The sequence below is a fragment of the Gemmatimonas sp. genome, from assembly GCF_031426495.1.
Taxonomy (GTDB): Bacteria; Gemmatimonadota; Gemmatimonadetes; order Gemmatimonadales; family Gemmatimonadaceae; genus Gemmatimonas.
On the sequence record NZ_JANPLK010000068.1, the window covers coordinates 1 to 57,671 of the forward strand.

General features: G+C 65.3%; 48 protein-coding genes and 1 tRNA gene (1 of these 49 running past the window's edge). 29 read left to right on the top strand and 20 right to left on the bottom strand.

All coding sequences use genetic code 11. From position 1 onward, the window contains the following. Both pckA and RMP10_RS16855 read right to left on the bottom strand, forming a co-directional pair. Positions 1–1,382 (bottom strand): phosphoenolpyruvate carboxykinase (ATP) (gene pckA / locus RMP10_RS16850; protein ID WP_310571335.1); only part of this gene is annotated, 1,382 nt, incomplete at its 3' end. A gap of 244 nt (positions 1,383–1,626) precedes the next feature. After that, positions 1,627–2,328, bottom strand: coding sequence for a hypothetical protein (locus RMP10_RS16855; RefSeq protein ID WP_310571336.1), 702 nt, complete (start codon positions 2,326–2,328; stop codon positions 1,627–1,629). Positions 2,329–2,405: 77 nt separating this feature from the next. Between RMP10_RS16855 and RMP10_RS16860 the strand changes: the two genes are divergently transcribed. After that, positions 2,406–2,753 (top strand): hypothetical protein, encoded by a 348-nt coding sequence (locus RMP10_RS16860; RefSeq protein ID WP_310571337.1) that lies wholly within the window; start codon positions 2,406–2,408, stop codon positions 2,751–2,753. 86 nt (positions 2,754–2,839) lie between these two features. Next, positions 2,840–5,194: a TonB-dependent receptor gene (locus RMP10_RS16865; RefSeq protein WP_310571338.1), complete on the top strand. Its 2,355-nt coding sequence runs from the start codon at positions 2,840–2,842 to the stop codon at positions 5,192–5,194. Positions 5,195–5,326: 132 nt separating this feature from the next. Here RMP10_RS16865 and RMP10_RS16870 read toward each other — a convergent pair whose 3' ends face one another. After that, positions 5,327–6,298 (bottom strand): deoxyribonuclease IV, encoded by a 972-nt coding sequence (locus tag RMP10_RS16870; protein ID WP_310571339.1) that lies wholly within the window; start codon positions 6,296–6,298, stop codon positions 5,327–5,329. A gap of 201 nt (positions 6,299–6,499) precedes the next feature. On the opposite strand from RMP10_RS16870, the gene RMP10_RS16875 reads away from it, so the two are divergent. Beyond that, on the top strand, positions 6,500–7,072 hold the full coding sequence (locus RMP10_RS16875; protein ID WP_310571340.1) for a PEP-CTERM sorting domain-containing protein: 573 nt from the start codon (positions 6,500–6,502) through the stop codon (positions 7,070–7,072). 47 nt (positions 7,073–7,119) lie between these two features. On the opposite strand, the gene RMP10_RS16880 is transcribed toward RMP10_RS16875, so the two are convergent. The 9 genes from RMP10_RS16880 to RMP10_RS16920 are packed head-to-tail and all read right to left on the bottom strand — an operon-like array spanning position 7,120 to position 14,839. Next, positions 7,120–8,322 (bottom strand): peptidoglycan DD-metalloendopeptidase family protein, encoded by a 1,203-nt coding sequence (locus tag RMP10_RS16880; protein WP_310571341.1) that lies wholly within the window; start codon positions 8,320–8,322, stop codon positions 7,120–7,122. Positions 8,323–8,330: 8 nt separating this feature from the next. Then, positions 8,331–9,191, bottom strand: coding sequence for a permease-like cell division protein FtsX (locus tag RMP10_RS16885; protein WP_310571342.1), 861 nt, complete (start codon positions 9,189–9,191; stop codon positions 8,331–8,333). Beyond that, the gene (gene ftsE / locus RMP10_RS16890) at positions 9,188–9,889 is read right to left on the bottom strand and encodes a cell division ATP-binding protein FtsE (RefSeq protein WP_345785816.1); all 702 of its coding nucleotides are present in this window, start codon (positions 9,887–9,889) and stop codon (positions 9,188–9,190) included. Before ftsE ends, RMP10_RS16885 begins: the two co-directional genes overlap by 4 nt. A gap of 12 nt (positions 9,890–9,901) precedes the next feature. Beyond that, entirely contained in the window at positions 9,902–10,894 is a 993-nt protein-coding gene (locus RMP10_RS16895; protein ID WP_310571344.1) for a PLP-dependent transferase, read from the bottom strand. 59 nt (positions 10,895–10,953) lie between these two features. After that, complete coding sequence (locus RMP10_RS16900; protein ID WP_310571345.1) at positions 10,954–11,286, bottom strand: hypothetical protein; 333 nt, start codon at positions 11,284–11,286, stop codon at positions 10,954–10,956. Further along, the gene (locus RMP10_RS16905) at positions 11,283–11,840 is read right to left on the bottom strand and encodes a hypothetical protein (RefSeq protein WP_310571346.1); all 558 of its coding nucleotides are present in this window, start codon (positions 11,838–11,840) and stop codon (positions 11,283–11,285) included. The genes RMP10_RS16900 and RMP10_RS16905 overlap by 4 nt, the downstream gene beginning before the upstream one ends. A gap of 7 nt (positions 11,841–11,847) precedes the next feature. Then, positions 11,848–12,795 carry an ATP-binding protein gene (locus RMP10_RS16910; protein WP_309668969.1) on the bottom strand — a complete coding sequence of 316 codons (948 nt, stop codon included), beginning with the start codon at positions 12,793–12,795 and terminating at the stop codon, positions 11,848–11,850. Next, complete coding sequence (locus RMP10_RS16915) at positions 12,792–13,835, bottom strand: carbohydrate kinase family protein (protein ID WP_310571347.1); 1,044 nt, start codon at positions 13,833–13,835, stop codon at positions 12,792–12,794. Before RMP10_RS16915 ends, RMP10_RS16910 begins: the two co-directional genes overlap by 4 nt. Then, positions 13,832–14,839 carry an ROK family protein gene (locus RMP10_RS16920; protein WP_310571348.1) on the bottom strand — a complete coding sequence of 336 codons (1,008 nt, stop codon included), beginning with the start codon at positions 14,837–14,839 and terminating at the stop codon, positions 13,832–13,834. The genes RMP10_RS16915 and RMP10_RS16920 overlap by 4 nt, the downstream gene beginning before the upstream one ends. 106 nt (positions 14,840–14,945) lie before the next feature. Between RMP10_RS16920 and RMP10_RS16925 the strand changes: the two genes are divergently transcribed. Beyond that, positions 14,946–16,091 carry a serine hydrolase domain-containing protein gene (locus RMP10_RS16925; protein WP_310571349.1) on the top strand — a complete coding sequence of 382 codons (1,146 nt, stop codon included), beginning with the start codon at positions 14,946–14,948 and terminating at the stop codon, positions 16,089–16,091. On the opposite strand, the gene RMP10_RS16930 is transcribed toward RMP10_RS16925, so the two are convergent. The 3 genes from RMP10_RS16930 to RMP10_RS16940 form a co-directional block, all read right to left on the bottom strand. Beyond that, a complete protein-coding gene (locus tag RMP10_RS16930; RefSeq protein ID WP_310571350.1) occupies positions 16,085–17,110 on the bottom strand; it encodes a glycosyltransferase family 9 protein in 1,026 nt (341 codons plus the stop codon). The genes RMP10_RS16925 and RMP10_RS16930 overlap by 7 nt on opposite strands. A gap of 97 nt (positions 17,111–17,207) precedes the next feature. After that, the gene (lepA, locus tag RMP10_RS16935) at positions 17,208–19,004 is read right to left on the bottom strand and encodes a translation elongation factor 4 (protein WP_310571351.1); all 1,797 of its coding nucleotides are present in this window, start codon (positions 19,002–19,004) and stop codon (positions 17,208–17,210) included. A gap of 139 nt (positions 19,005–19,143) precedes the next feature. Then, positions 19,144–20,016 carry a hypothetical protein gene (locus RMP10_RS16940; protein ID WP_310571352.1) on the bottom strand — a complete coding sequence of 291 codons (873 nt, stop codon included), beginning with the start codon at positions 20,014–20,016 and terminating at the stop codon, positions 19,144–19,146. Between the two features lie 139 nt (positions 20,017–20,155). On the opposite strand from RMP10_RS16940, the gene RMP10_RS16945 reads away from it, so the two are divergent. The 7 genes from RMP10_RS16945 to typA all read left to right on the top strand — a co-directional run bounded on the left by RMP10_RS16945 (position 20,156) and on the right by typA (position 32,166). After that, positions 20,156–21,064: a DUF58 domain-containing protein gene (locus tag RMP10_RS16945; RefSeq protein ID WP_309668976.1), complete on the top strand. Its 909-nt coding sequence runs from the start codon at positions 20,156–20,158 to the stop codon at positions 21,062–21,064. Between the two features lie 54 nt (positions 21,065–21,118). Continuing rightward, positions 21,119–23,053: a BatA domain-containing protein gene (locus tag RMP10_RS16950; RefSeq protein ID WP_310571353.1), complete on the top strand. Its 1,935-nt coding sequence runs from the start codon at positions 21,119–21,121 to the stop codon at positions 23,051–23,053. After that, positions 23,053–26,364 carry a transcription-repair coupling factor gene (gene mfd, locus RMP10_RS16955; protein ID WP_309668978.1) on the top strand — a complete coding sequence of 1,104 codons (3,312 nt, stop codon included), beginning with the start codon at positions 23,053–23,055 and terminating at the stop codon, positions 26,362–26,364. The genes RMP10_RS16950 and mfd overlap by 1 nt, the downstream gene beginning before the upstream one ends. A gap of 70 nt (positions 26,365–26,434) precedes the next feature. Then, the gene (locus RMP10_RS16960; RefSeq protein WP_309668979.1) at positions 26,435–27,874 is read left to right on the top strand and encodes a peptidylprolyl isomerase; all 1,440 of its coding nucleotides are present in this window, start codon (positions 26,435–26,437) and stop codon (positions 27,872–27,874) included. A gap of 48 nt (positions 27,875–27,922) precedes the next feature. Next, entirely contained in the window at positions 27,923–29,317 is a 1,395-nt protein-coding gene (locus RMP10_RS16965) for a peptidylprolyl isomerase (protein ID WP_310571354.1), read from the top strand. Positions 29,318–29,330: 13 nt separating this feature from the next. Beyond that, on the top strand, positions 29,331–30,227 hold the full coding sequence (gene pdxA / locus RMP10_RS16970) for a 4-hydroxythreonine-4-phosphate dehydrogenase PdxA (protein WP_310571355.1): 897 nt from the start codon (positions 29,331–29,333) through the stop codon (positions 30,225–30,227). Positions 30,228–30,333: 106 nt separating this feature from the next. Further along, complete coding sequence (gene typA / locus RMP10_RS16975) at positions 30,334–32,166, top strand: translational GTPase TypA (protein ID WP_310571356.1); 1,833 nt, start codon at positions 30,334–30,336, stop codon at positions 32,164–32,166. On the opposite strand, the gene RMP10_RS16980 is transcribed toward typA, so the two are convergent. Next, the gene (locus RMP10_RS16980; RefSeq protein ID WP_310571357.1) at positions 32,163–32,744 is read right to left on the bottom strand and encodes a hypothetical protein; all 582 of its coding nucleotides are present in this window, start codon (positions 32,742–32,744) and stop codon (positions 32,163–32,165) included. The genes typA and RMP10_RS16980 overlap by 4 nt on opposite strands. Positions 32,745–32,807: 63 nt before the next feature. On the opposite strand from RMP10_RS16980, the gene RMP10_RS16985 reads away from it, so the two are divergent. Beyond that, a tRNA-Ile gene (locus tag RMP10_RS16985) sits at positions 32,808–32,881 on the top strand. A 69-nt stretch (positions 32,882–32,950) separates the two neighbouring features. Here the strand turns inward: RMP10_RS16985 and RMP10_RS16990 are convergent. Continuing rightward, a complete protein-coding gene (locus tag RMP10_RS16990) occupies positions 32,951–33,874 on the bottom strand; it encodes a DUF1259 domain-containing protein (RefSeq protein WP_310571358.1) in 924 nt (307 codons plus the stop codon). 193 nt (positions 33,875–34,067) lie between these two features. Here RMP10_RS16990 and RMP10_RS16995 point away from each other — a divergent pair, with 193 nt between their 5' ends. From RMP10_RS16995 to RMP10_RS17045, 11 genes are all read left to right on the top strand, one after another. After that, positions 34,068–36,383 (top strand): DUF5916 domain-containing protein, encoded by a 2,316-nt coding sequence (locus tag RMP10_RS16995; RefSeq protein ID WP_310571359.1) that lies wholly within the window; start codon positions 34,068–34,070, stop codon positions 36,381–36,383. Positions 36,384–36,432: 49 nt separating this feature from the next. Next, entirely contained in the window at positions 36,433–36,867 is a 435-nt protein-coding gene (locus RMP10_RS17000; RefSeq protein ID WP_310571360.1) for a hypothetical protein, read from the top strand. A 135-nt stretch (positions 36,868–37,002) separates the two neighbouring features. Continuing rightward, entirely contained in the window at positions 37,003–38,349 is a 1,347-nt protein-coding gene (locus RMP10_RS17005) for a TolC family protein (protein WP_310571361.1), read from the top strand. Between the two features lie 12 nt (positions 38,350–38,361). Continuing rightward, positions 38,362–39,882 (top strand): efflux RND transporter periplasmic adaptor subunit, encoded by a 1,521-nt coding sequence (locus RMP10_RS17010; protein WP_310571362.1) that lies wholly within the window; start codon positions 38,362–38,364, stop codon positions 39,880–39,882. Between the two features lie 9 nt (positions 39,883–39,891). Next, positions 39,892–43,029 (top strand): efflux RND transporter permease subunit, encoded by a 3,138-nt coding sequence (locus RMP10_RS17015; RefSeq protein ID WP_310571363.1) that lies wholly within the window; start codon positions 39,892–39,894, stop codon positions 43,027–43,029. A gap of 96 nt (positions 43,030–43,125) precedes the next feature. Continuing rightward, on the top strand, positions 43,126–43,782 hold the full coding sequence (locus RMP10_RS17020) for a HupE/UreJ family protein (protein ID WP_345785817.1): 657 nt from the start codon (positions 43,126–43,128) through the stop codon (positions 43,780–43,782). A 7-nt stretch (positions 43,783–43,789) separates the two neighbouring features. Further along, positions 43,790–44,236 carry a hypothetical protein gene (locus RMP10_RS17025; protein ID WP_310571365.1) on the top strand — a complete coding sequence of 149 codons (447 nt, stop codon included), beginning with the start codon at positions 43,790–43,792 and terminating at the stop codon, positions 44,234–44,236. Then, positions 44,233–44,475 (top strand): hypothetical protein, encoded by a 243-nt coding sequence (locus RMP10_RS17030; RefSeq protein WP_310571366.1) that lies wholly within the window; start codon positions 44,233–44,235, stop codon positions 44,473–44,475. Before RMP10_RS17025 ends, RMP10_RS17030 begins: the two co-directional genes overlap by 4 nt. A gap of 2 nt (positions 44,476–44,477) precedes the next feature. Next, positions 44,478–45,824 carry a hemolysin family protein gene (locus tag RMP10_RS17035; protein ID WP_310571367.1) on the top strand — a complete coding sequence of 449 codons (1,347 nt, stop codon included), beginning with the start codon at positions 44,478–44,480 and terminating at the stop codon, positions 45,822–45,824. Positions 45,825–45,837: 13 nt separating this feature from the next. Next, positions 45,838–46,278 (top strand): hypothetical protein, encoded by a 441-nt coding sequence (locus RMP10_RS17040; RefSeq protein WP_310571368.1) that lies wholly within the window; start codon positions 45,838–45,840, stop codon positions 46,276–46,278. Positions 46,279–46,310: 32 nt separating this feature from the next. Further along, complete coding sequence (locus tag RMP10_RS17045) at positions 46,311–47,513, top strand: methyltransferase (RefSeq protein WP_310571369.1); 1,203 nt, start codon at positions 46,311–46,313, stop codon at positions 47,511–47,513. Positions 47,514–47,573: 60 nt separating this feature from the next. Here RMP10_RS17045 and RMP10_RS17050 read toward each other — a convergent pair whose 3' ends face one another. Continuing rightward, positions 47,574–48,329 carry a pseudouridine synthase gene (locus RMP10_RS17050; RefSeq protein ID WP_310571370.1) on the bottom strand — a complete coding sequence of 252 codons (756 nt, stop codon included), beginning with the start codon at positions 48,327–48,329 and terminating at the stop codon, positions 47,574–47,576. Positions 48,330–48,448: 119 nt separating this feature from the next. On the opposite strand from RMP10_RS17050, the gene RMP10_RS17055 reads away from it, so the two are divergent. Both RMP10_RS17055 and RMP10_RS17060 read left to right on the top strand, forming a co-directional pair. Further along, positions 48,449–49,645 (top strand): acyl-CoA dehydrogenase family protein, encoded by a 1,197-nt coding sequence (locus RMP10_RS17055; protein WP_310571371.1) that lies wholly within the window; start codon positions 48,449–48,451, stop codon positions 49,643–49,645. Between the two features lie 121 nt (positions 49,646–49,766). Then, positions 49,767–51,476 carry an ATP-binding protein gene (locus tag RMP10_RS17060; protein ID WP_310571372.1) on the top strand — a complete coding sequence of 570 codons (1,710 nt, stop codon included), beginning with the start codon at positions 49,767–49,769 and terminating at the stop codon, positions 51,474–51,476. Here RMP10_RS17060 and RMP10_RS17065 read toward each other — a convergent pair. Together RMP10_RS17065 and RMP10_RS17070 are read right to left on the bottom strand one after the other, a co-directional pair. Further along, complete coding sequence (locus RMP10_RS17065; RefSeq protein WP_309671456.1) at positions 51,473–52,219, bottom strand: SIMPL domain-containing protein; 747 nt, start codon at positions 52,217–52,219, stop codon at positions 51,473–51,475. The two genes, RMP10_RS17060 and RMP10_RS17065, sit on opposite strands and share 4 nt — an antisense overlap. Before the next feature lie 26 nt (positions 52,220–52,245). Beyond that, positions 52,246–53,694 carry a histidine kinase gene (locus tag RMP10_RS17070; protein WP_310571373.1) on the bottom strand — a complete coding sequence of 483 codons (1,449 nt, stop codon included), beginning with the start codon at positions 53,692–53,694 and terminating at the stop codon, positions 52,246–52,248. Between the two features lie 69 nt (positions 53,695–53,763). Here RMP10_RS17070 and RMP10_RS17075 point away from each other — a divergent pair, with 69 nt between their 5' ends. From RMP10_RS17075 to RMP10_RS17090, 4 genes are all read left to right on the top strand, one after another. Next, positions 53,764–54,624, top strand: a complete 861-nt coding sequence (locus tag RMP10_RS17075; protein WP_310571374.1) for a LytTR family DNA-binding domain-containing protein — start codon at positions 53,764–53,766, stop codon at positions 54,622–54,624. Between the two features lie 161 nt (positions 54,625–54,785). Then, positions 54,786–55,727 carry an alpha/beta hydrolase gene (locus RMP10_RS17080; RefSeq protein ID WP_310571375.1) on the top strand — a complete coding sequence of 314 codons (942 nt, stop codon included), beginning with the start codon at positions 54,786–54,788 and terminating at the stop codon, positions 55,725–55,727. A gap of 140 nt (positions 55,728–55,867) precedes the next feature. Then, positions 55,868–56,158, top strand: coding sequence for a hypothetical protein (locus RMP10_RS17085; RefSeq protein ID WP_309671452.1), 291 nt, complete (start codon positions 55,868–55,870; stop codon positions 56,156–56,158). Positions 56,159–56,213: 55 nt separating this feature from the next. Continuing rightward, positions 56,214–57,671: the 5' portion of a hypothetical protein gene (locus RMP10_RS17090; RefSeq protein WP_310571376.1), read on the top strand. 468 nt of this gene lie beyond the right edge of the window; only the first 1,458 of its 1,926 coding nucleotides appear in the window; the start codon lies at positions 56,214–56,216; its stop codon lies beyond the right edge, outside the window.

The following is a 57,671-nucleotide window of genomic DNA, read 5'->3' on the forward strand; positions in this document are numbered from 1 at the left end:
CGCACCATCGTGCGTGTGTAGCCGAGCTTCATGCGCGAGCCCACGCCGTACGCGCCGCCGCTCCAGCCGGTGTTCACCAGCCACACCTGCGAGCCATGTGTGCGCAGCAGTTCGCCCAGCATCTCGGCGTACTTCGTGGGATGCCACACCAGGAACACGGCGCCAAAGCAGGCCGAGAAGGTCGCTTGCGGCTCGGTGACACCACGCTCGGTGCCGGCCACCTTGGCCGTGTAGCCCGACAGGAAGTAATACATCGCCTGTTCCGGCGTGAGCTTGGCGATCGGCGGCAACACACCGAACGCGTCGGCGGTGAGGAACACCACGTTCTTGGGGTGTCCACCGCGGCCGCTGGGCACGTGGTTTTTGATGTAGTGCAGCGGATACGACGCACGCGTGTTCTCGGTGATCGACTGGTTGGCGAAGTCCACCGATCGCGACGGCTCGTTGAGCACCACGTTCTCGAGCACCGTGCCGAACATCTGCGTGGTCTGATAAATGTCCGGCTCGTTCTCAGGCGAGAGGTTGATCACTTTCGCGTAGCAGCCACCCTCGAAGTTGAACGTGCCTTCCGGCGACCAGCCATGCTCGTCGTCGCCAATCAGTCCGCGCGTGGGGTCGGCCGAAAGCGTCGTCTTGCCGGTGCCCGACAGACCGAAGAACAACGCCGTGTCGCCCGCGGGGCCGATGTTGGCGGAGCAGTGCATGGAGAGTACGCCCTGCTTCGGTAGCAGATAGTTCATCACGGTGAACATCGACTTCTTGAGCTCACCGGCGTAGCGCGTGCCACCAATCAGAATGGTGCGCTCGGCGATGTTGAGCACGATGAACGTGGTCGTGCGCGTGCCGTGCTTTGCCGGGTCGGCCTGGAATTCCGGTGCGTGATACACCGTGAAATTCGGCGCAAACGTGGCCAGCTCCTCGACCGCCGGGCGAATGAACATGTTGCGCACGAACGACGCATGCCACGCATTGGGCAACACGTAGCGCACACTCAAGCGCGTGGATGGATCGGCGCCGCAATACAGGTCTTGCACGAACAGCTCGGGCAACGTGTTCAGATACTGCTTCACGTCGGCTTTGAGTGCTTCGTAATGCGCCTGCGCCATGGGCTGGTTGACCTTGCCCCAGTCGACATCGGCTTCACTCGACGACTCCTTCACCACGAACTTGTCGTTCGGCGAGCGGCCCGTGTGCGGTGACGTGACCGCGACGAACGGCCCCATCTCGGCCAGCCGACCTTCGCCACGACGGATCGCCGCCTCGACGAGTTCGGGAGCGACGAAGTTCCAGTGAACCTCACCGCTTGGTTTCAAGCCCTGGGGAGCGAGGCCTTCAAGGCTTTCGCGGCGAACGGTAGCGGACGGAGTGACCTGTGTCGCCATGGGTGCGACCCTCACGGAAAACGGACGGCGGGACAGGCGCAGTCGAGCGCGCACGGTGCAGCGCTTAACCTGTCCTGCAGGAGGTGTGCTTCAGTGATGTGAAACTCTAACCAGCGGGTTCGGCTTTCATTCGGCCAAGCAGCGAACCGAGACTGAAACATGACGGACGAGGCGCCGTGGCTCAAGCGGAGTGCCCCCATTTCCTGCATCAATTCTCAGTCCGCGTGCATGACGCATGCCCGTGTCAGAGGGTAATATCGGCCGCCCGACCCAGAAGATTTCTCAGCGTATTGCGATCCCGATCGGTTGGCGTGCGCACCGTGGGCCGGGTATACATCACGTCGGTGGTTTGCGGGCTGTGCCCCCCGATGCCGACGGCGTGACCCATTTCATGCGCCACGAGTGCATCGAGGGCGGCCTGCGTCACCGTCGTCGTCATGTCCACGCGGATCACGATCGCGGTGGTGAGGAGCGTCGAGCCGATCGGCCGCAGTCGTTCAGCCCGACTGCCGAGCGGACAGAAATAGGTGTATCCCGCCGCTCCCGAGGGATTGAATGGACAGGAGCCCGTGACGACCGGCTGGGGAGTACTGCGATCGTAGACGATCACGTCGGCCAGATCGCGGTTCGTCACGACGTCGAGGGTGAACTCGCGCTCCTGCGGCACGGCGTTCCACGAGGCCACCGCCCGCTGCACGGCGCCCGCGAGATCCACGCTGCCGGCGATCATCGGCTCGACGAACACGCGCACTCGCGCGCCCGTACTCCAGCGGTACAGCAGGCCACCGGTGAGCTCCGTGGGATCATACGCGAAATCCGGTCGAACCACCGTAGGACTGTCGCACGCTGCGGCGAGAAGTGTGATGGCGATCGCCAGCCGATTGGCGAGTCGTCGAGCGCGACGTGCGGGCAATCGGACCTGTGATCGAGCGCGTGAGCGGAACATGTGTGAAAGCTGTCTGCCTGATACCGGATCTTCCAGAGCCGGTTGCGTCGTTTTCCTGGAACCGACAGCTTACGCGTATGGCACGCATGCGCTCTCCATTGCTTACGCGCTTTCTGTTCCTGTTGGCCTGGTTCCAGGTCATGGGGCCGGCGGTGTCGTCGATCGCCGATGCATGGCGCCTCGACAAGCGTGAAGCGTACGTGCACATGGAGTCGGAGACCGGTCCCGGCTGCGTGCTGGTGCATGGGCACGACTGCCTGCTGTGCAGTGTCGCGACGGGCCCGAACGGCACGTCGCCGAACGCGCCGCGCACCCCCATCGTCGCCGAGCGCGCGATCGCGCCCGCAAGTGCCGAGGCTCCGCGCCGCGAGAGCGTCTGTCGCGGGAGTGCCTCGCAACGTGCCCCTCCAGTGATGTCGGTCTGAGTTGTCGGCCATGCCATGGGCATGGCCCCCGGACCACGTGATCGCGTCATGTCGACGCGTCGCGCACATCATACTCTGGAGTTGTCATGCTGCCGAATTTTCCGCGCTATGCGATCGCGTCTGCGATCGCGACTGCGATCGCCGCGCGTCCGGCCGCAGGCCGTCATAACCGCCTGCGTGCCGCCCTTTCGTTGTTCACCCCCCTGCTTGTCGCCGTGCTCGCGCTCGCGAGTGTTCCGGCGCGCGGTGCAGCGGCCACGCTGGCGCCGATCGCCGCACGTGACGCCGTGGTGAGTGGCACGGTGAAGGACACGGCCGGTGCGCCGTTGTCGAATGTGCAGGTGGTGGTGAGTGGCGCCAACCGGAGCGCGCTCACCGACGACCGCGGCCGTTTCACCATCGAGGGACTGCCACCGGGTGTGTACCATCTCGACTTCATTCGTATTGGCTACTCGGCTGCGCACGAAGTCGTGACCGTGAGCGGGGCACCCGTGCAAGTCACGGTCACCATGCGCGTGTCTACCGTGCGCCTGTCGAGCGTGAACGTCACCGCGACGCCCACTGGCACTGATCCGCTCAACGTCACACAGGCCACCGTTCAGCTGTCGGGCAAGGAACTGCAGCGCGCCCTGAGCACGTCGCTTGGCCAGACGCTCTCCAAGGAGCCCGGCATGTCGACGCGCTTCAACGGGCCGATGGCCTCCACGCCCGTCATTCGCGGTCTCACTGGTGAACGCGTGCTGGTGCTGCAGGACGGCGAGCGCGCGGGTGACCTGTCGGCCGGCGCGGCCGACCACATGAACGCGGTCGATCCGAGCACGGCCGAACGCATTGAGGTGATTCGCGGTCCGGCCTCGCTGCTGTACGGCAACAACGCGATCGGCGGCGTCGTGAACGTGATCTCGTCGGACATCCCGACCAGCATTCCCGGCCGTGCCACCGGCTACGTGCTGGGGCAGGGCGAGAGCGTCACGCCGGGCGGCGTGGGCAGCGTCGGCATGACGGTGCCCGTGGGCAAGCGGCTCGCGTTGACGGCGCGTGGTGGCTTCCGCCAGTTCGAAAACATGCGTGTAGGCGGCGGCGCTGCGCAGTCGAATACCAACGGCGCCACCAATCAGTTTGCGCTGGGCGCCGGTACCGTCGGCGGTCGCGGGTCGGTAGGAGTGGTGTATCGCCAGATGGGCTTTGAGTACGGGCTGCCGCATCCGGATGGAGATGAAGGCATTCGCATCGACGGCGTACGCCGTATGGCAGCGCTCCAGTCCACCATCAGCACCGGTTACGCCCCGATCGCCACGCTCCGCGTCGATGGCACGTCGCAGTCGTACTCGCACAGCGAGATCGAGCCGGATGGCGCGGTCGGCACGCAGTTCAAGCTCAACACGCAAACGGTCAACGTGACGGGACGTACGAAGGTCGGTCGGATGTCCGGCGCCGTGGGCGTGCAGGGGCTCTTCCGCGAGTACCGCCCCGTCGGTGAAGAAGCGTTCGTGCCGGGTTCCACCAACAACAACGTAGCCGCGTTCCTTTTTCAGGAGCTGCCGCTCGGCACGGGCGCATCGGAAGATCACACGCCGCGCCTGCAGATCGGAGCGCGCTACGATCGCTTCTCGATCGCGACTGACCCCCGTGAGGAAGCGGCCCGCTTCGGCGACGCGCAGTCCCGCACCTTCGAGAATGTGGCGGCGTCGCTGGGATTGAGCGTGCCGGTGACTACAGATATGTCGCTTACCGCGAACGTGTCGCGCGGCTTCCGCGCCCCCGCCGTGGAAGAACTGTTCGCGAACGGCTATCACGCCGCCGTGGGCACCTTCGACGTTGGCAATGCTGCCCTGAAGCCTGAGCAGAGCACCGGTTTCGAAGCGGGACTGCGTGCGCAGACCCCGCGCACCTTTGCGCAGTTCAACACGTACTACAATCTGATCGACAAGTACATCGTGCCCAGCGCCACGGGCACCCAGGAAGTCGACGGGAATGACGTACCGCTCGTCAACTTCCTGCAGCGCGACGCTGCGATGTACGGCGTGGAAGGGCAGCTTGAGACGAAGCTCGTGCACCGTCTGGTCGGTGGCGTGATGGGCGACTATGTGCGCGCCAAGATCCGGAACAGCGACGAAAATCTTCCATACATTCCGGCCGGCCGTCTTGGCGCGTCACTGCGCTACGACAACGGCCGCGTGTCCGCCGGCGGCGACGTGCGCCGCGTGTTCGCGCAGGACCACGTGAGCGGCGACGACCTCGACGTGGCCACGAGCGCGTACACGCTCCTCGATCTGAGTGCCTCTTGGCTGTTCACCGTGAAGGGCAGTCAGGTGCACTCACTCACGATGCGCGTGGACAACGCGTTGGACGAGCAGTACCGCGACGCGACCAGCCGGATCAAGAGTTACGCGTTCAATCCGGGACGCAATGTCAGTGTGGTGTATAAGCTGCTGTTTTAGGGAACTGCGAACTCCCTAGTGAGCAGGGGGGAGGGTATCAGGTAAGAGGGAGGAGCAACCGCCCGCGGTTCACCTCCTTCCTCCGCCCTGATACCCTCCCCCCTGCTCACTAGGGAGTTTGTATCTCGCAGTTCACCCCGCATACCCCCGCAATAACCGCAGCATCCGTCCGTCCGTCTCCGCCGGTGTGTCGCCCTTGGGCGTCTCGATCACCTTCGGAATACGCGCCAGGCGCTCATCGGTCATGATGCGACGGAAGGCCTGTTCGCCGATGGTCCCTTCGGCGATCAGCTCGTGGCGGTCGAGATGCGAGCCGAGCTTGGCCTTCGAGTCGTTCAGGTGCAGGCAGCCGAGTGTCTCGAAGCCCAGCACGTCGCCGTACTTGGCGAACACACCGTCGTAATCAGTGACCAGGTCGTAGCCGGCGGCCCAGATGTGCGCGGTGTCGAGGCACACGCCCACCCGGCTCCGCAGCGCGGCCGGAAGGCGAGACAACAAGTCGGCCATCTCCTCGAACGTCGAGCCCAGCACGGTGCCCTGACCGGCCGTGAGTTCCATCAGCAACCGCGTGGGGCCGACCTCCGCTTCCAGCGCAGCGATGATGCCGTCGGCGTTCCGCGCGATGCCACTGGCGCGGTCGTCCATGAAGTTGCCCGGATGCGACACCAGCGCATCGAGGCCGAGCGCATGGCACCGACGTAACTCGGCGCTAAAGCTTTCCACCGACCGCGCCCGTAGCGCGTCATCGGGCGACGCAAGATTGATGAGATACGAGTCGTGCGCGCAGGTCCAGCGCACCTTCGTCTCCGTCATCGCGGTGCGGTAGCGCCCGGATTCGGCGTCATCGATGTCGCGCTCGAGCCAGCGGTTCGCCTGCTTGGTGAAAATCTGCGAGCCGGTCGCGCTGATCTCACGCGCCCGCGCTGCCGATTCCCACGTGCCGCCGGCAATGGACACGTGCGCCCCGAGCGGCGCGCGGTCCTTTGTCCAGTCTCCCCCATCGACCACGATGGGGGCACCGATCGAGGGGGCAGGCGGCGAGGGCGCCTTTCGGTTGGAGACCTTTCTCGCGGGCGCCGCAGCGGCGGCTTTCTTAGCAGGCATGTCCAACAGTATCACCCTACCCCCGCCACCTCCACACCCACTCCCTACCCCGTACTCCCTACCCCCTACTTCGCAGTCATCGTCCCCATGCCTGATGTCGCGTACGGGTGAGCCGTTTGGCCGGGCAATGTCGCCTTCAAGACTGATTCTTCGATATGACAGACAACCCCTCACCGGAATCCGTCCGCCATGCCTTCAAAAATGCTCCGAATCGTCGCCGCCTGTACGGCCCTCCTCGCGCTCTCCGCGCCCCTCAACGCACAACAACTCGTCGTGAACGGCGATTTCAGCGCCACGCCGGGTACCACTGGCTGGACCCTGACCAGCAACTCCAACGTCTTCGATGGTATGCTTGGTCTGACATGGTTGAACGCGGGCGCCACACAGACGGTGACGACGGAAGTCGGGAAGCAGTACACCTTCTCCTTCTGGGTTCGGCGACTGTTCTTCACGCCATACCTGGTCGTCCCGTACTTCACCGCATACATCGGTGGCGAGCTCGTTCCGGAGCCGACGGGCTACAACCCGGCAACCCCGACGACATTCACATACGACTTCTTCGCATCGAGCACGAGTACCACCATCGCCTTCGCCGCGTACGACGCGTTGGGATACGACTACCTCGTCGACAACGTCAGTCTGGTTCCGGTGACGTCAGCGCAGCCGCCGAGCACCACTGTGCCCGAGCCCAGCACTGTGGCGCTCGTTGCACTCGGTCTCGCCGCCACGCAAGCGCTCGCGCGTCGGCGGCGGCAGGGAACAGACATCACGTGATCTACTCCCTACTCCCTACCCCCTACCCCCTACCCCCGACTTCGCAGTCATCGTTGTCCGCGCAGCCACTCCAGCGGATCCACCGAGCGTCCCTTCGGCCGGATCTCGAAGTGCAGGTGCGGCGGTAAATCCGGGTCCGTCGCACCGACGGTGCCGATCGTCTGGCCCTTCGGTATCTGCTGCCCCTTCCGCACGTCGATGCGCGCCAGCGATCCATACACCGAGTAGTCACCGCCACCGTGCTGCACGATCACCGTCGGACCGTACGTGCCCACGTTGTCGGCCAGCACGACTTCACCGGCGGCAATCGCCTTCACGACGGTGCCCACCGACGCGCCGATGCCGATGCCGTTCCAGCGGGTGGTCGTGTTGTTCGGATTGATCACGCGGCCGAAGCGATACAGAATCGTGCCGTCCACCGGCCAATCGAGCTTGCCGAGGTCCGACGTGCGAATACTCGACGGTGCCGCCGGTCGAGCGTTCGGCGACATCTCGGCTCGGCGTCGCACCGTTTCCAACGACGCGATCACACCGGCCACTTTGGCCTCGTCGCGCGCCAACTGCGTGAGCCGCTCGCGCGTTTGGGTGGCGCTGCGCTGCACGGTCGTGAGGTTGCGCTGACGCCGCGATTCGAGCTCGGCGAGCCGGCGCGCTTCCCGATCCTTTTCGGAGCGGTTGCGCGCTACTTCGTCCTGCAGGCGCACCAGCAAGAGTCGCTGGGAAATGATCTGATCGCGCAGGCCTTCCACCCGCCGCACGAGTCCGCGGTCGTGCAGCGCGAGTTCGTGCAGATACTTGTAGCGCGCCACAAGTCCGGCGAACGACTGGGCGGAGAGCATCGCTTCCACGTCGTACAGACTACCGCGCTTGTAGATCTCCACCATGCGGCGCTGCAGCGCGGTACGCTTGTTCACCAGCTCGCTCTCGGCCTTCACCAGGCCGGAACCCGCCTTCACCACCTCGGTGTTGATGGTCTCGAGCTGTTGATCGAGGGCACCAACCAGTCGCGCCGTCGCCTTCCGCTGCGCTTCGAGATTGTTCACTTCATCGGAGAGCGTGCGCGCGCTGCGCTGCAGCTCGGCCATCTTCTTTTCGAGGTCACTGCGTTCCTTTCGCAGTTTGTCGAGTTCGTCTTGTTGCTGTCGCAGGCGCTGTTCCGGCGCGCCGGTCGCTTGCGCCGACGCCATTGAAGGCACCGCCACGACAGCCGCCGCCAGCGCGCACACGCCGGCGATGACACGGCGTTGCATGGCGCGCACTACGCGTCGCGCCACACGCGGCGCAGGTGACGACCCACCGATAGCCAGCTGCCTACGAGGCCCAGCACACCGCCCGCCGCGATCCCCAGCATGACTTGTTCGGCGTTGAAGAACTGCGCCGCCATGAGGTTCTTCGACACGAGCTGCACGGCCGTCCACGCCAGGGCCGCCGCGATCGCGCCACCGGCAAGGCCCTTGAGCGTGCCGTCGATCAGGTAGGGCAGTCGCACGAAATTGTTCGTGGCACCGACCAGTCGCATGATCTCGATTTCCTTCGTGCGGGCAAGGATCGCCATGCGGATCGTCGATCCGATGATGATGATCGCCACCAGCGCGAACACGCTGCCCAGCACCGAGCCGGCAATGCCCGCAATGTTGCGGATACGATAGAGCTTCTCCACCCACTCGCGTCCGTAGCGCACTTCTTCCACCACCGGATACGTCTGTAGTCGACGCGAAATGGCCTGCACGGTCTCGGGGTCGCGCGCGCCTTCCTTCAAGCGCAGCTCCACCGAACCGGGCAGCATCGCGCCTTCCATCACGTCGCGGAACTCCTCGAGTTCTGCGCGCGCGCGTTGCAGCGCCGAGTCGGGACTCACAGAGCCCACGTCGGCGACCTGCGGGATCTTGTTGATCCCCTGCATCAGCTCTTCCACCTGCGCGTCCTTCGCGCCGTCGATCAGGAACGCGCGAATCTCCACGCGATCCTCGATCTCCAGCAGCGCCGACTTGATGTTGATCGCGACCAGCCCGAACAGCCCGAATGCGAACAGTGAGAACGCGATCGTGGTGACGCCGAGGATCGCCAGCAGCGGGGCGCGCTTGAACGCCAAGAACACTTCACGGAGGGCGAGCCTCATCGACGGCCTCGCATGTCGGCCAGCAGTCGCGCCACATCGGTGCCGTCGTGCACCAGCTCGCCGTGGTCGAGTTCCAGGAAGCGCAGATTCGACCGCTGGATCATCGCCACGTCGTGCGTGGCCATCAGCACGGCCGTGCCCTGCGCGTTGATCTCGCGCAGCAGCAGATAGATCGCGTGCGTGGCGCGGTCGTCGAGATTGCCGGTGGGCTCGTCGGCCAGCAGCACAAACGGATCGTTCGCCAGCGCCCGCGCAATGGCCACGCGCTGCTGCTCTCCACCGGAGAGTTCATGCGGAAACGCGGTGGCCTTGGAGGCCAGCCCGACCTGCGTGAGCAGTCGCGCCACCTTGGGGCGGATCTGTGCGTGCGGTGCGCCCGTCACTTCCAGCGCGAACGCCACATTCTGTTCAGCGGTCCGATCGGGCAACAAACGGAAATCCTGAAACACGATGCCAAGGCGGCGACGCAGGATCGGAATTTCGCGCGGCTTGATGGAAAGACTCGAAAACCCGGAGATGCGCAGCTCGCCCGTGGTTGGACGCTCCGCCATCGACAACAGCTTCAGCAGCGTGCTCTTGCCGGCGCCACTGTGTCCCACCAGAAACACGAACTCACCTTTGCGCATCTCGAAGGAGATGTCGCGCAGGGCGGCGCCTGATCGGGGATACTCCTTGCTGACGTTCGTCAGGCGAAGAATGCCGGACACCTACTACTCCAATGCCTGAGTGAGATCGCCGATCAACGTCGACGCATCATCGAGTCCGACATTGAGCCGGATCGATCCATCGGGAAGTGCGCTCGCCACGGACTCCACGCCCCCGAGGCGTGACGCGCGCTCGGCGTCCCGGACGCGGAACTGCTGCAGTCGGCCGAGCAGCTCTACTACCGCCGCATCGCCATCCCGAAGCGTGATCGACATCAGGCCGCCATACCCCGAGAAGCACTCGGCGGCCACCGCATGATCCGGATGTGAGGGCAAGCCGGGGTACTGCACGGAGACCACGGCACCGTTGCGCGTCGCAAACGCGGCCACCCACTCCGCTACCACCATCGCCGTCGTGTTCTGCTTCCCGACGCGAACGGCAAGCGTCTTGAGTCCGCGGGCCAGATGCTCCTCGGCCGCCGGATGCGGCTCGGCACCCCACGACTGCATTTTGGTGCGCACCTCGTCGATCACCGCGTCGCTGCCGCACACGACGCCGGCGAACCCGTTGCCGTGACCATCGAGGAACGCGCTCGCGGAGTGCAGCACCACATCGGCGCCGTGCTCGACCGGCCGGAAGTTGATGGGACTCGCGAGCGTGGCATCGACGACCAGCGCGAGTCCGAGCTCCTGCGCCAGCGTGCGCACGGGGCGCATGTCCACGATGCGCGTGCTCGGATCGACCGGTGACTCGAGATACACGAGGCGCGTGGTGCGCGTGAGTGACCGGCGCCATCCACGCGTTTCGGTGGGATCGACGAAGCTCACCTGAACGCCGAGCGACGGGAGCTCATGCTCGAAGAACCGGCGCGTTTCTGGACGCAGCCAGCGGCTGGTGAGTAGATGATCCCCGGGGCGGAGCAGGGAGACCATGGTACAGGCCACCGCGGCCATGCCGCTGGCCAGCACCAGCGACGACTCGGTGCGATCCAGTTGCGCCAGCTGCCGCACCACCGAGCGCTCGGTTGGCATGGGGGGCATCGCGTCGATGTCACTCATGTCAGGCACGGTGGGATGCGGAAGGAAGGCGGCGTGGGCCGGCGAAGGGCCGGACGAGGTCAGACGCGCGTCCGGGAGTCGGTATCCAACTTGACCACCCGTACGAGTTCAGACGGAGCGGCGCCGACGACGTCCCGCAAAACGCACCCGCCGCGAGGCAACGTGTCGTCAATCTGCAGCTCGGCCAGTTCAGAACGTCGATCCGATACCACACGCACCAGCTCGTGTCCCGTCACGAGACGCACCAACGCGTCGTCTGAGCGCAGGCGAACCATTGGTCCCCGTTCGGCGTCGCCAGGCTTGCTGCTGATGAATCCCACCACTTGCAGCACCGGGGAGAAGCCACTGAACAGCCCCAGTTTCCGCGCTTTGGCCTTCTCTTCGTCGTTCATGATGCCCTCGCCACGGTGCCGGGCACCGTGAAGCCGTCTTCCCGTCGCATGATCAACCGGCGGCCCCGCAGCCGGTCCAGTTGCTGTGCGGCAAACGTCTCGCTCACGGCCAGAATCGGCGCCAGCGCCTCGGCCCAGATCGGTCCGTGGTCGCGCACCGCCTCCCAGTGCAGCCGCTCGTCGTCGTCCACATAGCCGAACAGTTCGGCCGCTCCCTCATGCCATGATACCAACGCGAGCGCATGACGTTCGAGGACCGTCTCGATCGGGTCGATATGTCCTTCGTGGATGCCGCGGAAGGTGAGGAATCCCGGGAGTCCGTCTTCGCTGGCATAGCGCAGCAGCAGCTTGGCCACAATCTCGTCGGCGCACGAGAAATCCAGCAGGTTCACCTGCGAGAAGTCGATGGTGGTCACGACCGAGGCCCCGAGTTCGATGACCTGCTCCTCGATGGCCGTGCGTACGGCCGCGCCCGTGGGACGCGTGACCAGATTCGAGTACAGGTCGCACACGGTCCCGCGCAACACGGTCCCGACGTCGATGTTGACGCTCATCGTGCCCTCACAGCGTGCCCCGCGTGCGGGCGCGCGACGCACCGGCGGTACGTGCCCGCACGGGCGCGTCACCGAGACGTTCGGGGATCGTGACCTGCATCTGTGCGCCGGGGAAAAACGGAAGTCCCTCGGTCATCGGGACGTCTTCATCCCACTCCGGCGTGATGGCGATGCGCGCGGTGCCGCTGCGCACCGACAGCTTGCCATCCCACCGACCGACGAACCGACGGATGCCCGCCAGACCCTGACCACGCCCTTTGTCACCATGACGAAAGCGGCTGACCGCGCGCAGCACGGCATCTTCGAGCGCCATCGCGTCATCCCACCGATCGCTGCGGCGATGCCCCGGCGAACTCTCGAGCGATTTCCGGAAGCCGACACCCGCGTCGCACACGGCAATCACGACCACGCGGCGACCGAGGCGGCGCGCGTACTTGTAGGTCTGTACGGCGACCCAGCCACCCAAGCCGGCGTGCTCCACGATGTTCTGACACGCTTCACTCAGCGTCATCCCGAAGGCGCCGGTGATGGCGGTATCAAGATTGAGCTGGCCGTGCAGAATATCGGCGGCCTTCTGCTGAATGCGGCCCACCACGCCGTGCACGTCGTCGCTCTTCGTGATCGGCGTGATCTCGAGCAGCACATCCGACTCGTGCGCGTCACGCGCCCGCGGCACCGTGCCGTGCATGTCGTACAACTCGGCCGCATGACGGAAGAATCCGGTGCGCGACCAGTACGATACCGTGTCGGCGTGCTCGGGTACCGCGAAGCCCATGCGCTCGGCGCGCGATTGCGCGACGCAGAGCAGCGCCGTCAGTCCGTAGGGCGAGGCCCATCGGGCATGCCGGGCGTCGATTAGGATCTTGTCACCGTCGGGGACCAACGCCAGCTGCTCGAAGACCTGTTCGAAGCTTTGCTCATCGAGTGATGGCGGTACGCTGATGACAGTCGTCACGAAAGACTCAGCTCTCCGCGAAGATGATTCGCGAGCCCGGAGGCGCCGCGATGCTCGACGTTGCGCGATGCAGCCTTGTTTGCCGTCGCAATCGCATCAGTCAACATATCACCGGCAAGCAGCCGCGAGAAATGGGTAGCGCCCCAGACATCGCCACATCCGGTCGGATCGCCGGGGCCATCGACCCGTGGTGGAACACTCGGCACCAGCCCCGTGCGCAGCGCGCCCAGTGCACCACTGCCACCTCGCGGCGATGTGGACAGAGCAGAAGTGTGACCTCGCACGGGCGGCAAGTCGCTCAGTCGCTCGAAGCCCGGCGCGGCCACGTACACCGCACCGCGCTTGCCGAGCGTGACGCAGAGGCAGGACACGCCGGCCGCCATCGCCGTCGCGGCCAAGGCCATCGAGTCGGGCGCCATCATCTGCATCTCGTCTTCGTTCACTTGCAGCACATCGAAGCATTCACACCACGCGGCTACGTTGGGCAGCGGTTGCGCCACGCGCAGACCGTCGGGTAGCACGGCCATGATCTTCATGTGTAGATCGCAGTAGATCGGCCCGCTGAAATGCGCGCGCACCAGTTGGGTAGTCTCGAGATCGAGCTCCCAGCCGCTCAGGAAGTTGATATACAGCGCATCAAGCCGCGCCGCATCGAGCACCGGCTTGAGTCCCATCCACGTCCACGCCGGCACACCGCCCGATAGATGCTCGGTGCGACGTTCGTCGTCGAGATAGCGCAGCTCTACCCGATTGTTGGGGTAGGGCACGCCGATGATCTCGGCGTCGGGCGCCATGTGCCGCAAGGTGCGGGAGAACAAGCGCGCGCGATCGACCAGATCGTCGCCCACGCGCGCCAGCGGCACGATCTCCCAGTCGTCGGGCAGCGCTGCGTCGAGGGCGGAGAGCGAGTACGTGATGCCGCCCCATTCCTCCACGGGCACGCTGCGCTTGTCACGGCCGTGGAGCACATCCCAGACGAACGATCCTATCACGCCGACGCGCTTCTTGCGCGGGACATCGGGCAACTCGACAGTGTTCACGCGGGTGGCCGACCGGTGTGCTGCGCAATGAACGTGGCCACCGCGCCCACCACTCCGGCGGTGCCGGGCAGGGTCCCGGGCACGATCCGACAGGCATCCACCGCCGGCTTGAACGCGCGACGACGCACTTCCTGACGCAACGGCACGAACAACGCTTCGCCCGCCTGCGTGACGCCGCCGGCGATCACGACGCAATCGGGATTGAACACGTTGAGTAGGTTGGCGATGCCGGTGCCCAGAAAGCGCGCCGTATCCCGCACAATCTCGATCGCCACGGCATCGCTTTGCGCGGCGGCGGCATACACCGTGGCCGCCGTGATCTTCGACACGTCGCCGTTCACCAGCTCCGGCAGGATCGACTGCTGGTCGAACGACAGCGCCTCGCGCGCGCGTTCGGCGATCGCCGTGCCCGAGGCATAGGCCTCGAGGCAGCCGTAGTTGCCACAGCCACAGCGACGGCCGGTCTGGTCGATAGTGGTGTGGCCGATTTCACCGGCCACGTCACTCGAGCCATGATACAGCCGACCATCGAGGATGATGCCGCCACCAATGCCGGTGCCGATGGTCATGCCGATCACGTTCGTGGCGCCCTTGGCCGCGCCCACCCACCACTCGCCGTACGTCGCGCAATTCGCATCGTTGTCGAGCGCGGCGGCGAGGCCGGTCAGCTCGGTCATGCGATCGCGCAGCGGGATGTTGTGCCAGTTGAGATTCGGCGCCACGAGCACGATGCCCTTCTCGCGATCGAGCGGGCCGGGCGCTCCCACGCCCACGCCGAGAAACGCCTCGCGCGACACGCCGGCTTCGCGCATCGTGTCCGACACCGCGTCATTCACCATGCGAGCCATGCGCGCGATCACGCCATCGGCACCTTCGTGCGCGGCGGTGGGTTCGGATCGGAGTCCGTATTGGCGCGATCCATCGGCGGACATCGCGCAGACGACAATGTTGGTGCCGCCAAGATCGACACCGACAATGAACTGGTTGGCTGGGAGGGCAGTCATAAGGCGAAAAGATAATGCTGCCGCCCAGTGCTGGCTGCGCTGGCCGTCGTTAACGCACGTGGCGGCCGGTCGTCCAACGGGCATGCGCCTTCAGCCGACACCTCGAATGCCGCGACCGCGTGCGGCCGTCCTCTTAAGAATCTCGAAAGTAGTGTGCGGCATTGGACTCGGGTTCATCACCGCCTGCGCCGCTGCTGACGTGACCGCGACGCCAACCGCACCGCCTGTCGAGCCACCACCGGTCGTCGTCGATCCGCGTACGCTGGCGCCCTACTTTCCGCCGACGACCGGCGTGTCGTGGGACACGATTGCCGGCGCACGACTGGGCTACGACGTGGCCGCCCTCACGGCGGCCCTCGACTGGGCGGGTACGCAGCGTTCGACTGCCGTGGTGGTGCTGTGGCGAGGCCGCATCGTGGCCGAACGCTACTGGAGCGGCTGGACACCAGCCAAAGACTCGATTATCGCGTCGGCCAGCAAGTCGGTGCTCAGTGCGATCGCCGGAGAGCTGGCGCGCTCGGGACGACTCGCTCTCGACAGCGCGGCGACGCGATACCTCGGGGCCGGTTGGTCGCGTAGTCCCGGTACCGAGTCCCGCATTACGGTGCGGCATCTCATGGGCATGATGTCGGGCCTCAATGACTCGCTGCAAACCGTCGTACAGCCCGGCACGCGATTCTACTACAATAATCCGGCGTACTATCAGCTGTTCGGCGTCGTGCAAGCGGCCAGTAGCGAGAGCATCAACGCCCTGTCGCGGCGCGTGCTGTTCGACCGCATCGGGATGGTCGGCTCCACCTGGCTCCCCAACGTCGACACCGGCGAACTGGGATGGATTCTCAGCAGCACGGCCCGCGACATGGCGCGCTTCGGTTTGCTCGCCTTGAATCGTGGCCGCTGGAACGGCGTGCCCATACTGGCCGACAGCGCGTGGTTTACTGCGTCATGGCGTGCGACGCCGCCCGATAACGGCGGATACGGCCTGCTCTGGTGGCTGAACGGCAGCAGCAGCTACCGCATTCCCGGCCCCTATCTGCTACCGACCCAACCCGGCGCGCTCATTCCATCAGCGCCCTCCGATCTGGTCGCGGCGCTTGGGAAGGGCGACAAGAAGATCTATGTGGTGCCGAGTCTCGAACTCGTGGTCGTTCGCCACGGGGAAGACGCCGATGCGTTGGGTGGCAATCCCCTCGCGGTGTCGACGTTCGACGAGCAGTGGTGGCGCAAATTGAAGCTCGCCTTCCGCTACTGAGTCGAAACGGCCGCACGCACGACCTGCTCAGCCACAACGCTCGGCTCCACATCCCGCATGCACTTCCAGTGACCCAACGGACAGGCCTGACCCCCGTGCGCGCTGCACGGTCGGCAGGTCAGCTGGTCGCGCCCAAGCACCACGCGACGATCAGCCAGCGGTCCGAATCCCATTCCAGGAACAGTTGGCCCAAAGAGCGCGATCGTCGGCGTATTCATGGCACTCGCCAAATGCAGCGGCGCCGAGTCGTTGGTCACGAGCACCACGCAGCGGGATAGCAGGGCGGCTGAGCCGAGCAGCGACAGCTTGCCGGTGGCATCGATGATGGGCGGGCCACCGCGCTGCTGCACCGCTGCGCTGATCGCCGACGCGAGCGGCGCATCACCCGCGGCACCAAGCACCACGACGCGCGCATCGGGCAGCTGCGCCACGAGCCCACTCGCCAACGCATCGTATGACGGCCAGCGCTTGGTGGCCCACACGCTGCCCGGGGCAAGTGCGATCAACGGCTCTCCGCTGATCGCACCGGCCTCGTGCAGCAGGGCACTCACCTGCGACGTATCAGCCGCGCTGGGAAAGAGCGACGGCCGCAGCGGCCCCGTCGGGTCGCGCGGATCACTCGCCAACGCCCACAGTCGCTGCGCGTGGTGCCAGTCTTTCCGATACGCCACCTGGCGCGAGTACAGCCATCGCCCAGCGGACGTATCGAAGCCCACGCTCGGCACACCGGCCATCCGGGCCAGCGCCGCCGTTCGCCACGAGCCCTGCGCCATGTACGCCGTCGTCGCGCCGGTTGCACGCAATCGCGCCGCCACCCGACGCAGCCCCGCCACCCCCGCGTCGGCATTGCGCTTGTCGTACACGATCACCGACGCGACCGCCGGATGATTGGCCAGCACCGCCGCATTCGCCGGCGTCGCCACCACATGCACCTCGCCCTCACGCGCCAACCGCTCGATAAGCGGCGTCGTGAGGATCATGTCGCCTAAAAACGAGGTTTGGAGGACGGCGGAGACCATACAGCAAAGTAGGGGGTTCGGAGTAAGGGGTAAGGAGAAAGGGGTAAGGAGTCGTCGACTCCCTACCCCCTACTCCATACCCCCTACTTCGCCGTCATCAATCGACTTGCAGCACCGCAAGGAATGCTTCCTGCGGAATCTCCACGCTGCCCACCTGCTTCATGCGCTTCTTTCCTTCCTTCTGCTTTTCCAACAGCTTGCGCTTTCGCGAGATGTCGCCGCCGTAGCACTTGGCCGTCACGTCCTTGCGCAGCGGCTTCACCGTTTCGCGCGCGATGACCTTCATGCCGATCGTGGCCTGAATGACCACTTCGAACATTTGGCGCGGAATGAGCTCCTTGAGCTTCTCGGCCACCTTGCGGCCCCACTCGTACGCCTTGTCCTTGTGCACGATCACCGAAAACGCGTCGATCGCGTCGCCGTTGATGAGCATGTCGAGGCGCACGAGATCGCTCTCGCGATACTCCAGGATCTCGTAGTCCAGTGAGGCGTAGCCGCGGCTCACCGTCTTCATTTTGTCGAAGAAGTCGAGAATGATTTCGCCGAGCGGAAACTCCCAGTCGAGCTCCACGCGCACGGAATCGAGGAAGCGCGTGTTCTTGTAGATGCCACGGCGCTCCATACCCAGCGTCATGATCGGGCCGATGTAGTCTGACGGGCACATGATGCGCGCCCGAACGTACGGTTCCTTCACGCGCGTGATCACGACCGCCGGCGGCATGAGCGCCGGATTCTCGACGAGCAACTCGGTGCCATCGGTTTTCGTGACCTGGTACTCCACGCTGGGCACCGTAGTCACAAGATCCAGATTGTACTCGCGCTCAAGGCGCTCCTGCACGATTTCCATGTGCAGCAGTCCCAGAAAGCCGCAACGGAAGCCGAAACCAAGCGCGGTGGACGTTTCCGGTTCGTACTGCAGCGACGCGTCGTTCAGCTTCATCTTTTCGAGCGCATCACGCAGCGTTTCGTACTGCGTGGTGTCGGTCGGATAGATACCGGCGAAGACGAACGACTTCACTTCCTGATAGCCGGGCAGCGCCTCGGCGGCGCGATTGTCCTGATCGAAAATCGTGTCGCCCGCGCGCGTCTCGCGCACCGAGCGCACGGCGGCGAGCACGTAGCCCACTTCGCCGGCGTGCAGCACGTCGGTGGGCACCTGGCGCAGTTGCAGGTAACCCACTTCGGCCACCTCGTACACGTTGTCCGACGCACCGAAGGTGATCTTGGTGCCCTTTCGCATGGCGCCGTCGACGACGCGAATGCTGGGAATGGCGCCGCGATACTTGTCGTAGTACGAGTCGAAGATCAGCGCGCGCAACGGACCGTTCACGTCGCCCGACGGAGCCGGAACGCGTCGCACGATCTCTTCGAGCAGCTCCGGCACACCGGTGCCTTCCTTGCCGCTCACCTGCAGCACGTCTTCCGGTCGGCAGCCGATCAGGTCGACCACTTCCTGGCGACGGCGCTCCGGCTCGGCTCCTGGCAAGTCGATCTTGTTGAGCACCGGAATGATCTCGAGCCCGGCGTCCATCGCGAGGAACAGGTTCGACAGCGTCTGCGCCTGAATGCCCTGCGACGCATCGACCACCAGAATCGCGCCTTCGCAGGCCGCCAGCGACCGCGAGACTTCATACGTGAAGTCGACGTGGCCCGGCGTGTCGATCAGGTTGAGCTCGTAGTTCTGCCCGTCGCCGGCTTTATAGCTCATGCGCACGGCATTGAGCTTGATCGTGATGCCGCGTTCGCGCTCGAGGTCGAGCGTGTCGAGCACCTGAGACTTCATTTCGCGCTTCTGTAACGTGCCGGTTTTCTCGATCAGGCGGTCCGCGAGGGTGGACTTGCCGTGATCGATATGGGCAACGATGCAGAAGTTGCGGATGTGACTGAGTTCCAACGGAATGCCTTGCTAGAAGGGGCGATGCGTAAGCAGCCTTTCAAGATAATCGATTCGACCCGCAATCTGGTGCCCAGAGACGAAAACGGCGGCCGTCCCGAGGGGGCGGCCGCCGCGTAACGACTTGACGTTGGTGCGCTTACTTCGCTGGCGGGGGGGTCGCCGGCGCGCCGACGGCCGCCTGGCCGGCCCGTTGAGCAGCCGTGGGAGGCGCCGGCGGCGGCGGGTAGTATACGAGTCGGCCGCGCTCGACCGCCGCTACAGAACCGCCCTTGAGCGTAAACGGGGCACCATTGATGTAACCCATCGGCAGCATGCCCGTCTGCTGGTACACGTCGGCCGTCCTGACGACGGGATCCAGCGTGGAGAGTTCGAGGCCACCATTGATGCTCGTCGTGTAGCGCGACACGACCACCGGCCCGTTCCCGAACGCGAAGGCACCGCTGACGACCGGCACCGGCGAGATCTCGCTGGGCTGGCTGATCACGGCATCAAATGGGACGCCCGCCGCGTAGATCGTCTTCGCGAGAATCTCCACCATCTGCTGCTCGCTGGTGGCGAGGGTGTCCATCAGCAGGTCGTGTCCCCAGCTGCCGCCGGCCCGAAAGGCCGCCAGCTCCGGCTTCACGCTCGAGGCGATGGCGACGATCAGCGGAGACTCGCCGTAATTCAGCAGGTGCAACGCCTCGTCACCCAGTAGACGACGGGGCTTGACGGTTCGGCCCGCCCTCAGCTTGCCCGCGTCGTCCGGCTTGGCCGGCGAGAGGATCTGAATCGGCAGCGCCGATCCCTTGGTGCGGGTCACGGCGAACACGGTGACGTACGCGTCCTTGTTGACCGACAGCGACAATCCAGGCCAGTTCGCCAGCGACGTCACCGCCGTCACCCCGGTCACGGCAATCTGCGGCGTGGTCCCAACTGGGGACGGCTTCGGCGCCGTACCCTGCGCCGCGAGGGTTCCACTGACCGTCAACGAGGCGACGGCCGTGAGCAATGCACACGATCTGGTCATGTTCAGCCCCCTAGTAGGGAGGAAATTATTCGTCAATCCTCAACCAATGTTGGGGTCTCGGCCGTAATTGTCAAACGATTAGTAGTTGCCGTCGGATGCCCGCCCCATACAGGCGGGCACCGCACTATCCTTCTCGCACATGTCCCAGCCACGCGCCGATCAGCTCGACCCCACAGTCCTGGCGGCCCTCGGCCACCTGGAGCTCGTCGCCCGTTGGGTCGTCGACGGCTTCGTGACGGGTATGCACCGTTCGCCTCGCAAGGGTTTCAGTGTCGAGTTCGCCGAGCATCGGCCGTATATGCCGGGCGACGATCTGCGTTATCTGGACTGGCGGATCGCCGGCCGCGCCGATCGCTGGGTGGTCAAGCAGTTCGAAGAAGAGACCAACGCCCGGGCCATGCTCGTACTCGACGTGAGCGCGTCCATGCAGTGGACCAGCGACCCGGCCCGGCTCACCAAGCTGGCGTACGCCGAACGGCTGGCCGCTGCGGTGGCGTTGTTGCTATTGCGGCAACGTGATGCCGTCGGACTCGTCCGATTCGACGCCACGCTCCGTGACGTCGTGCCGCCGCGCTCGCAACGCACGCAGTGGCGCCGGCTGATGGCCGCGTTCTCGGAACCGGGCGGTGGCACCAGCTCTGACGTGGCGGGGGCGTTACTGCAGGCCGGCCGTTTGGTGCGTCGCCCGGGATTCGTCGTGCTCTTGTCCGACCTGCTCGCCGATCCCGAGCCGGTGGCCGATGCCGCGCGCACACTGCGGGCGCGAGGTCACGAAGTGCTGGTGTTGCATGTGATGGACCCCGCCGAACGCGACTTCCCCGATTCCGGTGAGGCGCGCTATCGCGATCCGGAATCGAAGATCGAAGTGCCGGCCTCTCCGTCCGACGTGCGCACGACGTACCAAGCCACGGTGCAGGAGGCGCTCGCAGAGTGGCGCGCTGCCCTCGGTCGGGCCGGCGCGCGGTACGCGGTCGCGATGACCGACGAGCCGTTCGGCCGACCGCTGCGCCATCTGGTCGGCGTGAACGGTCGCGGCGCGATGATCTGAACGACCTCCTCCGTGATGTTTCCGATTCTGTCGTAGTCCTCTCGCAGCCTCTCGATGGCGTTTCTCGCTCCGATGTTTCTGACGCTGGCCACCTTGGTCGGCGTGCCGTTGCTCGTGCATCTGTTGCGTCGAAAGGTCGGTCGCACGGTGGATTTCCCCGCCGTGCGCTACCTCACGCGCATGGAACAGGAACACAGCCGCGATCTCAAGTTGCGGCATCGGTTGTTGCTGCTGCTACGCGTGCTCGCCGTCTTGGCATTGGCACTGGCCGCCGCACGCCCCATCGCCAAACTCGCGGGGCTTGGTCATGCCCCCGTGAGTCTCGCCATTGTGCTCGACAATTCCATGAGCACCGGCATCATCGGCAACGAGCGCTCGGTCTTCGACAGCTTGCGGTCCGATGTGCGCGGACTGCTGTCGGATCTCTCGAACGACGATCGCGCCTGGATCGTGACCGCCGATGGACGCGTGATCGGAGGGAGCGCCGCGTCGCTGATGGAGTCGCTGAACGGGCTCGCGCCCTTGGGCGGACGTGGCGATCTGGCGGCCGCGACGCGCCGAGCCGTGGGACTCGCGCGCAGCGGGAATCCCCGTGCGCCGGTGGTGGCCATCGTGAGTGATGGACAGCGCAACGCCTTCGCCACCGACAGTGTGATCGACGCCGGCGCCGTGCCGGTCGTGGTCCTGGCCCACGGTACGGGTTCGGTGCGCAATCGCGCCGTCTTGGCGGCGCGGGCTGAGCCGGCACGATGGACGCCGTCGGGCACGGTGAACTTCGCCGTCAGTGCGCCCGATTCGTCCGAGTGGCGGGTGCTGCTGGACGGGCGCACGGTGGCACGCGGCGCGGTGGCCAGTGCGCCCGTGGCCGCGCCGGTGCGTCTCACACAGCGGCTCGCGAGCAACAGTACCGGGTGGGTGCGCGGCAAAGTGGAGCTCGACGCCGACGCGTTGCGGGCCGACGACGCGCGGTGGTTCGCGGTGCGCGTGGCCCCGCCGCCCATGGTGGCCGTGCGCAGCGAAGGCGGCCCGTTTCTCTCGGCCGCCCTCTCCACGCTGGTGGAAGAAAAACGTCTCGAGCGCGGAGCCGAAGGCGCGGCGCGCAGTGTGACCGTGTCGGGCGCCGATGCGGCCGGCGTGCGCTTGCCCGTGCTGCTCACGGCGCCGCTCGACCCCGTGCGCATCGGCGAAGCGAATCGCACGCTCACCCGGCTTGGTATTCCGTGGCGGTTCGGCGCCATCGCGCGCAATCTCGTGTTGGCCCGCGCCGCCAGTAGCGATGGCGCACCGCTCGATACCGCGGCGGCATCGGTGAGCGTCTTCGAAGGCACACCGGTGCGTCTGCGCTATCCGCTCGTGTATTCACCGGGCGGCAACAACGGCGGCGCTGGCGCTGGCACTGGTGCCGGTGCGCCGGCGATGCCCGATACGTTGGCCACCGCCGGTGGATCGGCCTGGGCCGTGGCCGGCGAAGGCTATGTGCTCATCGGCTCGCCGCTCGAGCCCGACGCCACGGAACTGCCGTTGCGTGCGGCCTTCGTGCCCTGGGTGCTCGAAGCGCTCTCGCGTCGCCTCGGTGAAGACGGTCGGCTCATTGAAGCGGTGCCGGGCGAGCACATCGCAGGGTTGCGCGGTGTGACCGGCCTCGAAGGCCCCGACGGAAAAGTGGTGGGCACCAATAGCGACCGTCTCACCGTTCCCAATGTGGCAGGGGTGTATTACCTGCGTCGTCAGTCCGCGCGCATCGGCGCGTTGGTCGTGAATCCGGAGCCAGAGGAGTCGGACGTGGTTGGGATGGGGCAGGGAGCAGCGGATAGCGCGGTGGCCGAGATGCGCACCCACATTGCCGGACGGGATGTCACGCCGGCCACTAGCGTGAGCGCGTGGCGCACCCTGGTGTTTGACCGCGCCGCTGGGCATGGCCTGCTGCTGCCGCTGGTGGCGCTGGCGCTCGCCGCGTTGCTGGCCGAATCCTGGTTGGCGAGACACTGATGGGCCTTCCCAGACTGCTCGATGCGATCGAGGCCCTGCCGGCATTCGCACGAGTGCACAAGGCGATTCCGGGCCCCGGTCAGAGTCTGCGCGTTGGCGGCCTGGCCGGCTCGGCCGACGCCGTGTTTGTGGCCGCCCTCGCTCGCGCGCTGCCGCAGCGACTGGTTGTCGTCATCACCGACCAAGTGGGCGACGCCGAACGCTGGTTGGCCGACTTACAGTCGCTGGTGGACGACATCCCCGTCGCGCTCTACCCGCCGCGCGAAGGGTTTGGCGAGGTCGAACCGCACGCCGAAGTCGCTGGCGAACGCGTGGAGACGCTCGAGAAGCTTGGACGCAGCGGGGTGCGCCTGTTGCTCACGACGGCGCGCGCCGTACTCGAACAGACCGCGCTGCCGCGAGCCTTGGCCGGTGCGCGGCTAGAGTTGCGTAAAGGCGATGTGCGTCGGCTGGAAGATCTCACGGCGCATCTCGAATCCATCGGATTCGAACGCGTGCCGATGGTGGAAGATGTCGCCCAGTTCTCCGTGCGCGGCGGCATCATCGACATCTACTCGTTCGGCATGGCCGAGCCGGTGCGCCTCGAGTTTTGGGGCGATGACATCGTTGAGTTGCGTCACATCGATCTCAACACGCAGCGCAGCACGCGCGATGCCGAACTCGCCCTGATCCTGCCGGTCGACGGCCGCGTTCGGGAAGACGAGGGAGAGGTCGAACGCGTGTCGCTGCCGTCGTTGTGGCCACCCGACGCCGTCGTCATCATGCCCGCTGGCACGTCGGTGTTGCCCGAGCTGGTGCGCACGTGGGATGAAGCCGCGCACCATCTCGAGCTGGCGCGTCGTCGCGGCGAAGAGTGGGTGCGTCGCGAACGGTTGTTCGTGCCGCCGCCGGAGATGGCGAGTACGCTGGCCCGCTTCGGCACCATTCGCATCGCACCGCCGCCGCAGCGGGCGGTCAGTGCCTCGTCGGCCGACCTTCAGCCGCAAGGGCCTGAGCCCGATGTGGTGTTCGCGACGCGTCCGCCCGAGTCGATCTCGCGTGACCTGCGTGTGCTGCGCAAGCTGCAGCGTGACGGGTTGCCCACGGTCATCCTGTGCGACAACGCCGGACAGGTGGAGCGTCTCGACGAACTGCTCGGCGAAGACGGCCCGCTGTCGGCGGCGCTCGCCATCGGCGTGCTCGGCGGCGGGTTCATCATTCCGAACGTCGTGCGCGTGCTCACCGATCACGAGATTTTCCGTCGTGATCGCCGGCTGCGTCGGACGCGCAAGTACACCACCGGTGCTCCGCTCGATACGATTGGGGCGCTCAAGCCAGGTGACTACGTCGTGCATCTCGAGCACGGCATCGGCATCTATCGCGGCATCGAAAAGATCTTCGTGCGCGAAAGCACGATCGAAGCGGCGGTCATCGAGTACGAAGGCGGCGATCGACTGAACGTGCCGCTGTATCGCATCGATCAGATCGAGCGATACCGCAGTGCCAGCGACGTGTCGGACGACGCACCGGCGCCGCGGCTGCACAAGCTGGGCGGCAATCGCTGGAAGCAGCAGCGCGAGAAGACGCGCATGGCGATTCTCGAGATGACGCAGGAACTGCTTGATCTCTATGCCCGTCGCAAGGTCGCCACGCGCCCCACGCATGGCGTGGATACGGCGTGGCAGCGGCAGCTCGAGAGTTCGTTCCTGTTCGAAGACACGCCCGATCAGCGCAAAGCCACCGAAGATGTGAAGCGCGACCTCGAGAGCGATCGCCCGATGGATCGCTTGCTCGTGGGCGACGTGGGCTACGGCAAAACCGAGATCGCCATTCGCGCCGCGTTCAAGGCGGTGCAGGGTGGCCGTCAGGTGGCCGTGCTGGTGCCCACCACCATTCTGGCCGAACAGCACGCCCGCAGCTTCGGCGATCGATTGGCCGATTTTCCGGTGACCGTGGAAGTCATGAGCCGCTTCCAGACCGCCAAGGAACAGGCGGTCGTGGTAGAGAAGCTCAAGAAGAAACAGATCGATATCGTGATCGGGACGCATCGTTTGCTCAGCCCCGATGTCGAGTTCGCGGACCTCGGACTGATCGTCGTCGACGAAGAGCACCGCTTTGGTGTGAAGCACAAGGAACGGCTCAAGCAACTCAAGCTACAGACCGACGTGCTCACGCTCACGGCCACGCCGATTCCGCGCACCCTGCACCAGAGCTTGGCGGGACTGCGCGATCTCACGCTCATGCAGACGCCGCCGCGCGATCGTTCGCCGGTGCTCACGTTTGTGGAGCCCTTCGACGACGCGCTGATCGAAGAGGCGATCTCGCGCGAGCTCGACCGCGGCGGGCAGGTGTTCTTCGTACACAATCGCATCGAGACCATCGAAGCGATCGCCGATCACCTGCGTCGTATCGTGCCGCGCGCCAAGGTGGCGGTGGGACACGGGCAGATGAAGGAGCGCGAACTCGAAAACGTGATGCGCCAGTTCGTCGATCACGAAGTGGACATCCTGGTGTCCACGCTCATCGTGGAAAGCGGGCTCGACGTGCCGAACGCCAACACGATGTTCGTGAACCGGGCCGATCATCTGGGGTTGGCCCAGCTCTATCAGCTCCGGGGGCGTGTCGGTCGGTCGCACCGTCGGGCGTATTGTTACCTGCTGGTACCCGATCGGGTAGACGAAGACGCCGAGCGCCGCTTGGCCGTGCTCGAGCACCATACCGAACTCGGCGCCGGCTATCGGATAGCCCTCAAGGACCTCGAGCTGCGTGGCGCGGGTAATCTGTTGGGGTCGGAGCAATCCGGCTTCGTGCATTCCGTTGGCTTCGATCTGTATCTGCGGCTGCTCGACGAAACCGTGCGTCAGCTGTCGGAAACCGGGGGCCAGAAGGCGTGGATCCCGGCCGACGTATCGCTCGATTTTCCGAGTTTTCTGCCCGACGACTACATCACGTCGCAGGAAGCCAAGCTCGATGTGTACCGCCGGCTTACGGCGTTACGCGAGCCCAAGGACATCGAGGCGCTCCAAAGTGAGGTTCGCGACCGGTTCGGTCCGATGCCCACGGCAGCCCACGCGCTCTTCGCGAGTGCCATGCTCCGGGTGCTTGGGGCGGCCCTCGGTGTGGAGGGGGTGCTTGTGCGGGCATCTGAAGCCCGTGTTAGTTTCAGGGCTGACGCAGTTCCTCGCCTGAAGGGTCTGTCAGCGGCTTTCCACGGTGTCCAGTTCCAAGTGGACGTCAAACGGACCCAGCCGCTGGCGCTCAAGTTGACCCGGTTAGGCGGGGCGGAAATGCTCGAGGGCCTGGTGCGCGCGCTGCGTGCCCTCGCTCCCTGATGGCAACCGACTGGATGCCGTTGGGGTCTCACCAACACTTCTCTTCACTCCGGTGCCGGAGTTCGACCTGATGAAATCGTATCGTTTGTCCGTGCTCGCTGCCGTCGCGTTCGCCGTTGCCTGTGGTGCCGCGTCCAATCCGGACGTCGCGGCCTCGGCCGGTGACCAACAGCTCTCCGTGACGCGCCTGGCGGACATCCTGGGCACTTCGCAGGCCCCGCTCGAAAAGGACGTTGCCCGTTCCATCGCCGAGCTCTGGGTGAATTACCAGCTCGTGGGTGTGGCGGCCGCCAAGGGCGACTCGCTCGCCGACAAGAAGACCATGGACGAGGCGCTGTGGTCGAATATCGACAACATCCGCGTCAAGAAGTTCTACGACAATGTCTCGAAGGGCTGGGATACACTCACCCCGGGCCCGGACGAGCAGCGGTACATGAATGGCGAGGCGATGGCCGCGCGTCATATCCTGGTCAAGGTTGAAGCCAACGCGACGCCGGAGCAGAAGGCCGCCGCGCAGAAGAAGGCAGAGGGCATCCGTGCCGAAGCCACTCCGGCCAACTTCGCCAAGCTGGCCGCGAAGAGCGACGAGCCTGGTGCTGGCGAGCGTGGTGGTGACCTTGGCCTGTTCGGCAAAGGCATGATGGTGCCCGAGTTCGAGAAGTGCGTCATGGCCATCAAGCCGGGCGAGATCTCGCCGGTGTGCGCGACGTCGTTTGGCTTCCACGTGATCTACCGCTCGCCGTATGCCGACGTCGCCGCGAAGTTCGCGCCGATCGCCAAGCAGCGGAACGTGCAGATCGCCGAGAGCACCTATCTGGCGAAGGTCGAGTCGTCGAATGGCGTCGAGCTGACGTCGGGCGTCGCCGTGAAGGCCAAGGCCATCGCGCGCAACCCGCTCGGCTACGGCAAGGACAACGGCAAGCTCGCCACGTACAAGAGCGGCGAACTCACGGCGTCGGAATTCGCCAACTGGGTGGCGGCCTACCCGCCGAACTCGCAGATCCGTCCGCAGCTCCTGAACGCGCCGGATTCGCTGGTCGAGAAGTTCGTGCGCCAGATCGTGCGGAACGAGCTCGTGCTGCACCAGGCCGACAGCGCCAAGGCGACGCTCGATACCGCCGAACTGTCGAACCTGTATTTGAATTTCAAGAACGCCGTGACGCAGACGTGGAGCTCACTCAACGTCGAGCCGTCGAAGCTCGCCGACAGCGCGAAGGCCGGTGGCGACAAGGCGAAGATCGCCGCCGCGCGCATCGAGTCGTTCTTCGACAAGCTGATCAAGAACGAAGTGCCGTTCGTGGACGTGCCGTACCCGGTCGCCCATGCGCTGCAGAAGAAGTTCGCGTTCGCGATCAACGATGCGGGTCTCGACAAAGTTGTCGAAAAGGCCAAGACGGTGCGTGCCACGTCGGATTCGCTGAAGGCCGGCAAGGGCGCCCCGGGCGTTCCGGCTCCGGGCGGTGCTCCGGCCCCGATGCCGATGCCGACGCCTGACACGACCAAGAAGTAAGCCCGTTTTTCAACGAACCCCTGGTCATCCGACCGGGTACTATACGGAATGATGCCCAGACTGCTTTCTCTGCTGACCGGCGCCGCGATCATCGCGGCGCCGTTGTCGGTTACGCTGGCGCAGGACGCGCCGAAGCCGGCGCCCAAGGCGGCCGCCACCGATACGGTGCAACCCAAGGGATTGCCGGTCGACGGCATCGCGGCCGTGGTTGGTGATCAGGTGGTGCTCGTGTCCGAGGTACTGGCCGCGGTCAACTCGGCCCGCTCGGCGGGGGCCAAGGTGAACTCGGCGCAGGATCTCGTGAAGCTGGAGCAGGAAATTCTGCAGCAGCTGGTGGAAGCCGAGCTGCTCGTGCAGAAGGCGAAGGAGATGAAGGTCGAGGCGAACGAGGCCGAGCTTCAGCGATCCATCGATGACAACGAGAAGCAGATCCGTTCGCAGTTCAAGACGGAAGCCGAGTTCAAGGCGGCGCTCAAGGAAGCCGGTTTCGGGACGGTCGACGAGTGGCGCAAGCTGCAGAACGATCAGCTCAAGCGTCGCAACCTGCAGCAGGAAGCAGTCAGCAAGTTGAAGCGGGACGGCAAGATGACGGCGATCAATGTGACGGAAGCCGAGATCACCGAGGCGTTCGAGTCGAATCGCACGAAGTTGCCGCGCAAGGAAGCGCGCGTGGGCGTGCGTCAGGTCGTGATCGCGACCAAGCCGTCTGAGGAGTCGAAGAAGAAGGCGCGCGCGAAGATCGATTCGATCCGCGTCGAGCTCGACAAACACCCGGAAGACTTCGAGAACATCGCCAAGAAGGAGTCGATGGACGGCACGAAGGAGCTCGGTGGTGACCTCGGCTGGAATCGTCGTGGTCGGATGGTGCCCGAGTTCGATCGCATGATGTTCGCGCTCAATCCGGGCATCATCAGCCCCGTGGTGGAAACGGGGTTCGGCTATCACATCATCCGCGTGGATCGCGTACAGCCCGCCGAAGTGAAGGCGCGCCACATCCTCATCCGTCCGCAGCTCGATACGGCCGATGAACGTCGGGCGAAGGCGCTGGCCGACAGCATTGCCGCGGCGTGGCGTGCCGGCGGCAGCTTCGACTCACTGAGCGTGAAGTTTCACGACGCGGCGGGTGGCGAAGACAAGTCGATTCCGGAGTATCCGCGTAGCGAACTCCCCGAGCCGTATCGCAACGCGCTCGAAGGAAAGAAGCTGGGCGACATCATCGATCCGTTCCCGATGCCCGATCCGTCGGCCGGCGTCAACAAGTTTATTGTGGCGCAGGTGACGTTCCTCGATGAGGCTGGCGAGTTCACGCTCAAGGAAGTGCGCGAGCGCTTGCGTTCGCAGCTCTCGGAAGAGCGCAGCATGCGTCGCCTCATCGACACGCTGAAGAAGCAGACTTATGTGTCGGTGCGCTATGATCCGTCGAAGCAGACGGTGACGCCGTAAGGCGGCGACGTTGATGCGCCTCGCGCTCACCCTCGGCGATCCCCGTGGCATCGGTCCGGAGATCGCCGCCAAGGCGCTCAGTGACCCGCGGATCGCGGCGCTGGGCGCTTCGTGGTATGTGATCGGCCCGACGGGCACACCGGTGCCGGTGCAGGAATCCATCGGCGTCTGGGCGCCTACTGGCCACGCCGCCGACGACATTGCACTGGCCGGGCGTTTGGCCGGGCTCGCGGTGGAGCGCGCCGCCCGCATGGCGCTGGCGGGTGAGGTGAGCGGCATCGTGACTGCCCCCCTCGACAAGGCGGCGCTGCAGGCGGGTGGGTTCGACTTTCCCGGCCACACCGAGATGTTGGCCGAGCTGGCCGGCGTGCCCGCCACCATGATGCTGGCGTCGGACACGCTGCGGGTGGTGCTGGCCACCACGCACATCGCCCTGCGTGACGTGCCGTCGGCGGTCACCCGCGAGGCGCTGTTGCAGGCCGCCTACGCCACCCGCGAGGGGCTGCGAAAGGACTTCGGGGTCGCCGAGCCCCGACTGGCTCTCTGTGCCCTCAATCCGCACGCGGGCGACAGCGGTCGGTTCGGGCACGAAGACGATGACCTGCTGGCTCCTGTGGCTCGGGAAGCGGGCATGGCTGGGCCTTACCCGGCCGACACGGTATTCGTGCGCGCCATGCGCGGCGAATTCGACGCCGTGATCGCGCCGTATCACGATGTCGGCATGACGGCGATCAAGGTGGCGAGCTTCGGCAGCGCGGTGAACGTCACGCTGGGGCTGCCGTTCGTGCGCACCAGCCCGGATCATGGCACGGCGCTGGATATTGCGGGGCAGGGGGTGGCCAGCGCCGAGAGCCTGGTGGCGGCCATGCAACTGGCAGTGGGGATGGTGGAGCGACGGCGCGCCGGCTGAGCGCTGCGCGCGGATCACGAGGCGCGGATCGCGAGGCGCCGTCACACGTCCGTTACCGAGTCCCCCCATTGTCTCTAAGTGTATGGCCCCATTAACTTTTAAGGCTATGCAGATTCGTAACGTCGCCATCATCGCGCACGTCGACCACGGGAAGACCACCCTCGTCGACAAGATGCTCCGCCAGGCTGGAGCCTTCCGCGAAAATCAGGTCGTAGAAGAACGCGTGATGGATTCCAATCCGCTTGAAAAAGAGCGCGGAATCACCATTCTCGCCAAGAATACGTCGATCCGTTGGAACGACACGAAGATCAACATCGTCGACACGCCGGGCCACGCCGATTTCGGTGGCGAAGTGGAGCGCATTCTGCGCATGGTCGAAGGCGTACTGCTCGTCGTGGACGCGTTCGACGGTCCGATGCCGCAGACGCGGTTCGTGCTCCGCAAGGCGCTCGAACTCGGTCGCACCCCGATCATCGTCATCAACAAGATCGATCGCCCCGGCGCCGATCCGTTGCGTGTGCATGATGAAGTGCTGTCGCTGTTCATCGAACTCGAAGCGACGGAAGAGCAGCTGAACGCGCCGGTAGTGTACGCCAGCGCGAAGCAGGGGCTCGCCACGATGGACATGGATGTCACGCCGGTCGATCTGCAGCCGCTGTATCAGACGATCGTCGACACCGTGCCGCCGCCGCCGTCAGACAGCGAAGGCACGTTCCAGATGCTCGTGTCCACCATCGAGTATTCGGCGTACCTCGGCCGCATGGCGATCGGACGCGTGGAGCGTGGTATCGTGCACCTCGGCGATTCGGTCACGCTGCTGCCGTTCGAAAGCGACAAGCCGATTCAGCGTGGTCGCGTGTCCAAGCTGTACGGCTACGAAGGCCTCGAGCGCGTGGAAATCCAGGAAGCCTCGGCGGGCGAAATCGTGTTGCTTGCCGGCTTCGAAGATGTCGACATCGGCAGCACACTTACTGATCCCGACCATCAGGAGCCGCTCCCCGGCATCAGCGTGGAGTCGCCCACGATCAGCGTCGACTTCGTGGTGAACAATTCGCCGTTCGCGGGCAAGGACGGCAAGTTCGTCACGTCGCGTCAGCTGCGTGAGCGCCTGTACAAGGAGCTCGAGCGCAACGTGGCGCTCCGCGTCGAAGACAGCGATTCCACCGATGCGTGGAGCGTGTCCGGTCGCGGTGAATTGCACCTCTCCATCCTCATGGAGACCATGCGTCGCGAAGGCTTCGAATTTCAGGTGTCGCGTCCGAAGGTGATTCTGCGCACGGACGAGAAGGGCCAGAAACTCGAGCCGTTCGAAGAATTGGCGATTGACGTGCCCGAGGAATACCTCGGCACCGTCATCGAGAAGCTCGGACCCCGCAAGGCCGAGATGATCGAGATGAAGAACCCGGGGCAGGGGCTGGTGCGCCTGCTGTATCGCGTGCCGGCGCGTGGACTGTTCGGCTACCGCAGCGAGTTCCTCACGGACACGCGCGGCACCGGCATCATGCACCACCGCTTCCTCGAGTATGGGGCGTGGGCGGGCCCGCTGTCGGGCCGTTCGCGCGGTGTGCTCGTGTCGATGGAAAACGGCACGATCATCGCGTTTGCGCTGTTCAGCTTACAGGAGCGCTCCACCCTCTTCGTGACGCCGGGCGACGCGGTGTACGAAGGCATGCTGATCGGTGAGAACTCCCGTCCGGGCGACATGGACGTGAACCCGACGAAGGAAAAGAAGCTCTCGAACATCCGCACCAAGTCGACCGACGAAAACATCACCCTCGAGCCGCCCCGGGAGATCACCCTCGAAACCGCGCTCGAGTATATCGAAGACGACGAGCTCATCGAGATCACCCCGCTCAACATCCGACTCCGCAAGCGTCTCCTCTCCACGAGCGACCGCAAGCGGACCAACCGCGAGACGAAGCGGGAACGGACGGCCTAAGAACGGGCTGCGCGCTCGGCTCGGCGTGAACGGTTCGTCACCGGACCGTTCCGCCGAGGTTCGACGGTGGTTCGACCAATTTTCTGGTAGGGCGCGCACACTTTCGGGTTGCGCCGCGGCGAGCGTCTGCCGATACTCCCGTTCACGCCGTCTCGAAAACCTCGTTGCCGTTCGGCCATCCGCAGAACGTGCGCGCGGAACACCATCACCACTCGAAGGAGAATCGTCCCATGTTGGAGCAGTTCGGGTCGTCGTCGCTGGACGCGCTCGAAGAGCAGTTGCCGTCCTCGGTTTTTGCGCTGGCTGCCGACGATGAAGATTTCGACGACGAAGGTCTCGACGACGATCTCGACGACGATGAGGATGAGGATGATGACGTCGATTTCGATGATGATGACGACGACGACGATGAGGACGATGATGACGACGACCTCGATGATGATGACGAGGACGACGACGACGATGAAGACGATCCGGACTACGACGTCGACGGGTTCGACGAAGACGATCCGGACGCGTGACGGAAAAGGGCGGGCGATACTCCTACGGGGTGTCGCTCGTTTACCTTTCGGCCGCACTTGCCCCGAGTGGTTCGGCGGGGTACATTATGCGGCTCTGGCGGAGATGGTGAACTCTCCTTCGGGCCTTTAGCTCAGGTGGTTAGAGCGCACGCCTGATAAGCGTGAGGTCGTAGGTTCAACTCCTACAAGGCCCACTACAAACAACGGCGGCGGCATCGGATCTCTCGATGCCGCCGCCGTTTTGTAGTGTAAGGCGCGGCTGCCTACTTTGTCGGCCGCGCCGTGAGGTCGAGCGCGGCGCGCAGTCCCTTGGCCAGTGTAGTCGCATTCGCATTGGCCCAGAAATGCATGAAGAACAGCCGCGGAGACTCGTCGAGCATGTGGCTGTGCAACGCGGTCACTTCGATGCCGTGTTCGCGTAACGCCCGCATGACGGGATTCACCTCCGCTGCGGTCATCACGAAGTCGCCCGTGATCGCGGCCTTTCCGCCGCCGGTGGGCTGGAAGTTCATCACCGTCGCCACGCCCATCGCCGGCGGCACCTCCATGCCGTGCGCCATGATCCGTTCGGCCCGTGCCGCATTCACTTGATACACGCCGCCGTTCACCCGTCCCGCGACGCCGAGCATTCGCGCGATGGCGGCGGTGTCCAGCTCGAACGCAGCCTGGGGGGCCATGGCCGGCGCGGTCGGCGCAGTCAGCGGCGTCCTGCTGGCGCCGAGCGCAAGGCGAATGGCGCTCGCGATCTTCGCCGCGTCTCCGTGCGCGTCGATGTGCATGTAGAGCACACGTGGGCTCTCACGCAGCACGTGTTGGTGCAGGGCTGTTTGCTCCACCCCGTTCTGCTGCAACCGCAGCATGACCGCGCTGACCTCGTCTTCGGTGAGCACCAGGTCACCCATGACCATGGTCGCGCCGGCGGCGTCCATCCGCTTGAACGCCACCCACGAGCCGAGAGCGAGCGTGGGCTTCAGTGTCACGCCGTCGGCGACGACGGTGAGATCGGTGCGGGGGAAACCAAATCGCAATACGTCGCCGGGTTGCATGGTGCCACGTCCGCCAAGCGCCTGCTGCACACGTGCCCAGGCGGGGCCGCCATCTGGCGGCGGCGTGACCTGTGCCGCAGCAGGTATCGCGCTGGCAACCGTCATGCCGACGGCAATCCACATACGTGATCGCAGGGTCATCTCAACCTTCCTCGCATTGCCTTGTGCCATGGCGGAACCTCTGGAAGCCGGGCCGCGATCTGCGGTGGGAACAGGAGCCTTCCACCATACGTCGCGTGTGGTACCAGCGCCTGTGATAAGATATGCGTACGGTCGGGGGGCGCGCGCTATCGCCGCGCCTGGTGGTTCCCGTCCCTCCCCACTTCGCGCATCCGTGCCAGTCGCACTCCGCTTGAACTCCCGTGCGCTGATCGCCGCGCTGACCGTCACACTGCTCTCGGCGTCGCTGATGGGTGCGCAGCCCGTGGTCGACGCGGCGGGGACGCGTTTGCGGACTGCCAGCGCAGCAGGCGCTGCCGTGGCGTCGTTGCGAAGCGCGCCCCTCGGCGCAGCATTTCGCCTCGACGGGCGATTGGACGAAGCCATGTGGGCGGCCGCCGACTCCATCGGCGCGCTCACCGAAATTGAACCCGTGGCCGGCCGGATGCCGGCCGGGCGCACGGTGGTGCGCGTGCTGCGCGACGAGGACCAGCTCGTGATCGGCGTGCGGGCTGATGACCCGAACCCCGATGGCATCGTGAGTTTCGCCCGCGAGCGTGATAACTCGCTGGCGAACGAGGATCACATTAAGATCGTGCTCGACACCTATCTCGACGGTCGCTCGGGCTACGTGTTCGCGGTGAATCCCAACGGCGCGCGTTACGATGCCTTGATCTCCGGCGACGGCGAGAACGCAAACTGGGACGCCGTGTGGGACGCGGCGGCCGCGCGCACGGCAACAGGATGGTCGGCCGAGATCGTGATTCCGGTTCGTAGCCTGCAATTCGCCAGCGGACTGACCACGTGGGGCTTCAACGTGCAGCGGCGCGTGCAACGGTTGCTGGAGAACGATCGCTGGGCGAGTCCGGTGCGCGATTTCAAGATCACCCAGACTTTCCGCGCCGGTCGGCTCACGGACTTGCCGGCGTTCGCCCTCGGGCTCGGCCTCAGCGTTCGTCCGTCGCTCATGGGCGCCACGGGCGTGCCGGCCCCGGGGGCGATGCGCCGCGATGAACGCGACCTGAGTCTCGACATCACGCAGACGCTGGGCGCGAGCACACTGGCGGCCCTCACCGTGAATACGGACTTCGCCGAGACCGAGGTCGATACGCGTCGCACGAATCTCACGCGTTTCCCGATTGTCTTTCCCGAGAAGCGCACGTTCTTCCTGCAGGGCGCGGATATCTTCGACTTCGGGCTCAGTCTGGGCGACGACGTCCGGCCGTTCTTCAGCCGTCGCATCGGTTTGCTGAACGGCAACGAAGTGCCCATTCGCGCCGGCGTGAAGGTCACGGGGCGCGGTAACGGCGCGAACTTCGGCGGCATCGCGCTGCGCACCGGCGACCTTCCGTTGGCCACGAGTTCCGGCACCACCTTGCCTTCGACGGCGAACACGCTTGGCGTGCTGCGCTACAAGCAGAACCTCGGGCGCGAATCCACGGTGGGTATGATCGGCACGCTCGGTGATCCCACAGGACGTGCCGACAGCTGGATGGCCGGCCTTGATGCGACCTACCAGACCTCGCGCTTCCACGGCAACAAGAACTTGGCGATGGGAGTGTGGGGGCTGCAGACCGACCGGGCGGGACTCACCGGCGAGAAGACGGCGTGGGGCGCGAAGATCGACTACCCGAACGACCTGTGGCAGATCTCGGCGACATTCAAGCGTATCGGCGACGGCTTTGACCCGTCGCTCGGGTTCGTGCCGCGCGCCGCGGCGCAGATCATCACCTTCACCAGCAACTTCGTGCCGCGTCCGCGCGGGCGGGTGGCCGGTTTACGCGTCCGGCAGATGGTGAACGAATTCCAACCCCGCGTCGTGACGGACCTGAACGGGAAGTGGGAGAGCTATCGCATCTTCATGGCGCCGGTGAACTGGCGTCTCGAGAGCGGTGACCGTTTCGAACTCAACGTGAATCCCACCGGCGAGCGACTGGCGGCGCCATTCACGATCGCACCGGGCGTAACGATTCCCGTTGGTGCGTATCACTGGTATCGCTATCGCCTGGAGGGCGGCCTGGCCGCCAAGCGCCGGTTGAGCGGGCAGGCCACGTGGTGGTTCGGGTCGTTCTACAGCGGCACGCTCAACGAAATCATTTTGACCACGGCCTGGAAGCCGTCCTCGCTGATCAACCTGGAAGTGAATGGCACGCGTAACATCGGACGGCTCCGCGAAGGCGGCTTCACGCAAGATCTGGTCGGCACACGTGTGCGTATCAACGTGTCGCCGAATCTGCAGCTCAACAGCTACGCCCAATACGACAATCAGAGCGACACCTTTGGGGCCAACACGCGAATCCGCTGGACGTTCTCACCGCTCGGTGACCTGTTCATCGTGTATAACCACAATCTGCGGCACGACATCAACGGCGATACCGGACTGCCCTACGGCACGGGTCTGCAGACGGATCCCACCGCGCGCTATCCGCGCAACTGGGGTTTCGGATCCAATCAGCTCCTGGTGAAGCTGCAGTATGCGTTCAGGTACTGAGTCGCGCCCCCACTGGCGGGTCGCATAGACAACCAATAGGCTTCACCAGATGCCTCGGCCCTTCCGCTTTCGCCTGATCGCACTTGTCGTCGCCCTGCTCGGCGGGTTTGCCGCGCCGGCGTCAGCGGTCACGCACGGATGGCTTCATGACCACGTGGCGCACGAACGGGCCGATCATCACGGTGACGTGGCGAGCGAGGAGCCGCCGGTCGAGCATGGCACGACGTCGCACGGTGCCGAACTCGAAGAGTCTGAGAATCACCATCGGCACGGACACCGCTCCGTTGACGTCGGCCCTGCATCACGCGACGGCATGCGGCTCGCTGTGGTCGCCGATGCCGCCGTTACAACGATGCGCGTTGAGATACCAGACGCCATCGTGGTCGCGGTCCCCTCGGTCGCGTTCGCCAATCGCAACCGGTTGGCGGGACCCGACCCCGGCGGTACGTCTCCGCCCAGTCTACGAGCTCCGCCCGTTCGCTGATCGCTGTCGACCGACGGTGTGCCCGCGCGTTCCCGGGTATTGCCGTCTCGACAGCCTGTTCTGGTGATCGCGCGTGTCCCACTCCACTGATCGCGGAGCAGGGGGCCGCCCTTCGACATCCCGGATCGGTCAGCCGTGCCTACAACCTGCTTTCACTTCGTCCGCTCGCGAGGGTGCGATGCGCTCGTGCGCTGTAGCGCGCCGGCGATCCTCTCCCTGGCGCTGACGGGGCTTCTCACCGGCGTTCCCCGCCCGGTACACGCGCAGCTCTCGCTCGCTGCGGCGCAACGCACGGCGCGCGAGGTGAGCTCCGAGCTCCTCGCGGCTCGCGAGACGAACGCGGCGGCTGCGGCGCGCGCGCGTCAGGCTGCCGGCTTCGCGAATCCCACGCTGTCGTACGGCCGCGAGCAAACGTCCCGCGGGCTACAATCCAACGCGCAGAATATTGCGCAGCTAGAGCAGGTCTTTGAGATCGCCGGCCAACGCGGCGCGCGCATGTCGGTGGCACGACTTCGCGTAGCGGCAAGCGTCGAACGGCTCGCCGCTGCCGAGCTCCAGCTCAACGTTGACGTCGCACAGGCGTTCGCCTTGGCGATCACGGCCGATGATCGACTCAGGATCGCGGAGCAGGGGGCCAACGCGTTTGCGGAAGCCCAACGGGTCAGCGACGCGCGGCTCGCGGATGGGGATATCTCGGGGTATGCCGCGCGTCGCCTTCGGCTGGAATCCGCGCGGTTCGCCGCTGTACGATCCGCTGCCGCGCTCGAGCGGCGGGCCGCACGGTCGGCACTCGCCTCGCTGCTCGGGCTCGGCGGTCGCGCCGGCGATACGCTCACACTAGCACGCGACGCCTCCGATGGCGTGTTCGCTCCGCGGGTGCTCGGTCTCGACTCGCTCATGGCGCTGGCCGTGCGACAGCGCGCCGAACTCCGCATCGCCATGCTCGAGGCGGAGACGCTCGAGGCCGAAGCGCGACTCGTTGGGCGCGAGCGCATTCCGACACCCACGCTGTCTCTTGGATACAAGGGAGAGCGCGTTGCCGATCCGCAGTTGGGGTCGCTCACCGGGTTCAGCGGCTACGTCGCCGGCTTCTCCATCCCGCTGCCGATTCTCGACCGCCGCCAGGCCAGCGTTGATGCGGCGTCGGGTGACGCGCGCGCAGCCCGCGCGACGATCGAGGCCGTTCGTCGTCGCGTGCAGCGAGAAGTCGTCGAGGCGTACGACGCGCTCACGGCCGTCGAGGAGCAGCAGGCATTGTTGGCCCCGCATCTCGGCGACGAGTCTCGGGCTGCGATGCGCGCCGTGCAACTTGCGTATGCGGAAGGCGAAATCTCTCTCGTGGAGTGGCTCGACGCCGTTCGCGCCTATCAAGACGCGGAGTTGACCGCGCTCACCTTGCAGGCGGAGGCGGCGACTCGCCGCGCTGCCCTCGACCGCGTTGTCGGCGCGCGTCTTCCATCCCCGGTTTCGCTGAGGCGCTGAGCCATGATGACTATGACGAATATGCTTCGACTCGTACGCTACGGTGCGGCGGCTGTCAGCAGCGGTGCGCTCGCCGCGTGCAACAACGGTGCGAACGCCGGTTCCGATGCGTCGGGTGTCGAGGCGGTAGCCGGTCCGGCCGGAGGCGCTATTACCATGTGGACGGATTCCACCGAACTGTTCATGGAGCATCCGGCCCTGATCGTCGGTGTTCCCGACAAGTTCGCCGTGCACTTGACCGACATCACCGACTTCGCGCCGCTGCGTAGCGGCCGGATCACGCTACGCTTTACGCCGCGCGATGGGGGAAATTCGCTGGTGGTGGTTCAGGACGCGCCGCGCGCACCCGGGATTTATGGTCCGAGTCCTGAGTTCACGGCCGCTGGCGTGTACGACCTCACGATCCTCGTGGACAGCCCACAGGCGCGCGACACGCTCCGGGTGCCGGGACTTCGCGTGTACGCGAACGCGAAGGAAGCCCCCACGGAAGGGGCGGAGGCCGACAATGGAATTCCGTTCCTCAAAGAGCAGCAGTGGAAGTCGCCTGGCTTCCGCACCGACTTTGCGGTTGAGGGAGACATTGCCGCCTCATTCGATGCTAATGGACAGATCGAGCCCGCCGCAGGCAACTATGCGGATGTCACCGCACCGATTGGCGCACTGGTCGATGCCGGAGGTGTCTCGTCGTCGCCGGTGCCGGGGCAGCAGGTCTCCCGTGGGCAGATCCTCGCGTATCTGACACCGTCGCTCGGGGAGGGCGGCAGTGCCTTTGCCGATGCGCGAGCGGCGCTGCGCGAAGCGGAAGATGAGCACGCGCGTGCCGTTCGGCTGCTCGCGGTCGAAGCCGTACCGCAGCGTCGCGTGCATGAGGCGGAGAATCGCTTGCGCGCTGCGAAGGAGGCACTCGCTGGTCTCGGCGGTGGCGATCTGTCCCCGAGCGGCAAGGTGGCGATCCGAGCTCCGATTGGTGGCGTGGTGATCCGGCGGAGCATCACGCCGGGCGGTCGCGTCGAGGCGGGCAGTTCGCTCTTCACGTTGGTCGATGCGACACGCGTCTGGCTGAAAGTGAATGTGCCGTCGTCTCAGGCAAGTCGCGTGGATCGTGCCTCGGGCGCGGAGTTCTCGGTTGAGGGAAGTACGCGGCGCTACACCGCACGGCGCGCCGTCTCGATCGGCAGTGTGATCGATTCCATGTCGAGGACGGTTCCGGTGTTGTACGAAGTCATGAACGGCGACGGCAGTCTCAAAGTCGGCGCGGCCGCGCGCGTGGCGCTGCGTACCGGCCAGCGGGCGCGCGGGCTGCTCGTGCCATCCAGCGCGATTCTCGATGAAGACGGCCGCACGGTCCTCTACGTGCAGCCGAGTGGCGAGCGCTTCGAGAAGCGCGAAGTCACGGTACTCGGCATCGAAGGCTCGCGTGCCGTTATCGGTGCCGGACTACAGCGCGGCGATCGTGTGGTCACCGGTGCGGCGTATCAGGTGCGTCTTGCCTCGTTGTCCACGAGCGTGCCGACGCACGGTCACGAACACTAGGCGACGACGATGCTGAATCATCTCATCGGCTGGTCGTTACGCAATCGCGTGATCGTGCTTGCGGCGTCGGCGATCATGCTGGTCGCGGGGGCAATCACCGCGTACCAGATGCCGGTCGACGTATTTCCCGACCTGACCGCGCCCACGGTGACCGTACTCACCGAGGCGCACGGTATGGCGCCGGAAGAGGTCGAAGCCTTGGTGTCGTTTCCTATCGAGACGGCGGTCAACGGCTCGACCGGTGTTCGTCGTGTGCGCTCATCCACCGCGCAGGGCATTTCGGTGGTCTGGGTCGAGTTCGACTGGGGCACCGACATCTTCCGCGCGCGACAGATCGTCGCGGAGAAACTGCAGGTAGTGGCCAACGCGCTGCCGGTTGGCGTTGCGGCACCCACCTTGGCGCCAGTCTCGTCGGTCATGGGCGAGATCATGATGATCGGCCTCACCGCACCCGATAGTGCCCGGCGAGGGACCCAAGCGCCGGTGTCGATGATGGACCTGCGCACCATCGCCGACTGGACGATTCGCCGCCGCCTGCTCGCGGTTCCGGGCATCGCGCAGATCATCCCGATCGGTGGCGACGTGAAGCAGTACCAGGTGATCGCCGATCCCGCGCGCATGCTCTCGGCCGGCGTCACGCTGGATCAGGTCGTGCGCGCTGCGGCTGGATCGAATGCCAACGCCGCCGGCGGCGTGTACATGGACAAAGGGCAGGAATATGTGATACGCGGGATCGGGCGCGTGCAGTCGGTCGCCGACATCGCAAACACGGTGGTCGCCATACGCGGGGGGACCCCGGTCATCATGTCGCAGGTGGCCGACGTGCAGGTTGGAATGGCACCGAAGTACGGTGATGGTTCGGTCAACGCGAAGTCCGCCGTGGTGTTGGCGGTACAGAAGCAGCCCGGTGCCAATACGCTCGAACTCACGCGGCGTATCGAGCGCGAACTCGACGCAATGCAGCGCGCCCTGCCTCCGGGTGTGCTCATCGAGTCGCAGCTGTTCCGGCAAGCCAGCTTCATCGCTGTCTCCATCGAGAACGTGCTGAAAGCGCTGCGCGACGGAGGAATCCTCGTGGTCGTCATCCTGTTCCTCTTTCTCTGGAACGCGCGGACTACGATGATCTCGCTCGTTGCCATTCCATTGTCATTGGTGGTGGCAATCTTCGCCATGAAGCTGTTCGGGATCAGTGTGAACACCATGTCGCTCGGTGGCATGGCCATCGCCATCGGCGCGCTGGTCGACGATGCCATCATCGATGTCGAGAATGTCTTCCGACGTTTGAAGGACAACCACCATCGTCCCGAGGGCGAGCGTCGCTCGTCGCTTCGTGTGGTGTACGATGCGTCGCGCGAGATCCGCGCCAGCATCGTGAAGGCCACGCTGATCATTATCGTCGTGTTCCTCCCCTTGTTCTTCCTGGGCGGCGTCGAAGGCCGCCTGCTGCGGCCGCTCGGGTTTGCGTACGTCGTGTCGATTCTCGCGTCATTGTTGGTCGCGGTAACGATCACTCCCGTGCTGTGTGCGTATCTGCTCCCGAACGCGAGGGCCGTACAATCGGAAGAGGAGAGCGCCCTCGTTCGGTGGCTGAAGCGGCGATATGCGCCGGTGCTCGACTACGTGTTGCGCATTCCACGGGCGGTACTCACCGCAGCGGCAGTGGCCGTACTACTCTCGGCGGCAGCCGTGCCGTTCCTGGGATCAGCCTTTCTTCCCGAATTCAACGAGGGAGCACTCACCGTCAGCGTGGTGACCATACCGGGCACGTCGCTTCAGGAATCGAACGCGATTGGTAAACTGGTCGAACAGATTCTGCTCGCCAAGGCGGCCGTCATCAACACGGATCGACGTCAGGGGCGAGCCGAATTGGACGAACACGCACAGGGAGTGAACGCCGCCGAAATTGACGTGACGCTGCGAAACGATGTCGACAAAGAGCGTCTCTTCGCGGCGCTGCGAGACGAGTTCGCGGCCATTCCCGGAACCAATGTCACGATTGGTCAGCCGATCGGACATCGCATCGACCACATGCTTTCGGGTACGCGGGCCAATATCGCCGTAAAGATCTTCGGCCCCGATCTCCTGCAGTTGCGGCAGATAGGCGGTGCGGTGCGAGACGCGATGGCTGTGGTGCCGGGGGTCGCCGACCTGCAGCTCGAGCAGCAAATGGATGTTCCGCAGCTGCACGTACGCGCCGATCGCGCGGCGCTGGGACGATACGGCATGACGGTGGGCCAACTGGCGGAAGCGATCGACGTTGCGTTCAACGGTGAAGCGGTCTCGCAGGTGCTGGAGGAAGGCCGCAGTGTCGACCTGGTCGTTCGCTTTCCTGAGAGCGCGCGGGCCAACGCCGACGCGATCGCGTTAGTCGCATTCGATACGCCGAGTGGTCAACGGGTCCCGCTGTCGCAGTTGGCCACGGTCGCCGTGACGCGAGGGCCGAACACGATCTCCCGGGAGGATGTGCAACGAAAGATCGTCGTGCAGGCGAACGTAGCGGGTCGCGATCTGGGTAGCACGGTGAGTGACATACAGCGCGTGGTCAACGAGCAGGTGATGCTACCGGTAGGGTATCACGTGAGCTACGGTGGTCAGTTCGAGGCCCAGGCTGAATCGACACGCACGCTGTCGCTGCTGTCGTTGCTATCGGTCGCGGCGATCTTCCTGATCTTGTACTCTGAATTCAGGTCCGCGCGCACCGCCATGCTCGTAATGGCCAATCTTCCGCTGGCATTGATTGGTGGCGTGCTCGCCGTTTTTGTGACCAGTCGTGTCGTGAGTATCGCATCGCTCGTAGGGTTCGTGACCCTGTTCGGCATCGCCACCCGCAATGGAATTCTTCTAGTCTCGCACTATCGGCAACTGCTGGCTGAGGGCGCTCCATTCCGCGAGGCGGTCGTACGAGGATCGATGGAGCGACTTTCTCCCATTCTGATGACTGCCCTGACGGCCGGTCTCGCACTTATTCCGCTCGCCATGGGCGGCGGCGAGCCGGGCAACGAGTTGCAAACACCGATGGCTATCGTAATTCTTGGTGGGCTGCTGTCGGCGACGGCACTCAATATGTTGGTGCTGCCTGCGCTGTTCTGGCTGTTCGGCGATCGGACGGCAACGCCCTCGCCATCATTTGACGGGTTGACCGACTGACTGATGACCATGCTCACCCCCGCGCAACGCACTCACACGTTGATCGACCTGCTGCACCGTCGATCCTGGCTCGTAACACTGGGCCTCGTTACGCTGATGACGCTGGCGTTCCCCTTCGAGGCACTCGCACACGGCGTCTCGGCCGGCGACAAGGGATACATCCAAGAAACGTTCGGTGTTCGCATCATGCCGTTTCTCTATCTCGGCGCCAAACACATGGTCACGGGCTATGATCATCTGCTATTTCTTTGCGGCGTCATTTTCTACCTCTATCGCCTGAAGGACATCGCCGCGTACGTCACCCTGTTTGCGATCGGCCATTCCACGACGCTCATCGTTGGGGTGCTTGCCGGGGTGAGCGTGAGTCCCTATCTCATCGACGCGATCATCGGGTTCTCCGTGGTGTACAAGGCGCTCGATAATGTCGGAGCGTTTCCACGATGGTTCGGGGTGCAGCCCAACGCGCGCGCGGCGACGTTCATCTTTGGTCTCTTTCACGGATTCGGACTGGCGACGAAACTGCTGGATTTCGAGATGGACCCGGACGGACTGGTGCCGAATCTGCTGGCATTCAACGTCGGTGTCGAATCCGGGCAGATGTTGGCGCTCGCCGGTGTACTCATCGCCATGAGTTATTGGCGGCGCTCCCAGTCCTTCGCGCGGCGTGGATTTGCCGCCAACATGTTGCTGCTGTCGGCCGGACTCCTACTCGTGGGCTACCAGCTCACGGGGTACTTCACCACCCGCACCTGACCCCACCATGCAGATTAACCCTCGCCGTTCCGCGCGTGCCTTCTCGCTGGCGGCGCTCTTCGCTGCCGCCGGCTCGCTTGCCACCGTCCGGCCGGTCGCCGCCGCGACGTCACCGACGCCGGGTGTTGTGCAGGCGCGTCGGGATTCCATGACGGTCACCATCGAGCCCACGAAGCGCATCGAAGTCAAGCTGGTCATGAAGAAGGGACAGAAAGCCGATTTCGAGTGGAAGTCGGTTGGCGGAAGCGTTGGCTACAACCTGCACGCTGAGGTCCGGACCGATCCGAGCAAGCCGGCGCACATCTATCAGCGCGGGTCGTCCAGCGGGGAGAAAGGCAGCATCGAGGCCGTGTTTGATGGCGTGCACGGCTGGTCGTGGCGCAACACCGGCGAGAAGGCGGTCACGATTACCGTGAAGGCATCGGGGCAGTTCGCTGAACTGAAAAAGATGTGACGACGCCTCCGCCCGACCGTGAGCTGCCGACACCGCAGCAGCTGCGCCGTGCGACGCTTGTCGCGGTCGTGGTGGCAGTGGCCGTGTTGATCACCGCGGTGCTCCCTGCCGAGTACGGCGTGGATCCTACTGGACTCGGGCGTCGGCTTGGGTTGACGCAGATGGGGCGGCTCAAGCAGGAACTGGCACGCGAGGCCGCAGAGGATGCGCGCGCCGATTCACTGCGGCGACCCGATTGATCATGGCTGACGTCGCGTTGGAAGTCATCGTTATCCTGCTCCTGCTCGTGCTCGTGCTCAACGGTGTCTTTTCGATGTCCGAAATGGCCCTGGTCGCGGCTCGCAAGATCCGACTCGAGCACTTGGCTGAAGACGGAGATGCGGGCGCGCGAGCCGCGCTCGATATTTCGTCGCATCCCACCAACTTTCTGTCTACGGTGCAGGTGGGAATCACGCTCATCGGCGTGTTGGCCGGTGCGTTCGGTGGCGTTGGCCTCAGCGAAAGGCTCGCGGAATTACTTCGATCGGTCACGTGGATTGCTCCCTACGCGGAGCCGATCGCCTTCGCGCTGGTGGTCGGAGCCATCACGTATCTCTCGCTGATCATCGGCGAACTTGTGCCCAAGCAATTGGCGCTCGGGCATCCGGAACGCATTGCTTCCCTCGTCGCGCGTCCCATGCGCGCGGTCTCTCGCGTCGGCGCCCCACTGGTATCGCTGCTCACGGGCTCGACGAGGCTGGTGCTCCGCCTGTTCGGCATCCGTGCGTCGGTCGAATCCGGCGTGACCGAACAGGACATTCGGGCGATGGTCGAGCAAGGGGCCGAATCGGGAGTCGTGCAGCCGGCTGAGTATCAGATTGTGGAGAACACCTTCAAGCTTGGTGATCGACAGGTGGTGGCCATCATGACACCTCGCGTCGATCTCTCGTGGGTCGATGTCGCAGCGACAGCGGCGGAGCTGAGATCTGAACTGCTGGCTGTTCCACGCGGGCGGGGACAGCCAGTCCTCGTGTGCAACGAGCACATCGAGGACGTGCTCGGGATGGCCTATCCCGATGACCTCCTCCACCGCTGTCTGCTTGGAGAGGCGCTCGATCTTCGGGTGGCGCTCACGGAGCCGCTTTTCGTACCGGCCTCGATGCCGGTGCTGCGACTTCTCGAAACCTTTCGCAAGTCGCGGCAGCAAGCGGCGGTCGTGCTCGATGAGCATGGCGGCGTGGCCGGTGTCGTTGCCCTCGACGACATTCTGGAAGCCCTTGTCGGAGAACTTCCCCAGCATGGCTCGACGGCGGATCTCGAAATCGTGCGGCAGGCGGATGGGTGTTGGTTGGTCGACGGCGGAACGGCGATCGACGATCTCGAGTCGGTCATCGACCTCGAACTGAGCGAGGATGCCGATCGCCGCGATGCCACAACCGTGGCCGGTTTCGTGATGTCCGCCTACGGCTTCCTACCAAAGTTGGGCAACCACGTCGACCGCGGCGGCGCTCGATTTACGGTGATGCGTATGCAGTCTCGACGCATCGCGCAAATTCGCGTACACTTGCTGTCCGGGCACGCGCCCGTCGACGAGTCACCACCTCAATAGCGAGCACGACCAGATGAGCCCATCACGAATGGCAGCGACGGCCACCGCGCTCCTGCTGACGCTCACCGCGACGACCGCCAACGGGGCGGTGCGACATGTCGCGTGGGCCGGCATGGTGTTGGGTACCAATGGGTCCAAGATCCGCGGCGAAGTTGAGATGCTCGCAGGCAAGGATGCGGGGACTTCCGTCGTGGAGGTCAGTTATGCGCGCGACGCGGCGGGGGCCGTTCGCCCGTGGCATGTCCATGTGGGCAGCTGCGCGAGAGGCGGCCCGGTGCTCGGCGCCGCGTCGGCGTATCCGCTGCTGCGCGTGGATGGCACCGGCGCCGCCGAGGGCAAGGCGACGTTACGCCTGATGCTCCCGGACAGCGGCAGCTTCTACCTGAATGTCCATGAGTCGGCATCCGCCATGTCCAAGATCGTGGCCTGCGGGGATCTCCTGCTCGAGGAGTAGGGGGCGCTGTCCGAGGTCGCTAGACTGCAGGGATGACGACACCGACCGAAACCGCCCCCGACCGCTACGCCTTCTGGCAGAACGCTCCGCTCTCGATCGCGGGCTCGCGGGTGCTGGTGGCCACCAAGCCCGGGGTGTTTGCGCACGGCACGGTCGACGCGGCGTCGATGATGCTGGCGGAACAGATGGCGTCGATGGGACGCAGCACGTCGGTGCACCTGAACTGCGGCAACGGCATGGTCCCGGCCGCGGCGGCGGTGGCGGGCGGGGCGTCGGTGCTCTGGTGCTCGGATCGTTCGCTGCCGTCGGTGCAGGCCACCGAGCGCACCATGGCCGCCAACGGCATCGCCGGCTCGCATGTGGTGCATGCGCATGGCACACACGCGTTTCCGCTGGCGCTGGCGGCCGATGTGGTCACCATTCGCGTGTCCACCGACAAGCTGGCGCTGCAGCAGCTGATCTGGGAGGCGTTTCATGCGCTCCGGATCGGCGGCAAGTGCTATATCGCCGGCGCCAACGACGAGGGCGTGAAGCCGGCGGTGCGCCTGTTGGAGTCGATCTTCGGCATGGCCCGACTCGAGGCCCAGCACAGCGGACATCGCCTGGCGGTGGCCACGAAGGCGCAGATCGCCCCCGCCTCGCTCACGGAGGGCACGTCGCCGTATCTCGACCCCGAGCATTTTCGGGAGGTCGCGGTGACGCTCAAGGGAGTGGTACACTCGCTGTACTCTCGTCCTGGCGTGTTCTCCTGGGAGCACCTCGATGAGGCCACGCAGCTTCTCGGCGACCTCATGGACATTCGGGCCGGCGAGTCGGCGCTCGATCTGGGCTGCGGTGCGGGTGCGTTGGGACTCACGGCCGCTTCGCTGTCGGGGACCGGCCGGGTGCTGATGGTGGATGCCGACGCCGAGGCGGTGCGTTGCGCGACGCGTGGAATCGCGAAGGCCGAGCTCGCCAACGCCGAGGTGCGCGCGAGTGATGTCGGTGGCGGGCTGGGTGAGGAGTTGTTCGATGTGGTGGTCTCCAATCCGCCGTTTCATCAGGGGAAGGCCACCGATCTCATGGTGCCGCGGCAGTTCATCGCCGACGCCTACAAGCACCTGAAGGTCGGCGGGCGAATGATGCTCGTGGCCAACCGCACCCTCCCGTACGAGCAGGCGATCGCCGACCGGTTCGGTGAGGTGCGCACGATTCACGACGGTCGACGGTTCAAGGTGTTGGGCGCCACCCGGTAGGTGTGCGACCGCAGCCGCGAGGGCAGCTGCGCGGGGCAAGCCGGCAGGTACGCCCGTTCCCTAAGCAGTCGCCGGGGCCTTAGCCTCCGCCTTCGCGCCGGCTTTCGCGGCGAGTGCCGCCTCGCGCAGGGTGTGAATCTCGGTGGCGCCGAGCAGGCGCCAGCGTCCCACCGCCACGTCGCCCAAGGAAAGGGGACCGATCGCCACACGCTGCAGCGTGTGCACGTGATTACCGATGGCCGCCATCATGCGCCGCACCTGGTGGTAGCGTCCTTCGCTGATCGTGATGTCGGCCGTGCGCTCGCCGGTGGCGGTGAACGCCGCGGGAAGCAACGGCGAGGTCTCACTCTTGAGCATCAGGGTTCCGCTGGCCAACACGGCGCTCTCATCGCCGCGTAGCGCCTCGGCCAGTGTCATGGCATACCGCCTCGGCACATGCGACTTCGGTGACGCCAGCAAATGATTGAGCGCGCCATCATCGGTGACCAACAGTAGTCCCGAGGTATCCGCATCGAGCCGGCCGATCGACGCCATGACCGGCGTCCGTTTCGGAAAGTTCGCGGGCAGCAGCTCGTAGATCATGGGCGGACGGTCGTTCAGCGAGCAGACGTACCCCACGGGCTTGTTCAGCAGAATGACCGACCCCGGCGGCGCATCAAGCGGTGCGCCATCCACGAACACGTCGTGATGGACGTAGGCATCGGTGTCGCGCAGCACGGCGCCTGCCGCGGTTGTCACACGCCGCTGCCGCACGATGCGCTCGGCCTCCTTTCGGGTGCCGTGGCCTAAAGCCACGAGGTAGCGGGACAGCGTCATTGCGTGGGGCTCGAGGGCGTGCCCCATGGGGGCGTGCAGCGAAGAGGGCGTACCGGGGAGTATAATGCACCGCGGTCTCCTCCTTCCCGGCCTCAGCATGATCACGTCATGAGCACGTCATGAGCACTCCGTCCACTCGCCCGCGTCCGCCGATCAACGGCGACTTCTACGATTGGTTCTCGACGCTCCCCGACGAGGTGAACGCGGCGCGGTTGAAGCTGCGTGAGTTCATGAGCGGCGAATGGGAGCCACAGGCGAACGGCTACTGGGAACGCGCTGAATTCCCCCGCGAGTATCTCGTGGGCAAGATGAAGGAGCTCAATCTGTTGCAGGGCGCGTACACGCCGGAGCGCGCTGGCACGGCGACGGTCATGGACGGACTGCTCTCGATGGAGTTTGCACGGGTCGATCCGTCGCTGGCGACCTTCTTCGGTGTGCATGCGGGCCTCTGCATGGGGTCGATCGCGCTCTGCGGCTCTGAGGAGCAGCAGGCGGAATGGCTGCCGGCGTTGCGTCGATGGGACCTGATCGGCGCGTTCGGTCTCACCGAGCCCGACGTCGGGTCAGGAGTGGCGCGCGGGCTGACCACCACCTGCCGCCGTGAGGGGGACAGGTGGGTGTTGAACGGCCAGAAAAAGTGGATCGGCAATTCCACGTGGGGCGACATCGTGATCATCTGGGCGCGCGACGAGGCCGATCAGTCGGTGAAGGGCTTCATCGTGCGCACGTCGCTGGCCGGCTACTCCGCGGAGACGATGCAGGGCAAGATCGCCCAGCGTACGGTGCTGAACGGTTTGATCACGCTTACCGACGTGCGGGTGGCGGAGCAGGATCGTTTGCAACGGGCCAACAGCTTCGCCGACACCCAACGAGTACTCGTCACCGCCCGGTGCGGTACAGCGTGGCAGGGCGTGGGCTGCGCGATGGGGGCCTACGAACACTCGCTGCGATACGCGCAGGAACGCACGCAGTTCGGCAAGCCGATCGGCAGCTTTCAGTTGATTCAGATGATGATGGTGAAGATGCTCGGCAACCTGACGGCGATGATCGGCCTCGCGCTGCGGGCGTCCGAGCTGCAGGACCGGCTGGGGCCCAAGGACGAGATGTCAGCGTTGGCCAAGCAGTTCTGTGCCGCCAAGTGCCGCGAGGTCGTGCAGCTGGCCCGGGAGTCGATGGGGGGCAACGGCATCCTCCTCGAGTTTCATGTGGCGCGTCTTTTTGCTGACGCCGAGGCGATCTACTCCTACGAGGGGTCGAACGAGATCAACGCGATGATCGTAGGACGGGCCGTAACCGGCTATTCGGCCTTTGTGTAAGCGCTCCCCCGTCGAGGCGGACCGTTCTGCATCGTTTCGACGTACGGGTCGTCTACTGTAGTGACGGAGTGGTCGGCCCGATGCAGGCCTGGCGCACCGCTTTCGATTTTTGGGTCGTTCCATGCCTGAGTCTTTCCATGTGCTGCATGATCCCGCGCGACTTCGTCTGCTGCGGGACGCCAGCCGTCCGCGTTCGTTCCCGGAATCGGCGTACGACAGTCTGACCCGTGTCGCCGCACAAGCGCTCGACGTGCCCGTCGTCCTGGTGTCGCTGGTGGACGACCGAGGACAGTTCTTCCAAGGCGCAACGGGTTTGCTGGGTGAGATCGCCGTGTGCCGCGCCACGCCGCTGTCGCACTCGTTCTGCAAGCACGTGGTGATGACGGGAGCCGTGCTGTCGATCGAAGACGCCCGTGCGCATCCGCTCGTGTGCACTAATCCCATCATCGATGAGATGGGTGTGGTCGGGTATCTCGGATTCCCGCTTACGACATCCGACGGCCACACGCTTGGGTCGCTCTGTGCGATCACGATGTCCCCACGCGTGTGGACGCCGCAGGACGAGGCCACGCTGCGCGATCTGGCGCAGATGGTCATCAGCGACCTCGAGCTGCGCGCCGAGCTGTCTTATCGTGAGGACGCGGCGAAGGCCACCGATCCGTCGGTGCTGGCCGAAGGCCTGCCCGCGCGCGGTGTCGACATTCTGGACCACATGCTTGAAGGTGCCGTGGCGCTTGATCGCCAATGGCGCATCACGCTGGCAAATCTCGCGGCGGCTCGACTCACGCGGCTGTCGCGATCGGTGGCGGTTGGGCAAGATGTCTGGACGCTGCTCCCCATGCTGATCGGCACGCCGATCGAACAGCTGCTGCGCGAGGCCGCGGCGTCGCGTCGTCCACTCGAGACGGAGGCGTACCTGCCTGAGCAGGCCCGCTGGTTCGAAATCCGCGCGGTGCCCGCGCGACATGGGCTCGCGGTGTACTTCGCCGACACCACCGAACGACGTCGGGCGATCGAATCGCTCGCCCTGCGCGAGGATCAGTTGCGTCAGGCGCAGAAGATGGAGGCAATCGGCACACTCGCCGGTGGCGTCGCGCACGACTTCAACAACTTGCTCACCGTGATGCGCGCGAACTGCGAGCTGCTCATGGATGATCTGACGCCGACGTCGCCGACGTACGACGAACTGTCTGACATTCGCACGGCCGTCGCGCGCGCGGCGTCGCTCACGCAACAGCTCCTGGCGTTCGGTCGGAAACAGGCGATCCGGCCACGACACGTCGACATCGTTACGACGGTGGAATCGCTTACCCCAATGCTGCGACGGCTGATTCCGGCCAATATCGCGATCGACACGCGCTACGAGCCCGCGCTTCCCACGGTATTCATCGATCCGGGGCAAGTGGAGCAGGTGGCGATCAATCTGATCGTCAATGCGCGAGATGCGATGGTCGACGGTGGCACCATCGGCGTGGAGTGCGCCGTTCTGGAACTGAGCGAACCGTTGGCGACCGCCAGCGTCACCGTGCCCGAGGGACGGTGGGTGCAGCTGACGGTTCGTGATAGCGGCACCGGCATTCCCCCCGAGCAGATTCCGCGCATCTTCGACCCGTTCTTCACGACCAAGGATGTGGGGAAGGGGACCGGCCTCGGATTGTCCACCGTGTTCGGCATCGTGCACAAGGCGGGTGGCATGATCACCGTGGACTCACGTGTCGGCGCTGGTACACGCGTGCGCGTATTCTTCCCGGCGTCGACAGAGGAGCCGGTCGCCGCGATGTCGCCTGCTCCCACGACAGCCGCGACGAGCGGGACGCTACTGCTGGTCTAGTTCGCGAGCCCGTACACGACGGTGGTCACCACGCGGACGCGCTTGGTGACCTGACTCTCCTCGGAGATTCCCATCGCCTGATCGCGCGGGAGAATTTCGAACACACCCTGATTGGCGCTGCGGATTCCCGACAGCGTGCTCTTCGAGTCGCGGGCGAACTGCTGCGCCGATTCGCGCGCCCGCGACGTGGCCTCGGCGATCATCGGGTTCTTGAGATCGTTCAGCTTCGTGAAGACGAACGTCGGTCCCCCGCCGCCGTACTCCTGTCCAGACGACAGCACCACGCCGTTGCGCACCAGATCCGGCACGCGCTGACTGGCGGTTTGCACCAGGTCGACACGTGTCGAGCGCACGACCAGCGTCTGTCGGATGATGTAGCGCCCGGTGTTCTGATAGCCGCCGACGGTCCGCGCGTCTTGCACGGAGAATTCCTGCAAACTCACTTCCGTCCCGGCAGAATCGAGGCCCTGTGCCGCCAGGAACGCGCGCACCTGCTGCACATTGCGTTCGAGCGCCGTGTTGGCGCGCACCAGATCATCGTCGGTCACCACGAGTCGCAGCGGCCAGATGGCGAGATCGGCTTTCGCCTCACGCTCGGCGACGCCTTTGACTGACACCGTGCGATCTGACGTGCGCATCCGTGCGAAGCCGGTGCCGGCGAGAAAGCCACCGGCGGCCACACCAGCGGCCAGCACCACAGCGGCGAGGATTCGGCCCGACGACGAAGAGGAGGGCGTGTGCATAGAAGTGTGAGTGTGGGAAGCGGAGGTCAGCGATCGTCAACGGGAAGGCGAATCTCGACACGGCAACCGCCGGATGCCTGATTGCTCATCCGAAAGGCGTACCGGTCGCCGTACAACATGGTCAGGCGCATGCGCGTGTTGGTTAGGCCAATACCGAGGCCGTCGACCGACGGCGCGGCGGCGAGAAAGCGTCCGCTGGTGGTCAGCAACCCGTCGAGGCCCCGACCATTGTCCTCCACGATGATCTCGAGCACGCCGCCGTTGCGCTTCACGTGCACCTCGATGCTCTGATCCGGATGGCCAGGTGCCAATCCGTGCTTCAGGGCGTTCTCGACCAGCGGCTGCAGGAGAAAGCTGGGGAGCATGTCATCCACTGCCGACGGATCAACGGTGATGTCGGCGTCGAGCCCCTGTCCGTAGCGGACGCGGGCGATCTGCAGGTAGAGCTCGACCAGTTCGATCTCCTGCCACACCGGAATCAGCGACGAGCCCGCACTGCGCAGGGAGAGGCGGAGCAGGTCGGCCACCCGCGTCAGGGTGCGCTGGGCTTCGCGCACGTCCATCTCCATCAGCTCGGCCACGGAATTCAGGGCGTTGAAGAGGAAGTGCGGGTTGAGCTGCATGCGTAGCGCTTCGAGCTGTGTGCTCGCGAGCTTCTGCTCCAGTGCGGTGGCGGCACGGTCGCGCTCGCGATAGCGCCGCACGAACTCCACCATGTACGCGGCACCGACAACCGCCCAGTACAGCACCACCTGAAAATCCAGGTGATTGACGAGCACCACGCGCACCGCGAACGCGTAACTCGTGACCTGACCAATGGCGCCGAAGATGTGGTCGAGCCAGGCAATCGCAAACACGTTGACTGTACAGATCACCGCGCTGACCGCGACGTGCATCGAGATCCAGGGCAGAATCCGGGCGGTGTCCAGCTTGACCCGTTCGACGAGCGTCAGGACGACCTGCGACCAGAGACCCCACATCATCCACGAGGCCCCCTGCCAGAACAGCGCTGTCGTCAGGCTGTAATGGGTGCCGGAAGCATCGCCGACGAGGATGAGCTGTAAAGCAGCGAGGACAGCCGGAATGACCCAGACGACGGCGAAGAGCAGGCGCGTCATGCGCCGCAAGCGCGCGCCTTCATCGGCGATCGTGACGGGCTGAGTCGAAGTCACCAGGACGGAGCGGAGATGGATGCGATGCGTGCTATGCGATCTACTGGAACTTCGCACACTGGGGAACGTAGTACACGCGATACGGGCAGAAGGTGCAGCTTTTCGGCTGCACTTTCGTTTCGCGGTACTTGGTGCAACCATACCGTGCATTCCAGAAACGGTATTACTCACCAAACCCGTCCCTCCGGAATGATGACGAGAAGCTGCGCGCTGCGATAGCGATGCTGGAACCCAACCGTTGGTCTCCCGATCCGGCGACCCTGCTGGACTGAAGACCGCTAGGTCATTGTCGATCGACGTCACGCGCGCTGCACCTCCCGGCGCGCTGTTCACTGGCCGTCGGCAAGTCGAGAGGAGGCGGAGACGGTGCGTGTGCGAGTACTGATCGTTGACGATGAAAGTCTGGCGCGGCAGCGCGTTCGCCGACTCTTGCAGACTGAGGCGGATGTGGATGTGGTCGGCGAAGCGGAGAGCGGCCATGAGGCCGTTGCGCTGATTCGCGAGCTGCAGCCCGATCTCGTCTGCCTCGACGTGCAGATGCCGGGGCTCGACGGATTCGGCGTGCTACGCGAACTCGACGGCGGTCACGTCCCCATGGTCTTGTTCATCACGGCGTACGACGAGCATGCGCAGCGCGCCTTCGACGTGCACGCCGTCGACTACGTGTTGAAGCCGGTCGATGAAGACCGCTTCAGGGCGGCCTTCGACAAGGCGCGCAAGCATCGCGCGAACGCTGTGGCCGCCGAGCGCCTCGGTGAGCTGCTGGAGACCGTGCGGCGTCTCGCGGACGGCGGTGCGGCGATGGCCGACGCTCGCGGGGACGTCGGCGCGTCCGGCAACGGACAGGCGATCGGCGCGGGGGGCAATAGCGCCGGCGCCAACGTCGCGGCCACCAACGGACGCTACGCGAGCCGCATCCTGGTCAAGCAGGACGGTCGCATGTTCTTTGTGAAAACGTCAGAGATCGACTGGATCGAAGCCGACCGCAACTACGTGCGACTGCATGTCGGTAAGACCTCGCACACGATCCGAGAGCGCATCAGCCATCTCGAGGAAACGCTCGACCCGAGATTGTTCGCGCGCATTCATCGCTCCACGATCGTGAATCTCAATCGGGTGCGCGAGATGCAGCAGTGGTTCTCCGGCGACTACGTCGTCATCCTCGAAGACGGAACGCGACTGCGACTGAGCCGCCACTACCGCGATCGCGTCGAGAAACAGGTCGGCGTGTAACTCGGCCGTGCAGCCCGCGCGCCCCAATCGGCGCGCGGGCAGTCGCGTTCCCGAGGCGACCCAATGGTCCGGTCAGGAGTATCATTCGGCAGCCCCCTGGATGGTGTGTGATACGGTACACACTGAGGCGTGCAGGGTTCAGGCAAGCGTGAGTGAGACCGATGTCGACCGTCCCGTCCGTCACCCCGATCAGTTGGCAGTCCCGGATCGTGCACCTCCTCGTGCGTGCGCGGATGCGTCCGCACGCGTACGCACCAATCGATCCTCGGTGGGTCCGCTCCGAAATGGGTCGGCCGCGCGCGGCGCGTCGGTGGATGGCCCGGTCTACCGGAGCCGCGCTGGAATCGCGCCCCGAAGGTCAGGGGTGGCCGGGCGGAGAGGTCGTGACGTGGCCCGGCCACGAGCCGGGGGCGCCGGTGCTGTTGTATCTGCACGGGGGCGGCTACATCGCCTGTTCGCCGGAGACGCACCGGCCGCTGGTCTCCTCACTCGTGCGACGCATCCGGGGACGGGCGTTCGTGCCACGCTATCGGCTGGCGCCCGAGCATCCGTTTCCGGCCGCGCTGCACGACGCCATGGCCGCGTACCGCTATCTCCTCGATGTGGAGCGCATCGCGCCGGCGCAGATCGTGATTGCCGGCGATTCGGCTGGTGGTGGGCTCGCCCTGGCGCTGGCGTTGGCGGTCCGTGATGAACGGTGGCCGAATCCGGCCGGACTCGTGGCGTTCAGTCCGTGGACCGATCTCGCCGCCACTGGTGGCTCGCTCGAGGAGAACACCGAGCGATGCGCTATGTTCGCCGGCGAGACCATCCGACGTGCCGCGCGATTCTATGTCGGTGATGCCGATCCAACGTTGCCGTTGATCTCCCCGTTGTACGGCGACTTCCGCGGGTTGCCGCCTATGCTGGTGCACGCCAGCGAAGATGAAGTGTTACGCGATGATGCGGTTCGCGTGGCCGACGCAGCCCGTCGCGATGGTGTGGAGGTCGAACTACAGCTCTGGCCGCACGTGCCGCACGTGTGGCAGTTCTTTGCGGCCGTGCTGCCGGAAGCGCGCGCGTCGCTCGCCGCCACGACTCGTTTTGTGCTCGCACGCATGTAGCCAACACGCCTGCCGCTTCGCGTTCGACGGCGATTTTGTGTGTGTCACATCACGGGGTGTTGGTATGGTGGAACATCGACGTCTCGCACTGTGACGGATCGTGACGCCTTTCGCTACGATGCGTCCAGCGAGCAACGACCGTGAGCCACTCAGACATCTTCCCGACCTATCGTCCGCCGGACTGGTACCCACTGCAGCGCGCCCTCGCGCTGGTGTTCGGTACCGCCGCCATCGACGCGACCGCCTCCTTCTGGTTCATCGGATTCGTCCAGGGACCGGCTGATGTGGGCGAACTCCGGCTGTACGAGTACAGCACGACGCGGCGACGCATTGCCCTCGATCGCAATGGGGGCGCCTATCGCTGGTTCGACGAGATCGGTGGGTACAGCCGCGTGGATCACGAGGAAGCGTTGATCGGAGCGCTGGTCTGACCGGGAGCGAGGGGTTCATGGAATTCCTCGGCGACGCAGCCGATACTTCTTGCACATGCCCCCGGATATCCCCGGCGTAGGCGCGAGTCCGCGTCTGCTGCCGTCGTCGCCGATCGGCCCCACGGTCTTGCCTGGGGCCGTGCCCCCAGGGCCCTCAGGCCCGGTCACACCGCCAACGGCGGTCGTTCCGGTGGGCCCGGCCGGTACTCGCGATGCGTCCACGACGCCATCGCCGCTGGGGCGCAGTGGGCTCGACCTGTTTGATATCCTCGGCACCACCGACGTGCTGGTGGGGCGCAGCGCCGTGGCGCCGGTGGCGCTCGATGTCGGACTCGAGACGGCCCGCGGCGCGTTGCTGCGCGGCCTCGCCGCCGAATCGCTGGCGACGCTGGACGGCGTCTGGGAGGGCGCGCAGCTCACGGAGGAGGGTTGGTATCTCCGCAGCAGCGCACTGACCGTGCTGGGACTTCCGGGCGAAGCGGAGCGCGTGTCCACGGAGGCGCTGCAGCTCAAACCGTCGTCCATCGCCCTCCGTTTCGTCCAATCGTTGGCTCGACTCACCGCCGGCGACGTGCCGGGCGCCCGTAGCGCGATCGCCGCCGCCGTTGAGCAGCAGGTCACGCATCCCGTGCTACTGATGCAGCAGGTCATCGTGCTCGCGCGTCAGGGCAACCGCAGCGAGGCCGAGCGACTGCTGCAACAGGTCATGCGCGTGTTCCCGGATCATCCCGCCATCGAGTTCGCGCGCAGCGCGCTGCGCTCGATCGCGGCGGACCACACCCGCAGTGCGTCACGCCGTGCCTTCGGCGGTCGTGTCGATGAACCGTCGCCATTCACCACGGGCGATCACGAAGTGTTCGAGGCGTTCAGCGCTGCCTCGCGCGATGTCGAGCGGGCGCCCGAGGTCTCCGACGAGCCGTCGCGGCGCAATGCGGCAGACGAGGTCACGGCTGATGCGCCGCCTCGGGCCACGAGCGACGTTGACGATCGTACGATCCATGGTGCCGCCGAGGACGCGATGACCGGCAATGTCGCCGAGCGTGCCGTGGCGCGTCTTGGCGCGCGCGTTGCGACGCTGTCCGTCAGCGATGCGGTGCGCGAGGGTCGCGTGTTGATTCGCGCGTTCAGCGCGGGCGGGTCGATGGCCGGTGCGTGCACCCCTGAGCAGGCGCACGCCGCGCGCGGCATCCTCACCGCTCTCGTCTTCGCGCTCAGCAACGGCGGAGGGGTCACACGGACTGCCGACGGCGCGTCTCCTTTGGAAGTGCTGATGGCGCAGTGGCTGCCCCTCATGCAGGCCGAGCGATTCGAGGATGCGGGTCGGTTGCTGCGCCGGCTGGGGTCGAGTATTCCTGATGCGCAGCGGCGACTGTTGACCGCGTGCACACAGTGGCCAACGGAGACGGCCGCGCGCGACGATCGCGAGCGGGCCATCCGGGCCTTCGGCACGGGTGAGTACGAGGCGTTGGTGCAGGGCGAGCCGACGAAGGGCCCACTGATTCCGGTGCGACTG

Excerpts from the sequence above, each read along its gene's own strand:
- RMP10_RS16855 (WP_310571336.1), bottom strand. The coding sequence starts at position 2,328 with ATGTTCCGCTCACGCGCTCGATCACAGGTCCGATTGCCCGCACGTCGC.
- RMP10_RS16860 (WP_310571337.1), top strand. The coding sequence starts at position 2,406 with ATGGCACGCATGCGCTCTCCATTGCTTACGCGCTTTCTGTTCCTGTTG.
- RMP10_RS16865 (WP_310571338.1), top strand. The coding sequence starts at position 2,840 with ATGCTGCCGAATTTTCCGCGCTATGCGATCGCGTCTGCGATCGCGACT.
- RMP10_RS16870 (WP_310571339.1), bottom strand. The coding sequence starts at position 6,298 with ATGCCTGCTAAGAAAGCCGCCGCTGCGGCGCCCGCGAGAAAGGTCTCC.
- RMP10_RS16875 (WP_310571340.1), top strand. The coding sequence starts at position 6,500 with ATGCTCCGAATCGTCGCCGCCTGTACGGCCCTCCTCGCGCTCTCCGCG.
- RMP10_RS16880 (WP_310571341.1), bottom strand. The coding sequence starts at position 8,322 with ATGCAACGCCGTGTCATCGCCGGCGTGTGCGCGCTGGCGGCGGCTGTC.
- RMP10_RS16885 (WP_310571342.1), bottom strand. The coding sequence starts at position 9,191 with ATGAGGCTCGCCCTCCGTGAAGTGTTCTTGGCGTTCAAGCGCGCCCCG.
- RMP10_RS16895 (WP_310571344.1), bottom strand. The coding sequence starts at position 10,894 with ATGAGTGACATCGACGCGATGCCCCCCATGCCAACCGAGCGCTCGGTG.
- RMP10_RS16900 (WP_310571345.1), bottom strand. The coding sequence starts at position 11,286 with ATGAACGACGAAGAGAAGGCCAAAGCGCGGAAACTGGGGCTGTTCAGT.
- RMP10_RS16905 (WP_310571346.1), bottom strand. The coding sequence starts at position 11,840 with ATGAGCGTCAACATCGACGTCGGGACCGTGTTGCGCGGGACCGTGTGC.
- RMP10_RS16920 (WP_310571348.1), bottom strand. The coding sequence starts at position 14,839 with ATGACTGCCCTCCCAGCCAACCAGTTCATTGTCGGTGTCGATCTTGGC.
- RMP10_RS16925 (WP_310571349.1), top strand. The coding sequence starts at position 14,946 with ATGCCGCGACCGCGTGCGGCCGTCCTCTTAAGAATCTCGAAAGTAGTG.
- RMP10_RS16930 (WP_310571350.1), bottom strand. The coding sequence starts at position 17,110 with ATGGTCTCCGCCGTCCTCCAAACCTCGTTTTTAGGCGACATGATCCTC.
- RMP10_RS16940 (WP_310571352.1), bottom strand. The coding sequence starts at position 20,016 with ATGACCAGATCGTGTGCATTGCTCACGGCCGTCGCCTCGTTGACGGTC.
- RMP10_RS16945 (WP_309668976.1), top strand. The coding sequence starts at position 20,156 with ATGTCCCAGCCACGCGCCGATCAGCTCGACCCCACAGTCCTGGCGGCC.
- RMP10_RS16950 (WP_310571353.1), top strand. The coding sequence starts at position 21,119 with ATGGCGTTTCTCGCTCCGATGTTTCTGACGCTGGCCACCTTGGTCGGC.
- mfd (WP_309668978.1), top strand. The coding sequence starts at position 23,053 with ATGGGCCTTCCCAGACTGCTCGATGCGATCGAGGCCCTGCCGGCATTC.
- RMP10_RS16960 (WP_309668979.1), top strand. The coding sequence starts at position 26,435 with ATGAAATCGTATCGTTTGTCCGTGCTCGCTGCCGTCGCGTTCGCCGTT.
- RMP10_RS16965 (WP_310571354.1), top strand. The coding sequence starts at position 27,923 with ATGATGCCCAGACTGCTTTCTCTGCTGACCGGCGCCGCGATCATCGCG.
- pdxA (WP_310571355.1), top strand. The coding sequence starts at position 29,331 with ATGCGCCTCGCGCTCACCCTCGGCGATCCCCGTGGCATCGGTCCGGAG.
- typA (WP_310571356.1), top strand. The coding sequence starts at position 30,334 with ATGCAGATTCGTAACGTCGCCATCATCGCGCACGTCGACCACGGGAAG.
- RMP10_RS16990 (WP_310571358.1), bottom strand. The coding sequence starts at position 33,874 with ATGACCCTGCGATCACGTATGTGGATTGCCGTCGGCATGACGGTTGCC.
- RMP10_RS17000 (WP_310571360.1), top strand. The coding sequence starts at position 36,433 with ATGCCTCGGCCCTTCCGCTTTCGCCTGATCGCACTTGTCGTCGCCCTG.
- RMP10_RS17010 (WP_310571362.1), top strand. The coding sequence starts at position 38,362 with ATGACGAATATGCTTCGACTCGTACGCTACGGTGCGGCGGCTGTCAGC.
- RMP10_RS17015 (WP_310571363.1), top strand. The coding sequence starts at position 39,892 with ATGCTGAATCATCTCATCGGCTGGTCGTTACGCAATCGCGTGATCGTG.
- RMP10_RS17020 (WP_345785817.1), top strand. The coding sequence starts at position 43,126 with ATGACGCTGGCGTTCCCCTTCGAGGCACTCGCACACGGCGTCTCGGCC.
- RMP10_RS17025 (WP_310571365.1), top strand. The coding sequence starts at position 43,790 with ATGCAGATTAACCCTCGCCGTTCCGCGCGTGCCTTCTCGCTGGCGGCG.
- RMP10_RS17035 (WP_310571367.1), top strand. The coding sequence starts at position 44,478 with ATGGCTGACGTCGCGTTGGAAGTCATCGTTATCCTGCTCCTGCTCGTG.
- RMP10_RS17040 (WP_310571368.1), top strand. The coding sequence starts at position 45,838 with ATGAGCCCATCACGAATGGCAGCGACGGCCACCGCGCTCCTGCTGACG.
- RMP10_RS17045 (WP_310571369.1), top strand. The coding sequence starts at position 46,311 with ATGACGACACCGACCGAAACCGCCCCCGACCGCTACGCCTTCTGGCAG.
- RMP10_RS17050 (WP_310571370.1), bottom strand. The coding sequence starts at position 48,329 with ATGACGCTGTCCCGCTACCTCGTGGCTTTAGGCCACGGCACCCGAAAG.
- RMP10_RS17055 (WP_310571371.1), top strand. The coding sequence starts at position 48,449 with ATGAGCACTCCGTCCACTCGCCCGCGTCCGCCGATCAACGGCGACTTC.
- RMP10_RS17060 (WP_310571372.1), top strand. The coding sequence starts at position 49,767 with ATGCCTGAGTCTTTCCATGTGCTGCATGATCCCGCGCGACTTCGTCTG.
- RMP10_RS17065 (WP_309671456.1), bottom strand. The coding sequence starts at position 52,219 with ATGCACACGCCCTCCTCTTCGTCGTCGGGCCGAATCCTCGCCGCTGTG.
- RMP10_RS17080 (WP_310571375.1), top strand. The coding sequence starts at position 54,786 with ATGTCGACCGTCCCGTCCGTCACCCCGATCAGTTGGCAGTCCCGGATC.